The following is a 55,718-nucleotide window of genomic DNA, read 5'->3' as shown; positions in this document are numbered from 1 at the left end:
TGGAAATCCGGGTGATGGATGATCTGGTTGACCTGGGCGGTGAGCTTGGCGTCGATGGCGGCGATGATCGATTCAATCGACTTGATCGCGTCATTGGACACCAGGTCCGTCTGTGCCAAAGCCTGTTCGGCCAGGGTGCGCACGGCGGTTTCCACGGCTTCGCGGGCACGCTCGGTCTTGGGTTTGAATTCTTGCAGCAGCAGGTTGGCGAACTCGCTGGCTTCTTCGGTGGCACCCAGGATCTGGGAGCCTTCGCGGGCGGTGTTGTCGGTCATGATTACTGGTCCCCTGCAGGCTTAGGCGCGCTGGCAAGTGCCTGAAGCAATGCCGGGTCCTTGATCGCCTTCATGATGATTTCTTCAGCGCCAGTCTTGCCGTCCATATAGGTCAGCAGGTTGGCCAGCTGGGTGCGGGCTTCGAGCAGTTGCTTGAGCGAATCGACCTTGCGAGCCACGGCGGCCGGGCTGAAGTCGTCCATGCTTTCGAACGTGATATCCAGGCTCAGGTTGCCTTCGCCGGTCAGCTCGTTCGGTACGTGGAACGCTACGCGTGGCTGCATGGCCTTGAGGCGCGAGTCGAAGTTGTCGACGTCCACTTCAAGGAACTTGCGGTCGGCCACGGGTGCGAGCGGTTCGGCAGGCTTGCCGGCGAGGTCGGCCATCACACCCATCACGAAGGGCAGCTGGACCTTTTTCTCGGCGCCGTAAAGCTCGACGTCGTACTCGATCTGCACTCGAGGCGCACGGTTGCGCGCGATGAATTTCTGAGAACTTTGCTTCGCCACGTTGCTGCTCCTGGTCGCTTGAGCGACGGTGTTGTTACTGCACAGCCGGGCGGCTTACTCGCCGTCCGGGCCGCGCAGGTTTTCAAATTGGGACATGCCGTCGGGGATCAGATTGCGCACGATGGCCGCGAAGTCGGCGTGCACCAGATTCTTCGCCCGGTTCAACAGCACCGGCAGCGGGCTCGACGGCTCGTGACGGGTGTAGTACGCAAGGATCTTGTCGAGGCTGCGCAGCACGTCATCGCGGCTGGCGATGTCGCCAGTGGGGCGCGGTGCGGCGGCGGCAGCGGCGAAATCGACCGAGGGGGCATTGTCGTCACTGACGGCCTCGGGTTCGCTGCTGGTATCGCTGTTCGGTACGAATTGGTTGAGGACTTGCAGCGCCTGCTTGAGCGGTTGCTTCAACAGGCTGAGGTCCACGCCCTGGGCCGAACCGACCTGGTCGCTGACCTGTTGTTCGATGGCTTCGCAGGCGGCGCGCGCGGCGCTCAAGGCATCGCGCGTGGCTTGCAATTGTTCGGGATCGCTGTCCAGAAATGCGGCGTTGAGTTGCTGGGCACCGAGCTGTTCGTCGGGGAAACTCATCAAGCCGCTGGCGTTCAGCGCAGCACGCAGGCTCACCGGCCCGAACGTGCGCGAGCGCGTGAGGATGCTTTCGCGCAGCAGACGAATGGTCGCGTCGCTGGTCAGGCCAGATAAGGCATTGATGCGTACGGTGGGGTCATTATCGTCGTCGGCATCCAGGCGCGGGTGCAGGTCGGCCCAGTACTCGCGCAGCAGCGCGTTGATCAGCGTGAGGACTTCGGCCAGCCCGGCCACACCCTGAAGGGCGAGGGAGCTTTGCAACAGAAAGTGAGTGATGCGCAGGTCTTTGCTGCGCTGCAACAAGTCGAGGCTTTGCTGCTGGATGCTGCGCCATTGCGGTGGCTCAGCGGGCAGGATAGCGTCGCCCATGCTGCGCTCGGGTTGGCCCTTGGCGTCACGCTCCAGTTGGAGAAATTGCGCGTCATATTCCATGTCTTCGCCACAGGGCGAAGTCGCGGAAACGGCGGCGAGCAGCAACGGCACATCCACTTGATTCGATCTCCCTATCAGCCCGTTAGATGCCGGGCAATGCATGCATTAGTTGCGCGATGAACTTTGCATGTTTTCTTGGTCATATAGCCAGAGTGCCACTACCGTGCCATCACTGATGTTCAAGAAGTTGTGCATTTTTGGTGTAGTAGTTACGCCTTGTCAAGGTAAGCTATTCGCCCTCTGTGACAGATGTGCGGTGCTTAACACCCTGCGCGACTGGCGGGTCGAACGGCGCACCAGGACAGGATTTTTGTCATAGAAGCCAGTTAAGATCACCGATCATGCTGGTAAAAGCCTATTTTTACGGTCGTTAACGCGACTGGCGGTATCTCTCGGGAAGCCTGGTTCCTTCAGGTAGACCCTTGGATAGACCGCGCGCGATGTATCAGCAAGGAGGCAAGATGTCGCTGTGCTTGACTATCACTAGTTATCACAAGATCACCCCTGGGCAATGCCCTGAAAAGTCCATGAATCAGGGCGTGATGGCTATTGGCCGCAGTTCTGATAATGACTGGGTATTGCCAGATCCAGAGCGCCTTGTCTCCTCGCAACACTGCGTTATTCAATACAAAGATGGCCGTTACTATTTAACCGATAACAGCACCAACGGCGTTGAATTGGTTAACGCCGGTATTCGTATGCGCCGAGGGAACAGCGAACCGTTGCAAGACGGTGAATTGATCCGCATCGGCGACTACGAAATTCAGGCGCGTATCGACTTCAACGTGCAAGCCATCGATAGCCAGCCGTTTGCCGGCGATTCGCCGAACAGCTTCGAGGCGTTGATGGGCGCGGTGGTGAACGCGCCCGCGCCGACGCCGGTGATCGCGCCGCAGTTTCATGGTGCCTCGTCGATGGACACGCTACCGGACCTGTTCGATTTCCTCACCCCGACCGCCGTACCACCACCGACCGTGGCGGACCATGTGCCGTCCGAGCAACACGACTTTCGCCCGCCGACCCCCGTTGCCATGCCAGTGGTGGAGAAGCCGGCGCCGTCAGCCTCGGTGATTCCCGAAGACTGGGACGTGTTTGGCGACACACCCGCGCCCGTGGCCAGTAGCCCGACGCCCGTTGCACCGCCTCCCGTGCCGCCGGTCATCCAGTCGCCTCCCGCGCCGCCAGTCATGCAGTCGCCGCCCGTGGTCGAGCCCGTGCTCCCCGCGGCTGACAGCCAACAGCCCGACCTTTTGCAAGCCTTCCTGCGCGGCGCCGGCCTCGACCAGTTGCGCCTGGACAAGGCCGATGCCTGCGCGCAGATGGAGAGCATCGGCCGCAGCTACCGGTTGATGGTCGAAGGTCTGATCGACGTATTGCGCGCCCGCGCCAGCCTCAAGGGCGAGTTCCGCATGCAGCAGACGATGATCCGGCCCGCCGAAAACAATCCGTTGAAGTTTGCGCCCAATGCCGATGAAGCCTTACTGCTGCTGCTGCGTCATGGAAACCAAGCGTTTATGGCGCCGGACATCGCCGTGCGCGACAGTTTCGACGACCTGCGCGCCCATCAACTGGCGGTAATGGCCGGTGTAGAAGCGGCCATCAAGCACTTGCTCGCGCGCTTTGAGCCGGCGCAACTGGAAGAGCGCATGGGCAAGCCCGGCGGGCTGTCGAGCATTTTCAACGGCTCGCGCCAGGCCCAGTACTGGCGGCAGTTCACCGAGCTTTACAGCAATATCTCGCGCGAAGCCCAGGAAGATTTCCAGGACCTGTTCGGTCGCGAATTCAGCCGAGCCTACGAAGAACACAGCGCACGACAGCGTCGCTAAACCGCAACGCAGTAATGGATAAAACGGATAGCTAAGTACGTCATTGAGGACGCAGGATGATTCCCAGGTTTTTACTCGCAGTCGCCACGGCGCTGCTGCTGACGGCGTGTGCCAAGGATGCCGCCAAGCCCGAGGCGGCCACTGAAGCCGAAGCGGACACCGCCGCCATCGAACTGCATTTTCACGCCATTGCCGGGCTCAACCCCGGCGCCAACGGCCAAGCCGCTCCGGTTCGCGTACGCATCTTCGAACTGAAAAACGCCGCCACCTTCAGCCGCTCCGATTACTTCGCGCTGGCTGATCGCGCGCAATCCACGCTCGGCCTCGATCTGCTGGACCAGGACGAAGTGATGGTGCAACCCGGCCAGCAACTGAGTATCCAGCGCAACCTCGACCCGTCCACGCGCCAGATCGGCCTGCTGGTGGGCTATCGCGAGTTGGACCGCGCGCAGTGGCGCACGGTGCTCACCGTCCCGGCACGCCAATACACCGAATACCAGATCAGCCTCGATGTGCGCGCCGTACGCGCCGACGTCGCGGTTCCCCCATCCAGCCCTGCCCAATAAGAAGCAAACGGAGCTCCCATGTCCTGGAACAATCGCGTGGTCTGGTCGGAAGGCATGTTCATCGGAACGCAGCACTTCCAGCAGCATGACCGTTACCTGGAAAACCTGATTGACGCCCGCAGCCGCCCGTTGTCCGCCGGTGCCTGGGGGTTTTCCGAATTGCTCATCGACCAGGGCCTGCTGGCCCAGGGCAAGCTGGCGATTGTGTCGGCCCGTGGCCTGTTGCCGGATGGCACGCCGTTCAATATTCCCCAGGATGACCTGGCGCCGAGCCCGCTGAATATCGACGACAACCTGCGCGATAGCCTGGTGTACCTGGCCCTGCCGCTCAAGCGTGCTGGCGCGCGTGACACCGTCGATGACGGCGAAGACCTCGGCGCCGCGCGTTACGTGAGCCAGGTGCGTGAAGTGCGTGATGATAACGCCCCGTTCGAAAACCGCGCGCCCGTGGCCGTGGGCTCGCGTGCGTTGCGCCTGCTGACTGCGCAGGATGGCATCAGCGACTACGCCGCCATCGGCCTGGTGCGCATCAAGGAAAAACGCGCCGACCGCGCGCTGGTGCTGGATGACACCTACATCCCGCCGGTACTGGACGTGGCCGCCAGCAAACCGCTGACGGCGTTTCGCAGCGAATTGCTGGGCCTGCTGCACCAGCGCGGCGAAGCCCTGGCCGGCCGCGTGGTCGCCTCGGGCGCCGGTGGCGCCTCGGAGATTGCCGACTTCATGCTGCTGCAACTGGTCAACCGCGCGCAGCCGCTGCTCCAGCATTTCAGCCAGTTGAGCCCGCTGCACCCGGAGCGTTTTTTCAGTGAACTGGTGAGCCTGGCCGGCGAGTTTTCCACCTTTTCGACGTCAGGCCGTCGCCCCCAGGAATACCCGCAATACCAGCACGATGACCTGTCGCTGAGCTTCACCCCGGTGATGGCAGCGTTGCGTGAGGCGCTGTCGATGCTGATCGACAGCAAAGCCACACCGATCCCGATTGTGGAAAAAGCCTACGGCATTCACGTGGCCATGCTCGCCGACAAAACCCTGCTCGACAGCGCCAGTTTCATCCTGGTGGTGCGCGCCGATGTGCCCGGCGAAACCCTGCGCGCGCGTTTCGGCCAGCAGAGCAAAGTCGGCTCGGTGGAGCACATCCGCGACATGGTCAACCTGCAACTGCCGGGCATCGGCCTGCTGCCGCTGCCGGTGGCGCCACGCCAGATTCCGTACCACGCAGGCAGCACCTATTACGAGCTGGACCGCGGCAGCGAGCACTGGCAGCAACTGAATAACTCCGGCGGCTTTGCCTTCCACATCGCCGGGCAATTCCCGGGTTTGAACCTGGCCTTCTGGGCGATCCGAGGATAATCCGCGATGCATCCCAATGATGATGACCGCACCCAGTTCATGCCGCGCCCGGGTGGCCGTGCGCCGGAACCTGCGCGTGCAGAGCCGGCGCCGCTGTCGGTGCCGGCCGCGCCGATCCTGACCGGCAAAAGCCAGGGCCTCAACCCGCTGGAAAGCGCCGCCGGCCCGCTGTTGGCGCTGTTGACGCGCCTGCGCAACACCATCGCGCACCCGGCACCGGCCAGCCTGCGTGCGCAGTTGCTGGGTTACCTGCGCCAGTTCGAAGAGCGCGCCGAAGCCGCTGGCGTGGCGCGCAATGAAGTGCTGCTGGCGCGTTACGCGCTGTGCACCGCACTCGATGAAGCGGTGCTCAGTACGCCGTGGGGCAGCACCAGCGACTGGGGCAAGCAGAGCCTGCTGATCACGGTGCACAACGAAGCCTGGGGCGGTGAAAAAGTCTTCCAGTTGCTCGACCACTGCCTGCAAAGCCCGCGCGAGCGCCTGTACCTGCTGGAGCTGTTGTACCTGTGCATGTGCCTGGGTTTCGAGGGCCGTTACCGCGTGATGAACGACGGTCGCAGCCAGCTTGAAGCCTTGCGTGAACGCACCGCCGCCGCCATTCGCAGTGCGCGTGGCGAGCACGAGCGCGAGCTGTCGCCGCACTGGCGCGGCGTGACCGTGGCGCGTGATCGCCTGGCGCAATTCATGCCGCCGTGGATCGCCGTGGCCATCGGCCTGGCGCTGCTGCTGGCCTTGCTGTTCGGCTTGCGCATGAAACTGGCGTCGGATGCCGAGCCGGTGTTCAAGAACATTCATGCCCTGGGCGAGATCCCGGTGCAGGCCATCGACCGTCCGGTGGCGCAGCCCAAAGTCATCGAGCGGCCGCGCTTGGCCGGTTTCCTGGTGGAAGACATCAAGGCGGGCCGCGTGGCGGTGGAAGACAAGGTCGACCGCTCCGTGGTGACGATTCGCGGCGATGAGCTGTTCGCCTCGGCCAGCTCCAGCATCGTCGATGACTATCAGCCGCTGATGCTGCGTATCGCCGACGCCATCCGCAAGGTCAAGGGCCAGGTGCGCGTCACCGGGCACAGCGATAACCGCCCGATTGCCACGCTGCGCTTCCCGTCCAACTGGGCGCTGTCCGAAGCCCGCGCCAAGTCGGTGCTGGAGATCCTGGCCGCCAAGACCGGCCAGGCAGACCGCTTCAGCGCCGAAGGCAGAAGTGACACCGAGCCTGTGGCCACCAACGCCACTGCAGAAGGCCGTGCCCGCAATCGTCGGGTTGAAATCACCGTATTGGCGGAGGGCGTCGAGTGAAGGCGTTTTTCAGTTTCATGATTCGCTGGGTGATTCCCGTGCTGGGCCTGATTGCCCTGAGCCTGATCATCTGGTTTGTGGGGCCGCTGCTCGATGTGCTGGTGCCAGAAGGGCGGCGCTGGGCGCTGATCATTCTGGTGTTTGCGGTGTGGATCGCGTATCGCGTGTTCCGCATTATCCAGGCCCGCCGCCAGGCCGCCGAAGTGATGCGCAGCCTGGCCGCGGAAACCCCGGTCGACCCCAACAGTGTCGCCACCGCCGAAGAACTCAGCACCCTGCGCCAGCGCATGGACGAGGCCCTGGCGCTGCTGAAAAAGGCCAAGCTCGGTGGCGATGAACGCCGCAACCTTTACGAGCTGCCGTGGTACGTGATCATCGGCCCGCCGGGGTCGGGCAAGACCACCGCGCTGGTCAATTCCGGCCTGCATTTCCCACTGGCTGCGCAATTGGGCGCGGGTGCGGTGCGGGGCGTCGGTGGCACGCGCAACTGCGATTGGTGGTTTACCGACCAAGCCGTTTTGCTCGACACCGCGGGCCGCTACACCACCCAGGACAGCAACTCGACGGTGGATAAGGCGGCGTGGCTGGGCTTTCTCGACCTGCTGAAAAAGCAGCGCTCGCGCCGCCCGATTGATGGCGCGTTTATCGCCATCAGCCTCTCGGATCTGCTGCTTGGCACGGACGCCGAACGGGCTGCCCATGCGGCGGCGATTCGCCTGCGTATTCAGGAGCTGTACACCCAGTTGGGCGTGCGTTTCCCGATTTACCTGATGCTGACCAAGCTCGACCTGGTGCCGGGCTTCATGGAGTTCTTCGACAACCTGAGCAAGGAAGAGCGCGCCCAGGTGTGGGGCATGACCTTTGCGCTCGATGACGGCAAGCACAGCGACAGCCCGTTGGCAACGCTGCAAAGCGAGTTCGCCGGCCTTGAGCAGCGCCTCAACGAACGGTTGGTGGAGCGCCTGCAACAGGAGCGCGACCCGGCGCGGCGCGATCTGATCTACGGCTTCCCGCAGCAGTTCGGTGCCTTGAAAGATTGCCTGCAAAGCTTCCTCGAAGGCGTGTTCAAACCCAATGCCTTTGAAGAGCGCGTGCTGCTGCGCGGCGTGTACTTCACCAGCGGCACCCAGGAAGGCAGCCCGATTGATCGCCTGATCGGCGCCATGGCCCAAAGCATGAACCTGGACCGCCAGCACCTGGCGCGCCAGAGCGGCACCGGGCGCAGCTACTTCATCGAAAAACTCTTCACCGCCGTGGCCTTCGCCGAGCGCGGGCTGGTGGGTGTGAACCCGAAGGTCGAGCGTCGACGCAAGTGGATCGCACGCGGCGTGCTGGCAGCCACCGTCGCCTTGGTGGTGGTGGTCAGTGGTTTGTGGTGGGTGAGTTATCGCGCCAACCAGGCGTATATCGCCCAGGTGGATCAGAAGGTCGCGCCGTTGGGCCAGGCTGTACAGAACCTCAGCCCGGCGCAGCGCGAAGTGCTCGCCGTACTGCCGTTGCTCAATGCGGTGAAGGGCCTCGCGGGTGATTCGCCAAGCTGGTCCGAAGGGTTGGGCCTGTACCAGGGCGACATGCTCGAAGCCGAATCTGCCAGCGTCTACCGCAAGCTGTTGATCGCCGTGTTTGCGCCTCGCCTGGTGACGCGCATCGAAGAACAGCTGCACGGTGGCGGCAATTCCGATTTCCTGTACGAAGGCCTCAAGGCCTACCTGATGCTCGCCGATGCCGAGCATTACGACCCGGACTTCATCAAGGCCTGGATCGCTCTCGATTGGGACCGCAACCTGCCGCGCGACCTGCCGGCCGATCAGCGTCAGGCGCTGACCGAGCACTTGCAGGCGTTGTTCGAACGCCACCCGCCAAACGCGCGCCTGGACCCACGGCTGATTGACGACCTGCGGCGCCAACTGCAACAACTGCCGGTGGCCCAGCGCGTCTATGACCGGGTCAAGCGCCAGAAGCTGCCCGACGGCATCCCGGACTTTCGCATCAACGAAGCCGCAGGCCGCGATGCTGCGCTGGTGTTCAGCCGCAAAAGCGGCAAGCCGCTGGGTGAGCCGCTGAGTGGGTTCTTCACCGCCAAAGGGTATCGCCAGGCGTTCTTGCTAAGCAGCCTGAACCAGACCGGCACCCTCGCCGAAGAGCAATGGGTGCTGGGCCGTGAACAGGCCGACCAGCAGAACGTGGTCAGCCTCGCTGCCGACGTGCGCCGCTTGTACTTCCAGGACTACCAGCGCCAATGGGACGCCTTGCTCGCCGACATCGACTTCGTGCCGATCACCAGCGTGGCCCAGGCGGCCGATGTACTGCGGGTGATTTCCGGCCCGACCTCGCCGCTGAAAAAACTGCTGGTGGCCGTGTCCAAGGAAACCGACCTGCAAGCCGAAGAGCGCCAATTGGCCGCCAAAGGCGTGCCGGTGGAAGGCGGCGTCGACAAGCTCAAGGAGCGCCTCGGCAGCCTGCTCGGCCAGGAACAACCGACCGCCAACGCGCCGCAAACGGCAGACGATCCGGTGACCGCGCACTTTGCCGAGCTCAACAGCATCGTCAGCAAGAATGAAGGCGAACCCGCCGCCATCGACGGCCTATTGGCAGACATGAACGCGCTGTACGTGCAGGTCAGTGCCATGGTCGGCGCCAGTGGCGACGCCTTGCTTGGCGAGGCCAAGAACCAGGCGGCGGCTGCGGCCACGCGGGTCAGCCTGAATGCCGAACGCCAGCCGCCGCTGGTACAGGGCATGGTCAAGTCGGTGGTCAACTCCACCACCAACAGCATGATGGGCGGCGTGCGTAACCAACTGAACGCGGCGTGGGTCAGTGAAGTGGTCAACGTGTACCGCCAGTCGCTGGCCGGGCGTTATCCGATGTCGCCGGGCAGCGCCCGCGACGCCACGCTGGATGACTTCGGCCAGTTCTTCGGCGTGGGCGGGGTGATGGACAACTATTTCCGCAAGTACCTGCAGCCTTACGTGGACACCTCCGCGCAGACCTGGCGCTGGCAGCCGGGCGCCGCGCAAAAGCTCGGGATTGCGCCAGGCGTATTGCAGACGTTCCAGCGTGCGGCGGCGATTCGTGATGCGTTTTTCCGCGCCGGTGGTACGCAGCCCATTGTGCGTTTCGAACTCAAACCGGTGTCGATGGACCCGACCATCACCCAGTTCCTGCTTGATCTGGATGGCCAGCAATTGAGCTACGACCACGGCCCAAGCCGCCCGGTCGCCATGCAATGGCCGAACCCCGGCAGCATCGGCGTGGTGCGTATTTCGATCATGCCGCCGTCGGCCAGCGGTCGTTCGGGCGTGACCCTGGACGGTCCGTGGGCCTGGTTCCGCTTGCTGGAACAGTCGGACCTCACCGCCGGCAACTCGCCGGACCGTTTCAACCTGCGCCTGCGGGTGGACGGGGCGAGCATCGCCTACGAGCTGCGCGCCAACAGCGCCTTCAACCCGTTCAAGAGCCGCGTACTCAGTGGCTTCAGTCTGCCGGAGCGGTTATGACGACGCTGGGCTTCTATGGCAAGTTGGCCAGCCGCGGTGACTTTGTCAGCCGCGCCTTGCCCCAGAGTTTTATCGGCCCCTGGGACAGCTGGCTGGCGGCAGGTCTGCTGGCCAGCCAGAACAGCCTGGGCGGCGACTGGCTCAATGTGTACCTGGTCAGCCCGTTGTGGCGCTTTGTGCTGGCGCCGGGTGTGTGCGGGCCGGACGCGGCGGCAGGTGTGGTTATGCCGAGCATTGACCGGGTCGGCCGGTATTTTCCGTTGGCGGTGGTGGCGTTGCTCGATTACGACACCAACCCCGCATCCCTGGTGGGCGGGCCGGACACCTGGTTTGAGCAGGCCGAAGAGCTGCTGCTCGGCACACTGGATGCCGGCGCGACCTTTGAAGGCTTCAACGATGGCATCGACAAACTCGGCATCCCGGCCAGTGAGCAACGCGCGGTGGACAGCCGCTTTGCCGGGCTGCAACGCGTTGCCGCCACCGTGCCCCACAGCCGCATGACCGCGCTCGCCGAACAGGCCTGCGAGGGCGCGAGCCTGTGGTGGGGGCGGGGTTCGCAGGTGATTTCCCCAGGTTTATTGCGGTGTCAGGGTTTGCCTGCCGCCGGCGATTTTGCGCAGTTTTTGCTCGGACAAGAAGGTGTGGTGTAGATGGGGGCGACGTTCAAATCCGCGAGCAAAAGCCATGTGGGCATGGTCCGCCAGGTCAATGAAGACGCCTGCCTGGACCTGCCGGAAAACCGTCTGTGGGTGGTGGCCGACGGCATGGGCGGGCACGCGGCGGGCGACTACGTCAGCAGCCTGATCGTCGACAGCCTGCGTGCTGTGCCGGTGGGGCGTTCCCTCGACGAATATTCGGCGGCCCTGCGCAATGACCTGATCCGCATCAACGCAACCGTGCGCGAAGAAACCGCCAACCGTGGCGTGACCATGATGGGCAGCACCGTGGTAGTCCTGGCCGCACGCGGCTTGCGCGGCGTGTGTTTGTGGGCCGGCGACAGCCGCCTGTACCGCCTGCGCGACGGCGTGTTGGAAGGCATTTCCCGCGACCACAGCTACGTGCAGGACCTGCAAGACAGCGGCTTGCTCAGCGAAGCCGATGCCCGTGTGCACCCTCGCGCCAATATCGTCACCCGCGCGATTGGCGTGGAGGCGCAGTTGGAGGTGGCGGTGGTCGACCTGCTGATTGCGCCCGGTGACAGCTACCTGCTGTGCAGCGACGGCCTGAACAAGACCGTCGAGGATCATGAAATCCGCGAAGTGCTGGGCCATGACGCGCCGGATGAAATCGTGCGCAGCCTGGTGCACCTGGGCCTCAACCGGGGCGCGCCGGACAACATCACCGCCATTGTCGTGAAGGTTTCGCCATGAACATCGTGATTCCGGGTTATGACATCGAAGGCGAGATCGGCGAAGGCGCCATGGCCAGCGTGTACCTGGCGACCCAGCGTTCGCTGGAGCGCAAGGTGGCGTTGAAAGTGATGGCGGCGGCGCTGGCGGCGGACCCAAGTTTTTGCGAGCGTTTCCTGCGCGAGGGCAAGACCCTGGCGCGCCTTTCGCACCCGCACACGGTGACCATCCATGACATCGGCAACGTCGGTGAGCTGTATTACATGGCCATGGAATACCTGCCCAACGGCACGCTCAAAGAGCGCATTGCCGCCGGCCTGACACCGGAGCAGGGCGTGACGTTGATCCGCCAGATCGCCTCGGCGCTGGGCTATGCGCATGCCCAGGGCCTGGTGCACCGTGACGTCAAGCCGGCGAACATTCTGTTCCGCGCTGACGGCACGGCCGTGCTGTCGGACTTCGGCATCGCCAAGTCTCTGGATGACCGTACCCAGTTCACTCAAGCCGGGTTTGCCGTGGGCACGCCGAGCTACATGAGCCCGGAGCAGGCGCGGGGCCAGGAGATTGATGGCCGCGCTGACCTCTACGCACTCGGCGTGGTGCTCTATGAAATCCTCGTCGGCGAGTTGCCTTACAGCGGCACCGATGCACTGTCCACGGCGCTGGCGCACCTGACCGAACCGCTGCCGGAATTGCCGGTGCACCACGGCCGTTATCAGGAGGTGTTGCGCAAGCTGTTGGCCAAGGACCCGGCGGAGCGTTTCCCGGACGCGGCGGCGTTGCTGCGCGCGCTGGACCAACTGCCGGCCGACTCGCCGGAAGCCACGCTGGTGCGGCCGTTGCCGATTCCGCTGAGCTTCGACCTGGCGGGGATGACGCCGGTGTCTATCGACATTCCAACCGACAAACCCCAGCCGCAGCCGGTGCGCCAACCGGTGGTGACACCGACCCAGCACAGCAACGTGTCCGAGCAGCGCCGTGGGCCGGTGCTGGCCTTGGCTGCAGTCGCAGTAGCTGTCGCGCTTGCCATCGGTGGCGCGAGCTACTGGTGGTTGAGCCGCGGCGATACGCCAGCGGCGCCGCCCGCTGCGGTGGTGCCGAAAACGCCCGCGCCCCCTGAAGTAAAAACGGCTGTGGCCGATGCGGACGGCGGCCAGCGCCCCTTGCTGATGGCGGGCAAGAAGACCCTGTTCCAGCGGGTGCTGAGCAAGCCGGGCGCCAAGCTGTCCCACGATGCCGGTGGTGCTTCCAACGAGGGGCTGCCGGCGTTTTCCGTGCTCTACGTTTACCAGCGCAAAGACGTCGATGGCAGCCCGTGGCTGCGTGTCGGCGCTGCCACCGATGGGCGCAGCGACGGCTGGTTGCCGGCTGCACAGGTCAGCGACTGGAAGCAAAGCCTGGTGCTCAAATTCACCGAGCGCTCGGGCCGGGCGCCGGTGATGTTCCTGCGCCAATCCAGCGAAGTGGAAAAACTGCTGGCCGACCCTGCGGCCGCCAAAGGCGTTCTGGTCAAGGCGCAGAAGAACAGCGAAGACAATCAGCAGGTGTTGGCGCTGGAGCCGACGGCCAGCGCGGTGCCGCAGGACCAGTTCTACCTGCTGCCGATTTTCGACTCCAAAGAGAGCTTCGACGAAAACGGCCAGCCGGTGCAGTTGCTCAATGTGGCCTCTATCGACCCCGGCAGCAGCGCGGCTGCCAAGCCGGCCGCCCGAGCGATCGACACCCACGCCGACGCCTTTCGTACCGCCGTGGTGCTGGTGGTGGACACCACAGTGTCGATGCAGCCTTACATCGACCAAGTCCGCGACGTGGTGCACGAGCTGCAAACCCGTATCGCCGAGCGCGGTGAGCTGGACAGCGTCAGCTTCGGGCTGGTGGGTTTTCGCAACAGCATCAAGAAAACCCCAGGGCTTGAGTACGTCGCCAAGACGCTGATCAGCCTCGATCAGGGCCGCGACCCGCAGCGCTTTCTCGACATGGCGCGGCAGGTCAAAGCCTCCACCGTGTCCAGCCACTCGTTCAACGAAGACGCGTTTGCCGGGGTGATGCAGGCCGTGGATGGCATGGATTGGTCCGGCTACGGTGGGCGCATCATCCTGCTGGTCACCGACGCTGGCGCACTGCGCAAGAACGACCCGTTTGCCGCCACCCAGATGAACGAAGCCGAGGTGCGCCAGGCCGCGCTGGGCAAGCAGATCAAGATCTACGCCCTGCACCTGCGCACCGACGCCGGCAAGAAAACCCATGCCGGTGCCGAAACCCAGTACCGCGTGCTCACCGCCGACGCCAACCCGCAGATCGGCGACCTCTACACGCCGGTGCCGGGTGGTGATGTGCGCAAGCTGGGTGAGCGTGTCGATGAGATCGGCAGCGTGTTCGCCAACCTCGTGCACCAGGTGCGCAGCAACACGCCGCAGCCGGTGCCGCTGCTGAGTGCCGCGCCGACCTTGGCCGACAAGTCCGCGGCCGTCGGCTACGCCATGCACATGGATTTCCTCGGCCGCAAAACCGCCAGCCAGGCGCCGCAACTGGTCAGCGCCTGGACCGCCGACCGCGACCTGACCAACCCGGCGCTGCCGGCGTTCCAGGTGTGCGTGATGCTGACCAAATTGCAGCTCAACGACCTGCAGCAGTCGCTGAAACTGATCGTCGATGCGGCGCGCAAGACCCAGACCTCGCCCAAGGATTTCTTCCAGGAAATCGCCAGTGCCTCGGCCTACATGAGCCGCGACCCACAGGCGCTGCGCAAGGGCGGCAACCTGGCCGACGGCGGTATCCTCGGCGAATACCTGGAAGGCCTGCCGTACCGCAGCAAGTCGCTGAACATGACCCAGGATTTGTGGTTGTCGTTGAGCGTGGCCGAGCAGGAAGACTTTATCGACGAGCTGGATTCGAAAATCCGCCTCTACGAAACCTTTCACAATGACGTGGCCAACTGGGTCCGTTTCGGCGATGCCGAGCCGGGCGATGCGTTGTACCGCGTGCCCTTGTCGACGCTGCCGTGATGCTGAACCTGAGCGCAGTGCACAAAAGCCGCGGCGTTGGCAGCCAGCGCTACAGCCTGGTGATTCCGGCGCTGGCGCTGCGCGCGGGTGAGCAGTTGGCAATTGTCGGGCCGAGCGGCTGTGGCAAAAGCACCTTGCTCGACGTGCTGGCGCTGGTGTTGGCGCCGGATCAGGTTGGCCGGTTTGAATTTGATCAGGTCGATGTCGGCGCTCTGTGGCGCGCCGATCAGCAGTCGACGTTGGCCGCGCTGCGCAGCACGCACTTGGGCTATGTGCTGCAAACCGGTGGCCTGCTGGGTTTTCTCGATGTGCGCAGCAATATCGCCTTGTCCCGGCAACTGCTGGGGCTCAAGGACGACGGCAGCATCACGCGTTTGGCCGAGCAGTTGGAGATCAGCGATCAGTTGGGCAAGAAACCGGCTGCACTGTCGGTGGGCCAACGCCAACGCGTGAGCTGCGCCCGTGCACTGGCCCACGCGCCGCAACTGGTGCTGGCGGATGAGCCGACGGCGTCGCTTGACCCGCTGAACGCCGAACGCGTGATGCAGGCGCTGCTGGCCCAGGCCCGCGAACATCGCGCGGCCTGCGTGATCGCCACCCATGACGAGCCGCTGGCCCGCGCCAGTGGTTTGCAGGTGCGGCGCATCAGTTGCCGCCGTGACACCGACGGCGGCGTCACGGCCACCCTCGGGGAGGTGTGCTGATGCGCATCGGTCTGGTGGCGTCCCTGGCCTGGCAGGATTACCGCAACGACGCCTGGCTGTCGGCCTGTTCGGTGTTGGCATTGGTGGCCGTGATCGCGCCGTTGCTGGTGTTATTCGGCCTGAAATTTGGACTGGTTAGCAGTTTGACCGAACGCCTGGAGACCGACCCCGCAACCCGTGAAATTATTCCGTTGGGCGGCGGTCGATTCAACGCAGCGTTTATCGAGCAACTTGCCCAGCGTCGCGATGTGGCCTTCGCCGTGCCGCGTACCCGCCAGATTGCGGCGACCGCTCAGGTGGGCACGCTGACCCTGGAAATGCTGCCGACTGCAGCGGGTGATCCGCTGCTCGTGGGGTTGCCGATGCCTCGGGGCCTGGACCAGATCGTGCTGAGCCACACCGCTGCAGAAAAACTCGCGGCGCGGCCTGGCGATTGGCTGGAGACCAGCTTTGCGCGGCAAGTGGCAGGGCGCGTCGAAGCCCAGCGCACGCGGTTGCAGGTGATGGCGGTGCTGCCGCTGGAAGCGTTTGCGCGGGACGGTTTGTTTGCCGATTTGCGCCTGCTGGAAGCGGCGGAAGATTACCGCGACGGCCGCGCGGTGCCGGCGTTGAGTTGGGACGGTGACGCGGTCGGCGTGACTGAACAGCGGGTTTATCCGGCGTTTCGTCTGTATGCCCGCAACCTCGCCGATGTGGAGCGGTTGCGCGTGTTTTTCGCCGGGCAGAACCTGTTGGTGTCGACCCAGGCGAACGCCATTGCCCAGGTGCAGTCGTTGAGCCGCAACCTGTCGATCGTGTTCTGGATCATCGCCGGGTTGGCCTTGGCGGGCGCATTTGCGGCGATCTTCGCCGGCGTGTTGGCCGCCGTGGCGCGCAAGCGTCGGGAATTGTCGGTGTTGCGCTTGCTGGGGTTTTCCACTGCCGGGCTATTGCTGTTTGTGGTGGTGCAGGCACTGTACAGCGCAGGGTTTGCCGCCGTGCTCAGTGCCGGGTTGTATGGCCTGGCCGAGGCGGGTTTGAATAAATTATTCGTGCAGGTGCCGGGCGAATACGCCTGTCACCTGTTGGCGCCTCATTACGCCCTGGCCCTGGCTGCAGTCCTCGGCGTCAGCGCCGTGGCGGCGGGTTGTTGCGGTTGGCGAGTGGCGCGTATCCAGGCTTCTGAAGGAATCAGAGATGTATAAGTTACTGGGCGCCGCGATGGCGCTGAGCTTGGCTTCAATGGCGTGGGCGGATGAGGCGAGTGACAAACTCGACAACCCCAAACCGTTACCCGATGACGTGAGCCTGCCGCTGCCGTGCGAAGGCAACATGGTGTTCCGCTACGCCTATGTGCTGGCCCAGGGCACCCTGGATGACCGCGAGATCAGCCTCGGTTACCCCTTTGCCGAGGGTGAGGCGGGTTATCAGCAGTCGTTTATCTCCGGCTACCGGCGCGACTTTATCAACGGCCAGTTCACGCTCAAGGATTTGCCCAAGGACTGGAACGCAGTCATTGCGCCCTTGATGCCGAAGACCGACGCCAAAACTCCGCTCAAGCCGATGCTGTACTTCATCGGCAAGTACGAAGTCACCGCGCGCCAGTATGCCCAAGTGATGTCCCAGGCACAGTCGCTGGCCAGTGGCGAGCCGGCGCCAGCGTGCGATGCGCCGACCGGCATGGCTGCACGCTTGCCCAAGGTGAAACTCTCGCGCTTTGAAGCCGAGCGCTTCTCGGCGGTATACAGCGCCTGGTTGATGAAATACCACCGCGACTTGCTGCCGGTCAGTGGTCGTGGGTCTTCGGCCGAAGACGGTGGCCTCGGTTTTGTGCGCTTGCCCACCGAAGTGGAATGGGAATTCGCCGCGCGTGGTGGCCAGGCGGTGAGCCGTCAGGACCTCGAAGGGCGGCTGTTTCCGCGCCGTGTCGAAGGCAGCGAAAGCGACGGGCCGCTGGGTGATTACGCGGTGTTCAATCAAGTCGCCGGTGGTACCGGCCAGGCGGCACGCCTGATGCCCATCGGCACCAAATTGCCCAACCCGATCGGCATGTTCGATGTGATCGGCAATGCGGCGGAAATGGTCCAGGAATCGTTTCAACTGGTGCACGCCGGGCGCCGCCAGGGCACCTACGGCGGCTTTGTGGTCAAGGGCGGCAACTACCTGGAAGGCGAGGGCACGCTGTTCACTGGCATGCGCCGCGAATACCCGCTGTTTGCCGCCGACGGCACCGAGCAGAGCAACGAGACCACCGGTTTTCGCGTGGCGATTGGGGCGTTGTCTGCGCCGCGTTCGCGCTACAAGGAGCTGTTCGCGCAGTGGCAGAAAGAAGGCCGCCTGGCCTCGCTGACCGACGCCATCGACGACGCCCAGGACCCGACCAAGCGCCTGGACAGCATCATCGCCGCCAGCGTCGATCCCAAGCTGCAAGCCGAACTGGGCCTGGTCAACGAAGAACTCAAGCGCAACGTCTCGCTGATCGCCCAGCAACGCGAAGAGGCGGCGGGCAACCTGATTCAATCGGCCGCGCTGGTGGCCGAGACCATCAGCAACTACAACATCCGCCTGATGAACTTGCAGAAGAGCCGCCAACAGGCTCTGGACAACAAGGACGCGGCCAGCGCGCAGCTGTTTGCCACGGCCATCGACAATGGCCGCAGCGCGCTCGACGGCGCGTTGGCGATCTACATCGACAACCTGGCCACCGGCACGCGCTACACCGACGCGGTGATCCAGGCGCAGTTTCAACGAATCAAGGAAGAGTTGGATCGCAAGCCAGTGCTCGGCAAGAGCCTGGTGACGCGCGCGACACTGTTCGTTCGCCATGTCGGCAACTACCGCAAACAACAGCGGGCCGACCCGGCAACGATTTTGAAGGAATTGCTCGCAGCGAGCGGTCAGCGGTCTTGATCGCTGGTTGTATGGCGAGCTTGGAAGGGACTCAGGCGGCGGTGGGCCGTGCTGGGCAAGTCAAACTTAACAGAGAACACACCTATGCTTTTTTCCCGTAAGGCGGTTTCCAAGCGTCACTTGCTGCTGATCGCGGCTGGTTTCAGCACCGTGTTGACTGGCTGCGCCACGTCGCCGGCGTCCAAGGTCGCGTCGAGCACCAAGGTCGAGTACTACCCGAACTGCTACGAGCCAGTGCAGCACCTGCGCGCGACCGACTCGGACATGACCAAGTCGGTTGTTACCGGTGCGGCCATCGGCGCTGCCGGCGGTGCTCTGCTGGGCGCGCTGACCGGCGACTCCGACAAGCGCGGCCGTAACGCTGCCATCGGTGCCGCGGGCGGCGCCCTGGCGGGTGGCGCGGCGGGTTACTACACCGAGCGTCAGAAGCAGATCAGCGATGACAACCAGCGCATTGCGTCCTACGCGGCAGACGTCAACAAAAGCGCCTCGGACATCGACCGCAGCACCGCATACGCCAAGGCGTCCCAGCAGTGCTACCAGAGCGCATTCACCAAGCTGGTGGCTGATCGTAAAGCCAAGACCGTCAACGACACCGAAGGCCGCAAGCGCCTGGCGGAAATCGTTTCCGGCCTCAAGGAGTCCAATGACCTGATCGTCGCGGTCAACGGCAAAGCCAGCGAAGACCTGAACAACTACACCCAGGCGTACGAGCAAGACCTGCAACAAGTGGGTGTGCAGCGTGCCGACGTAGTGACCGTGGCCACCGCTGATACCACGCCGGTGGTGACGCCGGCCAAAGGCAAAAAAGCCGTCAAGCCGGCGAAAAAGGCAGCGCTGCCGACCGTGCCGAAAGAAGCGGTCGCCACCGAAAAAACCATCCAGACCGCGCAGACCAAGCAAGCTGAAAGCAAGCAGGTCGCCAGCGCCGGTAAAGCGCAGATCGAAGGCACTTGCCGCGATCCAAACCTGGCCGACTGGGCGCCGGTGCCTTGCCCTAACGTTTAAGTAACATGTTGCTATAAGCGTTAAACGCCAGCCGATCTCCCGCTAAAGCGCGAGATCGGTGGCGTTCCTCCAACAAATCGTTACACTGCTTCGGCCACTTAATAATGATACCGAGGCCGTGTGCATGAAATTTCGTCTTCTGCTGTGGGTGCTTGGCCTGATGATGGGCAAAGCCAGCCGCACCAATCCTGCTTTCCAGCAACAGCTGGGTGACAAAGACCTGGCGTTCCAGTTGCAGACCCTCGACGGCAAAGTTGCCCGTCACTTCATCGTCAAAGACCAGCGCATCACCAGCCGCTCAGGGGTTCACCCGCAGCCTGCGTTTGCTATCGCCTTCAAAGATGCCGCCTACGGCTTCGCCACGATGCAGGCGAAGAACAAGCAACTGGCGTTCATGACGGGGATTCAGGACAAGTCGATCCAGATCAAGGGCAACCCGGCGCTGGTGATCTGGTTCCAGGGGCTGACCAAGTATTTGAAGCCGAAGAAAAAGAAGTAAGTCTTTCAGTTCGACCGAGTTGAGTTCATCGCCGGCAAGCCAGCTCCCACCTATGACTGCATTCCAAAGGTGGAACTCGGTCGAATGTGGGAGCTGGCTTGCCGGCGATAGCGGTTTTTCAGTCGAAGCAGTTAACCCTGGCTGAACTGCGATGCCAGCTCACGCAACAGCACCTCGGCATCCAGTACTTTGCCGACCACTTCCTCGGCCTTGTCACGGCTCAAGCCCAAACGCTCAAGCAGTGCATCCGGAATCGCCTCATCCGGCCCGGAGCCAATGCCACGGCTGCGCAACAAGCGCACCGCCAGGCACACCAGGTTCGGGTATTCGGCATATTGCCCGTCGTAGGTCGGGTCGTGCTGGAAGCGCAGGGCGGTGGACAGTTCGTCCGGCATGTCCCAATAGCGCATCAGCCAGGCACCGATCTGCTCGCGGCTGATGCCCAGCAAGTGTTGCTCGACATAGCTGTGGCACAGGTGCGGGTTGACCTCCAGGTGACGGCAGATCAGCGAGAAGTGCGGCGGAAACACGTGGGCCAGCAGCAGATAACCGAAGTTATGCAGCAGGCCAGCCAGGTAGGTCAGGCCGGCTTCCGGGCGCTGGGCGCGTGGCATGGCACGGGTCAGGCCTTCGATCACGGCGGCGGTGTAGATCGACTGGTGCCAGTACGGCGTGGACTGATGCGGGTGGTCTTTGGGCAGGCTCAAGGTTTTACCCAGGGCCAGGCCCAATGCCAGGTTGATCACCAGATCAAAGCCCAGCACGCGCACGATGGCGTCTTCAACTGAACGAATTTTGCCTGGCGAGGCGTAGTACGGCGACGCGGCCCAGCTCACCACTTGGGCGGCCAGGGCCGGGTCGGTTTCCACTACGCCAGTGATGTCATCGATGGTGGCGTTGGGGTCGACGCGCAGCTTGATGATCTTCTGCGCGGTATCGGCCAGCGGTGGAATCTCGATGGTCGCTTCCAGGCGTTGCTGGATGCGGCGGGCGGTGAACGCCTGCATCGCTTGGGTGATTTCCTCGCGGTCATCATTGGGGCGGTCGAGGTTCGGGCGAATGTTGCTCAACGGCTCGCCGAACTGCCCGGCGCTGGCTTTGGTGAGCATAGTCTTGAAGTCGCTGCTGGCGATTTCCAGCAACAGCCCGGCTTCGCCCGAATGCACCAGCAGGCTCGGCTCGCTCAGCAGGCTGCCTTCGTACAGGCAGGGCGAACTGGTCAGGGCCGGCAGGCCTGGCAGCAGGCTCAACTCATGCTTGGCCAACATGCGCTCGATGCGATCCGGCGACACCGCGGTAAGGCGGCGGCCGGTGAGTTCGGCGAGTCGGTTGAGGTCGAGCAACTGGCTCTGCGGGAACAGCACCATGAGGGCGCCAACGGCATCTTCCAGCAAGACCGCCTGGACCTTTTGCGCGGGATTCAGGCCAGCCTGTTCGGCGACTTCCGTATAAGGAATGGCGAGCTTTGCGAGCAGAGCCCGAATGACCGGCGGGGCGGTCAGTGGGGCTGTGGCGAGGGCTACTTCTGACATGGCCTGATCCAATTTCTTACAGTCACCGAAGTATAACCAGCTTGATACAACTGTTGGTTGGATAAGTGAGTCAGGCGTCACACTTGGCCGTATTGCTGCCCATGCCGTAGCCAGCGATCGAGCAACGGGCTGACGTGATCCGGCCAGCGTTCGAGCAGCGCTTGCGCCGCATCACGCACGGCGGGTAGCAGGTCAGCGTCGCGCATCAGGTCGGCGACCTTGAATTGCAGCAGGCCGGTCTGGCGGGTGCCGAGCATTTCACCGGGGCCGCGCAGCTCGAGGTCTTTTTCGGCGATGACAAAGCCGTCGTTGGTTTCGCGCATGATGCCCAGGCGCTGACGACCGATCTGTGACAACGGTGGATGGTAGAGCAGCACGCAATGGCTGGCAGCGCTGCCCCGGCCGACGCGGCCGCGTAATTGGTGCAATTGGGCCAGGCCCAGGCGCTCGGGGTTTTCGATGATCATCAAGCTGGCATTGGGCACGTCCACACCCACTTCGATCACCGTGGTGGCCACCAGCAATTGCAGGTTGCCCGCTTTGAATTCGGCCATCACCGCAGCTTTTTCCGCAGGCTTCATGCGGCCGTGGATCAGCCCGACCTTGAGTTCGCCCAGGGCACTGGTGAGGTCTTCATAGGTGGTTTCGGCGGCCTGGCACGTCAGCTCCTCGGACTCTTCGATCAGCGTGCACACCCAGTACGCCTGACGGCCTTCGGCGCAGGCACCGCGCACGCGCTCGATCACTTCCACGCGGCGGGTGTCGGTGACCAGCACGGTATTGACCGGGGTACGGCCGGGCGGCAGTTCGTCGAGGATCGAGGTGTCGAGGTCGGCGTAGGCGCTCATGGCCAGGGTGCGTGGGATCGGTGTTGCGGTCATGATCAACTGGTGCGGACTCATGCGCCCGCCCACGCCTTTTTGGCGCAGGGCCAGGCGCTGCTGCACGCCGAAGCGGTGCTGTTCGTCGATGATCACCAGCGCAAGGTTTTTGAACTTCACTTCGTCCTGGAACAGCGCATGGGTACCCACCACCATCGGTGCGCCATTGGCGATCTGTTCCAGCGCGGCCGCGCGCACCTTGCCCTTGAGTTTGCCGGCCAGCCACGCCACTTCCAGGCCCAGCGGCTCGAGCCAGCGCTTGAAGGTGATGAAGTGCTGTTCGGCGAGAATCTCGGTGGGCGCCATCAGCGCCACTTGGTAACCGGCTTCCAGTGCCTGCAAGGCGGCGAGGGCGGCGACCACGGTTTTGCCAGCGCCCACGTCACCCTGGATCAAGCGCAGCATCGGTTCTTTCTGACTGAGGTCGTAGGCGATTTCATTGCCAACCCGTTGCTGGGCCCCGGTGGGCGCGAAGCCTAGGTTCGCCAGGTATTGCGCAGGCAGGCGCGTGGCCTTGGGCATCGCTGGCGCGCGCAGGGAGCGCATGCTTTCGCGCAGGCGCTGCTGGGACAGCTGGTGAGTCAGCAGCTCTTCAAAGGCCAGGCGATGTTGCGCCCAGTGATGACCCAGGGCCAGCTCGTCGACATCGGCATCGGCGGGCGGGTGGTGCAGGTAGCGGATGGCATCGTCCAGCGGCGCCAGTTGGTAATCGCGGGCCAGTTCCACCGGCAGCCAGTCAGGCAGGCTTTTGGGGCCGAGCATGGTCAGGGTCTGCATGCACAGTTGGCGCAGGCGTTGTTGGGTCAGGCCTTCGGTCAGCGGGTAGATCGGCGTGAGGGTGGTATCCACCGGCGGCGGTTCGTCGCCGGTAATGGCGCGGTATTCGGGGTGGTAAATTTCCAGGCCCGACGCGCCAGGCCGTGCCTCGCCGTAGCAACGCACGCGGGTGCCGCGCTTGAGGCCTTCCTTCTGGGCGTTGCTGAAATGGTAGAAGCGCAGGCTGAGGCCACCGGTGCCGTCCTGCAGGCGTACGACCAGACTGCGGCGCTTGCCCATCACCACATCCGCGCCACTGACGGTGCCTTCGACCACCGCGTCCTGCCCTGGGCGCAAATGGCCGATGGGCACGACGCGCGTGCGGTCCTGATAGCGCAGGGGCAAGTGGAACAGCACGTCCTGGAGGTTCTCCAGGCCGACCTTGGCCAACTTCTCGGCCATGGCTTCACCGACACCCTTGAGTGCGGTGACCGACACGTGCGACAGCTCAGTCATACCCTTGCTTAGCTCGCAGCAGGCGGCTTGGCCACCGAGCACAAACGGATCGAGTCGGCGAGGATCTCAATGGCTTTCGGGCGTGGGAAGCTGGCGCGCCAGGCGATCGCCACGGTCCGGAATGGCACCGGCGGCGTGAGTGGGCGCACTTCGATCACGCCGGGGGCGTAGTGATGACTGTCCACTGCCGACAGCGGCAAGATCGAAATACCCAGGCCGGATGCGACCATATGGCGGATGGTTTCCAGCGAGCTGGATTCCACCGTGGTGTGCTTGGCGCCGTCGTTGCCCTTGGTCAGGGTCGGGCAGGCTTCGAGTACCTGGTCGCGGAAGCAGTGGCCTTCGCCGAGCAGCAACAGGCTCTTGTCGTTGAGCAGGCCGGCGTCGATGGTGTCTTTTTGCGTCCACGGGTGGGAGGCCGGCATCAACACGTAGAACGGCTCGTCGTAGAGCGGCAAGGTCAACACGTCCGCTTCGTTGAACGGCAGGGCGATGATGATCGCGTCCAGCTCGCCGTTGCGCAGTTTGTCGCGCAGCACGTGGGTAAAGTTTTCTTCGATATACAGCGGCATCTGCGGCGCGACGCGGTGCAGTTGCGGAATCAAATGCGGGAACAGGTACGGGCCAACGGTGTAGATGGCGCCGACTTTCAGCGGCGCAGTCAGCTGGTTCTTGCCGGCTTGGGCCAGCTCGCGAATGCTTTGGGCTTGTTCCAGCACCTTTTGGGCCTGGGCGACAATGCCTTCGCCCACTGGCGTGAGGCGTACGGCGCTCTTGCTGCGCTCGAAAATCAGCACACCGAGTTCGTCTTCAAGCTTTTTCACACCCACCGACAGCGTCGGCTGGCTGACATGGCAACGCTCGGCCGCGTGGCCGAAGTGCTGCTCTTGGGCGAGGGTCACGATGTAGCGTAATTCTGTAAGAGTCATAGCGGGCGTCCATGAGGTTGCGAGCCAAGCATACCGGCTGCAATCGATAGACGCACGTTATCAGAACTTTGCTGGGGATTGAGCGGGGAGTGGCTCGGATTTAACTGAAAAATGGATTTTTAGCGGCAACAAACAAAATGTGGGAGCGCACTGGCTCGCGAATGCGCGGTGTCAGTGACGAATGTATCGACTGACACTGCGCTTTCGCGAGCAAGCCCGCTCCCACGTGGGCCCGCTTCGCAATCCTTAGCGGCGACGCTTCTCGATGTTGTAAACAAACGGCGCGACGATCTCGACGCTGCCGCCTTTCAACATGTCGGCCGGTGGCTTGGGCAATGGCTGGGCACGACGAATCATGTCCAGGGTCGCGCGGTCCAGGTCGGCGTTGCCGGAGCGGCCCACCAACTCGTAGGACAGCACATTGCCTTCGGCATCGACCACGAAGCGCAGGCGGTTAAGCCCTTCCTTGCCACGCTGTTGAGCGCCTGGCGGGTATTTCTTGTACTTCTGCAAGTGCGCCAGCAGGGTGCCTTCCCAGGACGCTTTTGCTGCTACCTGGGCTGGCGACGGGCCGGGCACGGGTTGAGCGGATTTTTCAGCCGGCGCATTGGTCGGTGGGGTTTCGCTCGGCGGCTCTTCGGAAGGCTTCTCCTTGGGCGGCTCGGGCTTTTTCTCCACAGGCTTGGGCGGCTGGGGTTTGGGCTTGGGCTTGACCGGCTTGGGCACCTGGATCGTTGGCTTGGGCGCCTCGGCCAGTTTCGGCAAAGGCAGCTCTTCCACTGGAGCCGGCGGCTGTGGCGGCGTGACCACCTTTGGCGGCGCGGGAGGCGGTGGTGCCGGCATCGGCGCCAGGTCGATGACCATGGCCGCCGGTGGCAGCGTCACCGGATGCGGCGCGGACCATTGAAGCGCGATGATGATCGCGACGGCATGCACGCCCAGCACGACGGCGAGGCTGGTGCCATAACGCGTCAGTTTGTGGCGCGTCGTGATCATTTCTTGGCTGCCGTCTCAAGTCCGACCAGGCCTACCTTGAGGTAGCCGGCTGCCCGCAGGGCATCCATCACGCTCATCAGGTCGCCGTAGTCCACGCCCTTGTCGGCCTGGAAGAAGATCGTCGTGTCTTTCTTGCCTTGGGTCTTGGCGTCGAGCACCGGGCCCAGGGTTTCAGCTTTGACTTCTTCTTCGCCCAGGAACAGGCGTTGGTCCGCCTTGACGCTGAGGAAGATCGGCTTCTCCGGGCGCGGCGCAGGCTTGGCGCTGGAGGCCGGCAGATCGACCTTGATGTCCACGGTGGCCAACGGTGCCGCCACCATGAAGATGATCAGCAGCACCAGCATCACGTCAATAAACGGCGTGACGTTGATTTCGTGGTTCTCGACGAGTTCATCGTCGCCTTGATTCAAATGCAGGCCCATGGCCGATTACCCCACTTTCACCATGTGCGGTTGCGAGCTGCGCTCGGTAGGGGCGTGATCGAGGTCGCGGCTGACCAGCAGCAGGACTTCTGCCGACGCGTCCGATACCTGAGCCTTGTAGCCGGCAATCGAACGGGCGAAGACGTTGTAGATCACCACCGCAGGAATTGCGGCAACCAGGCCCAATGCGGTTGCCAGCAGGGCTTCGGCGATGCCTGGGGCAACGACGGCGAGGTTGGTGGTCTGGGTTTTGGCGATGCCGATGAAGCTGTTCATGATGCCCCACACGGTACCGAACAGACCGACGAACGGTGCGGTGGAACCGATAGTGGCGAGCACGCCGGTGCCGCTGCTCATGTTACGACCGCAGGCCGCCACCAGGCGCTCGAGGCGGAAGCTGACGCGTTCCTTGATGCCTTCTTTTTCGCGGGTGTTGACCGACAGGCGCATTTCTTCCAGCGCGTCGTGGACCAGCAGGTTGGCCAGGGTGCCCTTCTTGGTAGCGGTGTCGCTGGCTTCCTTGAGGGTGGTGGCTTTTTTCAGGTGGACGATTTCAGTGCGCAGACGACGCTTGGCGCCCAGCAGCTCGAAGCCCTTGGCGATCCAGATGGTCCAGGTAATGATCGAGGCGATGGCCAGGCCGATCATGACGGCTTTTACCACCACGTCAGCGTTCTGGTACATGCCCCACGGGGACAGGTCATGGGCCATGCCCAGGCTGTTGTCTTCTTCCAGTACAACACCGGAGTCGTCGGCAGGCGCAGGCGCAGGGGCTGCGGCCTGGGCCGGGTCGGTGGCCACAGGTGCTGCGGCAGGGGCTGGCGGCGTAGCTGCATTCTGCTGGGCCGCGGCCGGGGTGGCTGGGGCGGTCGCGTCAGCGAATGCGGCGGTCGGTGCCAGCAGAACGCTGAACAGCAGCGCAGCAATCGCACGCCAGGCGCGAGATGGGCTGAGAGGCTTGGTTGGCGAAGCGGGGTTTGTATTACGTGTCATGCTGGCCGGACCTGAGAGAAAAAAATGAGTGATCGTCCTGCCAGACCCTGGTGGGTCGAGGACAAATGGGCGGTTATTATTGCAAGTAATTCTTGTTAACAAAAGTAATACAGTTACTTAATTTGTCCTTTTGCTGGCCGCTGGTCATCTTCGGCGGCTAATCTGCGCCTTTAATAATGGAGTTTTGTGATGTCTGCGCCTTCTGTTGTGATTGCCGGTTGCGGCGATGTGGGTAGTCGGCTGGCTAGCCAATTGCTGGCCTCGGAATGGGAGGTTCATGGCCTGCGACGTGATATTTCACGCCTTCCAGAGGGTGTCATCGGCATCGCCGGTGACCTGTTCAAAAAGGATTGCCCTGACACTTGGCCAATCGGCGCAGTGGATTACCTGGTGTATTGCGCCGCTGCCACCGACCACGATGAGGCCGGCTATCGTGCGGCGTACGTGCAAGGGTTGCAGCATGTGTTGGAGTGGCTGAACGACTACGGCCAGGAGCCCAAGCATTTGCTGTTTGTGTCGAGCAGCAGTGTGTACGGCCAGCAGAAGGGTGAGTGGGTCGACGAAACGTCCGACACTCAAGCGAAGGGGTATTCCGGCCAAGTCATGCTGGAAGCTGAGCAAGTGGCGCTCAATAGCGGCATTCCGGCGAGCATTGTGCGGTTGACCGGTATCTATGGGCCCGGCCGTGAATGGCTGCTGACCCAAGTGCGCCAAGGCTATCGCGTGGCAGTTGATCCCCCTTTATATGGCAACCGGATTCACGCGGATGACGCTGCCGGATTGCTGGCCTTCCTGCTGCGGCATGTGGAGCAGGGCGGTTCGCTGGATAGCATTTACATCGGCGTTGACGATGCGCCCGCGCCCTTGGCAGAAGTGGTGGGTTGGTTGCGCGACTACATGGGCGTGACCGAATGGGCTGACGACGCCAGTGTGCGCCGCGCCGGCAGCAAGCGATGCAGCAATGCCCGAGCCAAGGCGTTGGGTTGGGTGCCGACCTACCCGACTTATCGCGAAGGGTATGCGGCGATCCTTGAAGGTAAGTGCTAGATGTGAAAAAGGAGCCGTGAGGCTCCTTTTTTGTTACTGCTTTTCCAGCAGCCATTGGCGTGGCCCTGGGCTGAGCTGGGGGATTTCGTCTGGCTGGGAAAGGTTGATCGCCTGCAGAATTTCCAACTGTTTGCCGTAGCGCACGAAAATCCAGTCGTCGCCGACAGCGCCTTTGCCCAGATAGATGACGTCATTGCCGGCACCTTGAGTGGCGCAATCGCCTCCCAGGCACAGTTCGTAGCGGTCATTATTGCCCAGGCCGGACACGCCGCCGTCGGCGCTGAACCTCACAAGGTTGCCTGTGCCGTGGCCTTCAATAATTTTCCACTGACCGCCCATGTAAGCTGAGTTCAGGGCTTGCCTGAACGTGGTGCCCCACTTGGCACCTGCGGCAGCGGGTTGGGTGGGGCGGCTAAACGTTTGGCCTGCGTGAATCTTGCTGGTCTGTTGGACCAGTTGCTTGCCGTTCAATTGCAATTCGTCGCTGCCATGGCCGTTGTAATCCACCGACCAAATGCCAGGCGCCTTCGGCAGCAGCTGGCCTTCACCCACCTCGAACGCAGTGCTCAATTGCGCTTTGCCGGTACGGGTGTCGATGTTCCATTCCAGGTTCATGCCGTTGGCGTCCAGGGCTTTAAGCAGCGGCCGCCCCTGGGCGGCGGTATCGATGGCGGCCTGGTTGATCCATAGCCCGCTGATGTCCGCGGTTTGCTGCTGTATCTGCGTGCAGCCGCCCAGCAGGATCAGGCTGATGAGGAGTAGCGTGTGCATGGAGTGGCCCGTCTGCTGGTGAAAAAACCATGGCGCAGACTAAAGAAAAAGGAGCCGGTGGGCTCCTTTGTTCTGTATCACTGTTTTTCCAACAGCCACTGCCGTGGTCCCGGCGTAAACGAAGGCACTTCATCCGCCTGCGCAGTGTTCACGGCCTGGAAGATTTCCAGCTGCTTGCCCTTGCGCGCGAAGATCCACGGGTTGCCCTGGCCGTTGAGTTGCAGCCAGATGCTGTCGTAGCCGCCGCTCATTGAAGCGCAGTCACCCGCCAGGCACAGCGAGTACCGATCGACACCGGGCAAACCGGCGACTTTGCCGTCAGCCTGGAACTGCACCGTGGCGCCGTCGCCGTTCCCGTCGGTGATCTTCCAGTCGCCACCCATATAGGCGGCATACAGGGCGCGCTCGAAGTTGGCGCCCAGTGGCGCGCCTTCGGGGGCTGGGTCATTGGCACGGGCGAACAGCTGCTCAGGCTCATTGTCGTTGGCCACTTGCAGCAGTTGTTTGCCTTTGCGCTTGAGTTCGGTGGCGGAGCTGCCGTAGAAATCGACGCTCCAGGCGCCGGGTTTTTCACCGAGCAGCTTGCCTTCGGCGACTTCAAAACCGTTGTAGTAACGCGCCTGCGAAGCCTTGGTGTTGACCTCCCATTCGAGGTTCGGACCATAGGTTTGCAGTGCTTCACGCAAAGGGCCGCCCTTGGCTGCCGCGTTGATGGCGGCCTGGTTGATCCAGGTGCCGCTCACATCCAGATCGGCGGGGTTGCTGGCGCAGCCGCCGAGCAACAAGGCGAGCAACGAAGAGGCTACAAGCGCTTTGCGCATCACGAAATCCTTCTGAAACGAAGTCGGCGCAGCCTGTGGAGGCTGCGCCGGGTGTTTTACTCGATGACCAGAATCGCGTCCATCTCAACCTGTGCGCCCTTTGGCAGGGCGGCAACGCCGATAGCGGCGCGGGCTGGGTACGGCTGTTCGAAGTACTTGCCCATGATCTCGTTGACCTTGGCGAAGTGGCTCAGGTCAGTGAGGAAGATGTTCAGCTTGACGATGTCTTTGAACGAACCACCAGCGGCTTCAGCCACCGACTTGAGGTTTTCGAAGACCTGGACGGTTTGTGCTTCAAAGCCTTCAACCAGCTCCATGGTCTTTGGGTCCAGTGGAATCTGGCCGGACATGTAGACAGTGTTGCCCGCCTTGATCGCCTGGGAGTAAGTGCCAATGGCAGCAGGGGCTTTGTCGCTGGTGATAACAGTCTTGGTCATGAGTGACTCCTTGTAAGAGATCGGCTATGCGCGCATGCGGGTGATACGAATCACCCCGGTCAGGGCGCGCAGTTTCTTGATCACGCGGGCCAGATGCACGCGGTCGTGCACGCTGACCACCAGCTGGACCACGCTGATGCGGCCATCGCGCTCATCCATGCTGATTTTCTCGATATTGCCGTCGGCCGCATTGACGCTGCTGGCCAGCAGGGCGATCAGGCCGCGCTGATGCTCCAGTTCAACGCGCAGCTCGACGTTGAATTCGCCGGTGACGTCCTTGGCCCACGAGAGCTGAATGCATTTCTCGGGGTTGTGGCGGATTTCAGTGATATTGCGGCAGTTGTCCAGGTGCACGACCATGCCTTTACCAGCCGACAAGTGGCCGACAATCGGGTCGCCCGGGATCGGCGTGCAGCACTTGGCGTAGCTGAGCACCAGGCCTTCCGTGCCGCGAATCGCCAGCGGGCCTTCGGGGCTTGGCAACTGTTCGCCTTCGCCGAGCAGGCGCCGGGCGACCACATACGCCATGCGGTTGCCCAGGCCGATGTCTTCCAGCAGGTCTTCGATGGTTTCCTGGCGATACTCGTGGAGCATCGCTTGCACGCGCTCGGCCGGGATCTTCTCCAGGGCGCTGTCGAAACCATTGAGCACCTTGTTCAGCAGGCGTTCGCCGAGGCTGATGGACTCGGAGCGGCGTTGCAATTTGAGCGCGTGGCGAATGTGTGTGCGCGCTTTGCCAGTGACCACGAAGTTGAGCCAGGCCGGGTTCGGGCGCGCGCCGGGTGCGCTGACGATCTCGACCGTGGAGCCGCTTTGCAGCGGCTCGGACAGCGGCGCGAGACGACGGTTGATCCGGCAGGCAATGCAGCTGTTGCCCACGTCGGTGTGTACCGCGTAGGCAAAGTCGACCGCCGTGGAGCCTTTGGGCAGCTCCATGATCCGGCCTTTGGGCGTGAACACGTAGACCTCGTCCGGGAACAGGTCGATCTTCACGCTTTCGATAAATTCCAGGGAGTTGCCGGCACGTTGCTGCATTTCCAGCACGCCTTTGACCCACTGGCGGGCGCGGGCATGCGTGCCTTTTGGCTGTTCGTCGCCGCTGGACTTGTACAGCCAATGCGCGGCGATGCCGTTGTTGGCCATCTCTTCCATTTCCCGCGTACGGATCTGGATCTCGATCGGCACCCCGTGCATACCGAACAGCGTGGTATGCAGCGACTGATAGCCGTTGGCCTTGGGAATGGCGATGTAATCCTTGAAGCGGCCTGGCAGGGGTTTGTACAAATTATGTACAGCGCCCAGCACGCGGTAGCAGGTATCGACCTTGTCGACGATGATCCGGAACGCGTACACGTCCATGATCTCGTTGAAGGCCCGACGCTTGCCGCGCATTTTTTTGTAGATGCCGTAGATGTGTTTCTGTCGGCCGCTGACTTCGCCTTCAATCTCGTCGATCGCCAGGCAATGGCTCAGCGACTCTTCGATCTTGTTGACGATTTCCTTGCGGTTGCCCCGGGCGCGCTTGACCGCCTGATAGATGCGCGCAGAGCGCATCGGGTGCATGGCCTTGAAGCCGAGGTCTTCGAATTCGATGCGGATGGCATGCATGCCCAGCCGGTTGGCGATGGGCGCATAGATTTCCAGGGTTTCCTTGGCGATGCGCCGGCGCTTTTCGCCGGACAGCACTTCCAGCGTGCGCATGTTGTGCAGCCGGTCGGCCAGCTTCACCAGGATGACCCGAATGTCTCGGGCCATGGCCATGGCCATCTTCTGGAAGTTTTCCGCCTGGGCTTCGGCCTTGGTTTCGAAGTTCATCTGGGTCAGTTTGCTGACCCCATCGACCAGTTCGGCCACGGTTTCGCCAAATTGCGCACTGAGCGCTTCCTTGGCGATGCCGGTGTCTTCGATCACGTCATGCAGCATCGCAGCCATCAAGCTCTGATGGTCCATGTGCATGTCGGCAAGAATATTGGCCACGGCAAGAGGATGCGTGACATACGCCTCACCACTGCGGCGGCGTTGGCCGTCGTGGGCTTGTTCGGCGTAGAAATACGCTCGGCGGACCAGGTTGACCTGGTCTGGGCCGAGGTAGGTCGATAAGCGATCGGCGAGGGCGTCTATGCTCGGCAAAGTGTTAACTCCTGCCGTTGGCTGTGACCCCGCGCCGTGCTACGTCGACCAGGCATAGGCTTAGACGGCCTCGTTGGACTCGTCCTCGAACGCTGCAAACAGCGGTTCGTCTTCAACGATTTCAGCGTTGGCGATGAACTCATAGCTCATCAGGCCTTCAGCGATTTCACGCAGGGCTACAACGGTAGGCTTGTCGTTTTCCCACTGGACCAGGGGCTCTTTGCCGCCAGTGGCCAGTTGACGGGCACGCTTGGTAGAGAGCATGACCAGCTCAAAGCGGTTATCCACGTGTTCTAGGCAGTCTTCAACGGTTACGCGGGCCATGGTATTCCTCGGAGCGAATGCAAGATGCGCGCTGCCCGGTTGGGCGAGCGGACTGAACAGTTTAAAAAATCACCAGCGTTTAGGGAAGCGCTGATTTTCCCGCGGCCTCGCAAAACGGCTACAAGTGCCAATGTAAAGCCCTTGCAGCGGTTTTGGGAAGGGCCAATCAGCCAAGCAGTTCGGCGAGTAATTTGCCGAAACGCTGCTGTTGGCGTTTTTGCTGGAGCTGATTGGCGCGGAAAATCGCCTTCAAATCGTCCAGGGCGCTGGCGAAATCGTCATTGATGATCAGGTAGTCGTAGTCGACGTAGTGGCTCATTTCGCTGACGGCTTCACGCATGCGGCCTTCGATGATCTCGTCACTGTCCTGGCCACGGTTGGTCAGGCGCTGGTGCAAGGCTTCCAGCGACGGCGGCAGGATAAAGATCGAACGCGCCTTCGGCATCAGTTGGCGCACTTGCTCGGCACCCTGCCAGTCGATTTCCAGGATCAGGTCGTGGCCTTCGTCCAGAGTCTGCTGCAGGTGGCTTTGCGAGGTGCCGTAGAGGTTGCCGAACACTTCGGCACGCTCCAGGAAGTCGCCGTGCTCGATCATCTTGACGAACTCGGTGCGCTCGACGAAGTGGTAGTGCACGCCGTTCACTTCGCCCGGGCGCATGGCGCGGGTGGTGTGCGAGACCGAGATGCGGATCTGCTCGTCAGCGTCGGTCAAAGCCTTGACCAGGCTGCTCTTGCCCGCGCCCGAAGGGGCGGAAATGATGTAAAGGGTGCCGGTGCTGTGGGTCATGGAAGTTGCCTTACTCAATATTCTGTACTTGTTCGCGCATCTGCTCGATCAACACTTTGAGGTTGACCGCAGCTTGTGTGCTGCGCGGATCAAACGCTTTGGAGCCCAGTGTATTGGCTTCGCGGTTGAGTTCCTGCATCAGGAAGTCCAGGCGCCGACCAGCGGCGCCGGCAGACTTGAGCACGCGGCGCACTTCGAGGATGTGGGTGCTCAGGCGGTCGAGCTCTTCGGCCACGTCACTTTTCTGCGCCAGCAGCACCATTTCCTGCTCCAGGCGCGTCGGGTCGAGGTCGGCCTTCATGTCAGTGAAACGGTCCAGAACCTTCTGGCGCTGGGTGGCGAGCATCTGTGGCACCAACTCGCGCAGGGTGACCACGTCTTCCTCGATCGCGCTCAGGCGCTCGCTGATCAGGCGCGCCAGTTCGGCGCCCTCACGCTCGCGGCCGGCCTTGAGCTCCTGCAAACCCTGGTTGAACAGGGCGAGGGCTTCGGCATTGAGGGCCTGCGGGTCGGTGGCGTCGGCCACCAGTACGCCGGGCCAGGCCAGCACTTCCAGCGGGTTCAGCGCGGCGGGTTGCTTGATCAGGCCGGCGATGGTTTCAGCCGCGGCGACCAGTTGCGCTGCGCGGTCGCGGTCGATCTGCAGCGGCTTGCCGGTGCTTTCTTCGGTAAAACGCAGGGTGCATTCCAGCTTGCCGCGGGAAATGCCCTGGCGCAGCGCTTCACGCACGGCGCCTTCGAGGTCGCGGAAGGATTCCGGCAGACGCAGGTGCGGCTCCAGGTAACGGCTGTTGACCGAGCGCAGTTCCCAGCTCAGGGTGCCTTGGACGCCGGCTTTTTCGACGCGGGCGAAGGCGGTCATGCTGTGCACCATGGAGGTACCTCGCGATGCAGTCCCGCAAATACGGGCTGATGGGTAAATTGAAGCCGACAGGCTGCGAAGGCGCAGGATTGTAGCGCAGTGAGGCGAACGCGCCCAAACAATGGGCGCCAGGCCCGCCATTCGTAACCGAATTTTTTAGAAGTGCCCCGAATCGGCTGGCGGCTCTATAATGCTCGGCAGTTTTTCGTCCTCCGTACAGGTATCCCCTATGAAACGTCCAAGTGGTCGCGCTGCCGATCAGCTCCGCTCGATCCGCATCACCCGCAACTACACCAAACACGCCGAGGGATCTGTACTGGTCGAGTTTGGCGATACCAAGGTGATCTGCACCGTCAGCGTCGAAAACGGCGTGCCGCGCTTCCTCAAGGGCCAGGGCCAGGGTTGGTTGACCGCCGAGTACGGCATGCTGCCGCGCGCCACCGGCGAGCGTAACCAGCGTGAAGCCAGCCGTGGCAAGCAAGGCGGCCGCACCCTGGAAATCCAGCGCCTGATCGGCCGTTCGCTGCGCGCAGCGCTGGACATGTCCAAGCTGGGCGACGTGACCCTGTACGTCGATTGCGACGTGATCCAGGCTGACGGCGGCACCCGCACTGCCTCCATCACCGGCGCCATGGTGGCCTTGGTTGATGCGCTGAAAGTGATCAAGAAGCGTGGCGGCCTGAAAGCCGGCGACCCGCTCAAGCAGATGATCGCTGCCGTGTCGGTGGGCATGTACCAGGGCGAGCCGGTCCTCGATCTGGACTACCTGGAAGACTCGGCTGCCGAGACTGACCTGAACGTGGTAATGACCAGCAGCGGTGGTTTCATCGAAGTGCAGGGCACCGCCGAAGGCGCGCCATTCCAGCCGGCCGACCTGAACGCCATGCTGGCCCTGGCCCAGAAAGGCATGACCGAAATCTTCGAACTGCAGAACGCCGCACTGGCTGACTGAAACGGCCGCAAGGAGCAACGCCATGAGTGACCACCAACTGCCTGTGCCCACGCCTCCTTACGAAGTGCGTCAGGGCGCGATGTTGTGTCACCTCGCGGCGTTCCTGGGATTTGTGTTTCCCTTCGGCAGTGTCGTCGGGCCGCTGATCCTGTGGCAGATGAAGAAGGAAGTGGACCCATTCATTGATGATCAGGGCAAGGAGGCCTTGAACTTCCAGATCACCGTGGCCATTGCCTGGCTGGTTTGCATCGTGCTGGCTTTTGCGGTGATTGGCTTTTTCCTGATGACTGCCCTGGCAATCGCCACGGTGGTGCTGACGATCATCGGCGCAATCAAAGCCAGCAAGGGGATTGCCTATCGCTATCCCTTTACCTGGCGATTGGTCAAATAGTGAGCGCCCACAAAAAAACCGACAGCAATGTCGGTTTTTTTGTGCCTGGAAAAAGACCTTAGATGGTCAATGTCCAGTCGTAGTCCACGATCAGCGGCGCGTGCTGCGAGAAGCGTGGCTGACGCGGCAGGCGTGCGCTGCGAACAAAGCGGCGAAGCCCCGGGGTCAGCAACTGATAGTCGAAACGCCAGCCCAGGTTAAGCATCTCGGCCTGTTCGTTATCCGGCCACCAGCTGTACTGGTCGCCTTCGCGGCTGACTTCGCGCAGGGCGTCAACATAGCCCATGTTGCCGACAATCTCGTCCATCCAGGCCCGTTCCGGCGCCAGGAAGCCCGGGGATTGCTGGCTGTCGCGCCAGTTCTTGATATCCAGCTTCTGTTGCGCCACGTACAGCGAGCCACAGTAAATGTACTCGCGACGTTTGCGTCGCTGTTTATCCAGATAACGGGCGAAGTCGTCCATTAGCTTGAACTTCTGGTTCAAGTCTTCATCGCCGTTCTGCCCCGAAGGGAGCAGCAAGGTCGCGATGCTGACCTTGTCGAAATCGGCTTGCAGGTAGCGCCCGTAGCGGTCGGCTGTCTCGAAGCCGAGGCCGCTGATGACCGCCTTGGGTTGCAACCGCGAGTACAAAGCCACGCCACCTTGGGTGGGCACTTCGGCATCGCAGGCATAAAGGAAGTAGCCATCCAGTTGGAAGGCTGGGTCGTCCAGTTCAAAGGCGGAGGCGCGGGTGTCCTGCAGGCAGATGACGTCGGCATTCTGTGCTTGCAGCCAACTGAGCAAACCACGCTCGACTGCAGCCTGAATACCATTGACGTTCACACTGATGATCCGCATAAATGGCCCCAAAAATCGCGTGCGTGTATGATACACGCCGTCTACCTAATTAGCTAAATCCGTGGTATCTGAGGCTTTTTTCATGCAGGCGTATCAACGCGATTTCATTCGTTTTGCCATCGATCGCGGCGTTTTGCGCTTCGGTGAGTTCACTTTGAAGTCCGGGCGCACCAGCCCGTACTTCTTCAATGCAGGCTTGTTCAACTCGGGTTCGGCCCTGGCTCAACTGGGTCGTTTCTACGCGGCAGCCATCGTTGAAAGCGGCATTTCCTTCGACGTTTTGTTTGGCCCAGCCTACAAGGGCATCCCGCTGGCGGCCGCGACTGCCGTGGCGTTGGCTGAGCATCACGGGCTGGATCTGCCGTGGTGCTTCAACCGCAAAGAGGCCAAGGCACATGGCGAAGGCGGTAGCCTGGTTGGGGCTCCGCTCAAGGGCGACGTGCTGATCATCGACGACGTGATCACCGCCGGTACCGCCATCCGTGAAGTGATGCAGATCATCGCGTCCCAAGATGGCGCCAAGGCCGCGGGCGTGCTGATCGCGCTGAACCGTCAGGAGCGCGGCAACGGTGAGTTGTCGGCCATTCAGGAAGTGGAACGTGATTTCGGCATTCCGGTGGTGAGCATTGTGTCGCTGAACCAGGTGTTGCAGTTCCTGGAAGACGATCCGCAGCTCAAGCAGCATTTGCCGGCCGTTAAGGCTTATCGCGAGCAATTTGGTGTCTGACACTGATTTCTCTGTGTGAGAGGGCTTGTGTGGGAGCGGGCTTGCTCGCGAAGGCGGTGTGTCATTTACTGAATATGTTTCTGACCCACCGCATTCGCGAGCAAGCCCGCTCCCACAGGGGATCTCCATTTGCAGCAGATTCCGTGGACACAAAAAAAGGCCCCGCTCAATTCGATTGAGCGGGGCCTTTTTGTTTCTAGTGCTTAAGGACGCTTGCGATTACTGATCAGCGTGCCCACACCGGTATCGGTGAAGATTTCCAGCAGGATTGCATTTGGCACGCGGCCATCCAGGATCAGCGAGCTGCCGACGCCGCCTTGCACGGCTTCCAGTGCGCAACGGATCTTCGGCAGCATGCCGCCGTAGATGGTGCCGTCGGCGATCAACTCGTCCACCTGCTGGGTGGTCAAGCCCGTCAGCACCTTGCCTTCCTTGTCCATCAGGCCGGCAATGTTGGTCAGCAGCATCAGCTTCTCAGCCTTCAGCGCTTCGGCCACTTTACCGGCTACCAGGTCGGCGTTGATGTTGTAGGACTCACCGTTGGCGCCCACGCCGATTGGCGCGATCACCGGGATGAAGTCGCCTTTGACCAGCAGGTTCAGCAGGTCGGTGTTGATGCCGATCACTTCACCTACCTGGCCGATGTCGATGATTTCCGGCTGGGTCATTTCCGGCGTCTGACGGGTAACGGTCAGTTTTCTCGCGCGGATCAGCTCCGCATCCTTGCCGGTCAGGCCGATGGCGCTGCCGCCATGACGGTTGATCAGGTTGACGATGTCTTTGTTGACCTGGCCACCGAGGACCATCTCCACCACGTCCATGGTCTGCGCGTCTGTAACGCGCATGCCATCAATGAAGTGACTCTCGATCGACAAGCGCTTGAGCAGGTCGCCGATTTGCGGGCCGCCACCGTGCACCACCACCGGGTTGATCCCGACAGCTTTCATCAGCACGATGTCGCGGGCAAAGCCGGTTTTCAGCTCTTCGCTTTCCATGGCATTGCCGCCGTACTTGATCACCAGCGTCTTGCCGACGTAGCGTCGAATGTAGGGCAACGCTTCGGACAGGACCTTGGCAGTATTGGCAGCGGCTTCGCGTTCGAGGGTCATTCAGGGCTCCGGTAAAAAATCAGAACGGTAATTGGAGATCAGGGGCAACACGTTTCAACTGGGCGTGGAACACGTCCTTGATGCGCTGCAACTCAGCCTCGGTATCCGCCTCGAAACGCAGGACCAGCACCGGTGTGGTGTTGGACGCGCGAACCAGGCCCCAGCCTTTGGCGTAATCGACTCGCACACCATCAATGGTGGTCAGGTTGGCGCCTTCACCCCATTGCGCATCGTGCAGTGCGTCAATGATGCTGAATTTGCTCTCCTCGGTCACATGGATATTGATCTCTGGCGTAGAAATATCATTCGGGAAGGTCTGAAACAGCTCCTGCGCCGTAGATTTTTCCTTGCTGAGGATCTCCAGCAGACGGGCGGCGCTATAAATGCCGTCGTCGAACCCGAACCAGCGCTCTTTGAAGAACACGTGGCCGCTCATTTCGCCGGCCAACAGCGCGCCGGTTTCCTTCATTTTCTTTTTGATCAACGAGTGGCCGGTCTTCCACATTAGTGGGCGACCGCCGTATTCCTTGATCAGTGGGGTGAGGCGGCGGGTGCACTTCACGTCGAAGATGATTTCGGCGTTGGGGTTACGGGCCACCACGTCGCGGGCAAACAGCATCAGCAGGCGGTCGGCGAACACGTTCTCGCCGGTGTTGGTCACCACGCCGACACGGTCGCCGTCACCGTCGAAGGCCAGGCCGACGTCGGCGCCGGTTTCCTTGACCTTGGCGATCAGGTCCACCAGGTTTTCAGGCTTGCCCGGGTCCGGGTGGTGGTTAGGGAAGTTGCCGTCAACGTCGCAGAACAACGGAATCACTTCGCAGTTCAGGGCTTCGAGCAGTTGCGGGGCAATCACGCCGGCCGCGCCGTTGCCGCAGTCCACCACCACTTTCAGGCGGCGGGCGAGTTTGACGTCGCCCGTGATCTGGTCAGAGTAGCGTTGAAGAATATCGACTTTGGTGATGCTGCCGGTGCCGGTGGTCAGATCGTTGGTCTTCAAGCGCTCGTGCAGCGCCTGAATCTGTTCGTTGGCGAGGGTGTCGCCGGCGATGACGATCTTGAAGCCGTTGTAGTCCGACGGATTATGGCTGCCGGTGAGCATAACGCCGGACTTGCCAGCCAGTACGTTGGCTGCGTAGTACAGCGCAGGGGTCGGCACCAGGCCCACATCGCTGACGTGGCAGCCGCTGTCGGCCAGGCCCTGGATCAGTTGCTCCACCAGCTCCGGGCCGGACAAGCGGCCATCGCGGCCTACCGATACATTGGGTTCGCCCTGGGCCAGGCTTTGGGAGCCGATGGCACGGCCGATCCAATAGGCGGTTTCGGCGGTCAGGGTCTTGGGCACGACGCCACGAATGTCGTAGGCGCGAAAGATGCTGTCGGGGAATGTCGGGGCTACTCGGGCTGCGGTACTCATCGCGGGGGGAAACTCCATCTGAAGGGGGCAAAGCTGGCCTTAAAGTGGCTGACCGGCAGGCTCAAACTGAAGGGTATGACGGCGTTTTCGGCAGAGAGTTCGTGGTGCAAAAGTGCCATCGGAGCTGGCACTCCGTGCTTATGGCTGCGTAATGTGTTGATTTCAATGATGAAATCTCGCTGATTAATTCCGCGCATTCTTCGTCCTGAAAAGCCTTGCGGTGGCATCGGGCCGGACAAAAGCGTCCGGCCTGATTCAGCTTAGTCAGTGGCTGCCGGAATGCCCAAAACCGCCTGCGCCGCGTTGAGTCTCATCGAACTCCTGAACCAGTTCGAAGTGCGCCTGCACCACCGGCACCAGCACCAGTTGCGCGATACGCTCGCCAACAGCAATGTTGAAGGCGGTCTGGCCGCGGTTCCAGCACGACACCATCAACTCGCCCTGGTAGTCGGAGTCGATCAGGCCGACCAGGTTGCCCAGCACGATGCCGTGTTTGTGGCCCAGGCCGGAGCGCGGCAGGATCAATGCCGCCAGGCCGGGGTCGCCAACGTAAATCGACAGGCCGGTAGGGATCAGGAGGGTCTGGCCGGGTTCAAGAACAGTGTCTTGCTTGAGCATGGCGCGCAGGTCCAACCCGGCGGAGCCTGGGGTGGCGTAGGCCGGCAGTGGGAATTCGTTGCCGATGCGTGGGTCGAGAATCTTGGCTTGCAAAGCGTGCATGTCAATTAAACCTGGTTCAGCCGTTGGGCGATAAATGAGATCAGTTGGCGGGCAATCTTGCCTTTGCTGGTCTGGGCGAAAACGGTGGCGTGCAACTCGCGGTCGATCACGCTGATGGCATTTTCCTCGCTGTTGAAGCCGATGCTCGGGTTGGCGACATCATTGGCAACGATCAGGTCGAGGTTTTTGTCTTTCAATTTGCGTGCCGCGTAGTCCAGCAGGTGCTCGGTTTCGGCGGCAAAGCCGACGCTGAAAGGGCGGTCCGCACGCGTGGCGATGGTTGCCAGAATGTCGGGGTTGCGCACCATTTGCAGGAGCAGGCCGTCGCCGCTTGTAGGGTCTTTCTTAAGCTTTTGCGGGGCTACGACTTCCGGGCGGTAGTCTGCAACCGCCGCCGAGGCGATAAACAGGTCGCAGGGAATGGCTGCCTCGCAGGCCGCCAGCATGTCCCGGGCGCTGACTACGTCGATTCGCGTGACCCGATCAGGCGTCGGCAAGTGCACCGGGCCGGTGATCAAGGTGACACGTGCGCCTGCCTCAACCGCCGCTTCGGCCAAGGCAAAGCCCATTTTTCCTGAGCTATGGTTGGTGATGTAGCGCACCGGGTCGATGTTTTCCTGAGTCGGGCCGGCGGTGATCAGCACGTGTTTGCCGGTGAGGGCCAGGTGCTGGAAACACTCGGCGGCGCACAGCGCCAGGTCGTTGGCTTCGAGCATGCGGCCCATGCCGACGTCGCCGCAGGCCTGGCTGCCGGACGCCGGGCCGAACACTTTGAGGCCTCGGCTTTGCAGGAGCTGGGTGTTGGCTTGGGTCGCCGGGTCGCGCCACATGGCCTGGTTCATGGCCGGGGCGATGGCGACGGTGGCGTCGGTGGCCAGCACCAGGGTGGTCAGCAGGTCATCGGCGATGCCTTGGGCCAGGCGGGCGATCAAGTCGGCGGTGGCCGGGGCGATCAGTACCAGATCGGCCCATTTGGCCAGCTCGATATGGCCCATCGCGGCTTCGGCCGCCGGGTCCAGCAGGTCCAGATGAACCGGGTGGCCGGACAGGGCTTGCATGGTCAGCGGGGTGATGAACTCGCTGCCGCCGCGGGTCATGACTACGCGCACTTCGGCGCCCTGGTCCAGAAGCCTGCGAACCAGCTCTGCGCTCTTGTAGGCGGCAATGCCGCCGCCGACGCCGAGAACGATGCGTTTCCGATACAGACGCTGCATTGGTTTGCCTTTCCAGTTCAGTGATGCCAGTTCAGTGACGCCTGCGATGCCCCCTCCCCAGGAGAAATCGCACGCAAAAAAGAGGGCTTAAGATAACACAGCGTCCGCCGGGCAACAGCGGCGCACATGCACACGGAGGTGGGATGAGTATTCGCGATTGGCCTGTGGCGGAACGTCCGCGGGAGAAGCTTTTGGAATGGGGCGCGGCAACGTTGTCGGACGCCGAACTGCTGGCGATCTTCCTGCGCACCGGGGTGTCGGGCAGAAGCGCGGTCGACCTGGCGCGCCATTTATTGGCGCAATTTGGTGGCCTTCGCCCGCTGTTGGAGGCCAACCAGACGCTGTTCAGCCAGCATTTGGGGTTAGGGCCGGCAAAGTTTGCCCAGTTGCAGGCCGTGCTGGAGATGTCCCGGCGGCACATGGCCGAACGCCTGCGCGCGGACTCGGTGCTGGAAAGCCCGCTGGCCGTGCGTGATTACCTCAAGGCGCTGCTGCGCCATGAACCCCACGAGATCTTCGGTTGCCTGTTTCTCGACTCGAAGCACCGCGTTCTGGGGTTTGAGGCGCTGTCCCAGGGCACCATCGACACTGCCATTGTTTACCCGCGGCAAGTGGTCAAGCGTGCGTTGGCGTATAACGCGGCAGCGCTGATTCTGTGTCACAACCATCCTTCGGGGAGTGTCGAGCCGAGTGCGGCTGATCGAAAATTGACCAAGTTGCTGCAAAAGGCGTTGGAGGTGGTGGATGTGCGGGTGCTGGATCACATCATCGTCGGCGATGGTGATCCGTTGTCGATGGCGGAATACGGGTGGATGTAGCCCCGCCCACAAGGGCGGGGCTGGTCATCAGGGCTTGACGCTGACTTTCGAGAAGTCCTGGCGCCCGAACGGGCTCACCTGATAGCCCTCGACATTCTTGCGTGTCAGGGCAAACGCGGTCGGATGCGCCAACGGCAGCCACAACGCCTGCTGCTGGATTTGCGCCTGGGCCTGTTGATACAGCTTGGTGCGCACGCCTTGCTCGCTGGTGGTCTTGCCGGCGCTGATCAGTTTGTCCAGCGCGGGGTCGCAGTAGCGGGCGAAGTTGGTGCCGGATTTCACCGCCGCGCAAGAGAACTGCGGGGTCAGGAAGTTATCCGGGTCGCCGTTATCGCCGGCCCAGCCCATGAACAGCAGGTCATGTTCACCGGCCTTGGCGCGGCGAATCAGTTCGCCCCATTCGATCACACGGATCTCTGCCTGGATGCCGATCTTGGCCAGGTCTGCCTGCAACAGTTGTGCGCCCAGGTTAGGGTTGGGGTTCAGCAAGCTGCCGGTTGGGCGTGTCCAAATGGTGGTCTTGAAACCGCCTTTGAGCCCCGCGCGGTCGAGCAGCGTCTTGGCCTTGGCAATGTCCTGTGGATAACCCGGCAGGTCTTTGGCATAGCTCCAGGTATTGGGTGGGTAAATACCATTGGCCGCCTCGGCGGTGCCTTCAAACACAGCCTTGAGGTAGCTGTTCTTGTCAAACGCCAGGTTGATTGCCTGGCGCACTTCCGGCTTGTCCAGCGGCGGATGCTGGCTGTTGATGGCCACGAATGCAGTCATGAAGGCGGCGGTTTTCTCCACCTTCAATGCCGGGTCTTTTTCGGCCTCGCCTACATCCAGCGGCTTGGGCGAAAGGGCGATCTGGCATTCGTCGCGATGCAATTTCTGCAGGCGCACGTTGGCGTCCGGGGTAATGGCGAACAGCAAGTTATCCACAGCCGGTTTACCGGCGAAATAGTCCGGGTTGGCTTTGTAGCGAACCACGGCATCTTTCTGGAACCGTACGAAAACAAACGGGCCGGTGCCGATCGGTTGGCTATTGAGCTTCTCCGGGGTGCCGGCCTTGAGCAGCTTGCCGGCATATTCGGCCGGGTAGATCGAGGCAAAGCCCATGCTCAGCGCGGCGAGGAAGGTCGAGTCGGCGTGATCGAGCGTGAAGCGCACGGTCAGCGGGTCGAGGGCGTCGATCTTCTTGACCAGCGTCGGCAACTGTAGCGACTGGGCATGCGGGAAACCGCTTTGGGCGATCTTGTGCCATGGGTTGGCCGGATCGAGCATGCGCTCGAAACTGAAGCGCACATCTTCGGCGGTGAGAGTGCGGCTCGGGGTGAAGTATTCGGTGCGGTGGAATTTCACATCCGGGTGCAGCTTGAAGGTGTACGTCAGGCCATCTGGCGAAACGTCCCAACTGTCCGCAAGGCTCGGCACCAGCTTGCCGCTGGCGGCGTCGTAGTCCACCAGGCGGTTCATCAGGACGTCGGCCGAGGCATTGGTAGTGCTCAGCGAGTTGTATTGCACCACATCAAACCCTTCAGGGCTGGCTTCGGTACACACGCTCAAACTGGTAGCAGCCAGGGCCGTCGGCGTAATAAATAGAGGGGCTAGCAATAGCGGTAGGGCAGCGAGGCGCATGTTCGGTTTCCTTTGCAGATCGAAGGCCCATCTGCGAGTGCAGTCTGGAAAAAGCCTACCGTAGTGGTCTGATTGATAAATGACCAGTCCATTTTTGCCTGTGCTTTTGGCGCAAATGCTGTTTTGATGGCGCCTCAGCGCGTTTCGCCGTGCACTTCATCGTGCGTGCGGGCGCTGTAAATCATTCTGTGCGACGAGCGGTCGGCTGTGACAGCGGCCACTCCTGGCAACGGTTCAGGCGTCTGTCGCCAAGATTTACGCCGGTAAAAACACACGGGCTGTTGTTGCACCTTGGTCTTTCTGGTATAAAGCAGCGCTCTTTTCTAGGGGCCCGGTTCCTTCACTGTAGGTGTAGCCGGTAAGACCCTTAAAGAAACGCGGCGCCTGGCGCCAAATGACTGAGAGATTAAGCGGCCAACCCATGCCGGGTTGGGCATGTGGTTTTAGAGGGCTGAGGCATGTCGAGAGTCTGTCAAGTTACCGGTAAGGGTCCGGTGACTGGGAATAACATTTCCCACGCAAATAACAAAACCCGTCGTCGTTTCCTGCCGAACCTGCAGCATCACCGCTTCTGGGTTGAAGAAGAGAAACGTTTTGTTCGCCTGCGTGTATCTGCCAAAGGCATGCGTATCATCGACAAGCGCGGCATCACTGTCGTGCTGGCCGAAATCCGCGCCGCTGGCAAGATCTAAGGAGCTTTATCATGCGTGAATTGATTCGAATGATCTCTAGCGCCGGTACTGGTCACTTCTACACTACCGACAAGAACAAGCGTACTACCCCGGACAAGCTCGAAAAGAAAATGTTCGACCCGCGCGTTCGCAAGCACGTGATCTACAAAGAAGGCAAAATCAAGTAATTGATTTTCTTCCTTGTGAAAAAAAGCCCGTCTCTCACGAGTCGGGCTTTTTTTTGCCTGTGATTTGCTGATCAGGCTTTCTGTTCAAACACCACGTAGATCTTGCGGCACGGTTCCAGCACTTCCCAGGTGCCGCTGAAACCCGCGGGGATCACGAAGCGGTCGCCAGCACGCAAGGTCTTGGCGTTACCATCGGCATCGCGCAGCACCGAAACGCCCTGCACGATCTCGCAGTACTCATGCTCGCTGTAGTTGACCTTCCATTGCCCGACTTCACCTTCCCAGACCCCGGCGCTCATCTGGCCGCACGGGCTGTTGTAGTGGTTGTAGAGGGTTTGCTCGGGATCGCCCTTGAGGACTTTTTCGGCAGCCGGCCGGTAGCGTTCGGGGGCGGTATTGGCTTGGCTGAAGTCGACGATGTCCTGGATGCTCATGTGCGTGTCCCGTCTGGCCTGCGGTTGGAGAGTCCAAAGTCTATGTTTATTAAAATGAACATCGCAAGGGCGTTTACCGGCGTTGTGTCAAATATATTGAAACACCCCCAGCCGCTGGTTTAGGGTGGCAGCTGCCTTGAGCCGAACAGCAGGCTGGCCGGGCAAGAATTCTTTGAGGCTGCCGGGGGACATCACCTGGCCCTTGTATTCAATAAGAGGAGGACACTCGCATGACCACCCTGACCCGTGCCGACTGGGAACAACGCGCCAAGGATCTGAAGATCGAAGGCCGCGCCTACATCAATGGCGAATACACCGCCGCTGTTTCCGGTGACACGTTCGAATGCATCAGCCCGGTCGATGGCCGCCTGCTGGCAACCGTCGCCAGCTGCGACGCCGCCGACGCCCAGCGCGCTGTAGAAAATGCCCGCGCCACCTTTAATTCCGGCGTCTGGTCACGTCTGGCACCGGCCAAGCGCAAGTCCGTCATGATCCGTTTCGCCGCGCTGCTCAAGGCCAATGCCGAAGAGCTGGCCCTGCTCGAAACCCTGGACATGGGCAAGCCGATCAGCGACTCCCTGGGCATTGACGTGCCTGGCGCAGCCAACGCGCTGAGCTGGAGCGGCGAGGCCATCGACAAGATCTACGACGAAGTCGCCGCCACTCCGCACGATCAATTGGGCCTGGTGACCCGCGAGCCGGTCGGCGTTGTCGGCGCGATCGTGCCGTGGAACTTCCCTCTGATGATGGCCTGCTGGAAACTCGGCCCGGCGTTGTCCACCGGTAACTCGGTGATCCTCAAGCCGTCCGAAAAATCCCCGCTGACCGCCATCCGTATCGCGGCCCTGGCCGTTGAGGCCGGTATTCCAAAAGGCGTGTTCAACGTGCTGCCGGGCTACGGCCACACGGTTGGCAACGCGCTGGCGCTGCACATGGACGTCGACACCCTGGTGTTCACCGGCTCCACCAAAATCGCCAAGCAGCTGTTGATTCGTTCCGGCGAGTCCAACATGAAGCGCGTGTGGCTGGAAGCGGGCGGCAAGAGCCCGAACATCGTGTTCGCCGATGCTCCGGACCTGCAAGCGGCGGCCGAATCCGCCGCTGGCGCCATCGCCTTCAACCAGGGCGAAGTCTGCACCGCCGGTTCGCGTCTGCTGGTGGAGCGCTCCATCAAGGATAAATTCCTGCCGCTGGTGATCGAGGCCCTCAAAGGCTGGAAGCCAGGCAACCCGCTGGACCCGGCAACCAACGTCGGTGCGCTGGTGGACACCCAGCAGATGAATACCGTGCTGTCGTACATCGAAGCTGGCCACGCCGACGGCGCCAAGCTGGTTGCGGGCGGCAAGCGCACCCTGGAAGAAACCGGTGGCACTTACGTTGAACCGACGATTTTCGACGGCGTGACCAACGCCATGAAGATTGCCCAGGAAGAAATCTTTGGCCCGGTTCTGTCGGTGATCACCTTCGACAGTGCCGAAGAAGCCATCGCCATCGCCAACGACACCCAGTACGGCCTGGCCGCAGCGGTGTGGACTGCGGATATCTCCAAGGCGCACCTGACGGCCAAGGCCTTGCGCGCCGGTAGCGTGTGGGTCAACCAGTACGATGGCGGTGACATGACCGCGCCGTTTGGTGGCTTCAAGCAGTCCGGTAACGGTCGCGACAAGTCGCTGCACGCGTTCGACAAGTACACCGAGCTGAAGGCGACCTGGATCAAGCTGTAACCCTGTAGGAAACACCGCAGGCCAAATGTGGGAGCTGGCTTTTGTGGGAGCTGGCTTGCCTGCGATAGCATCACCGAGGTGTGACTGACACACCAAGGTGCTTGCATCGCGGGCAAGCCCGGCTCCCACCTAGGCTCGCTCCTACAGTTCGTTTGAAATCCTGAAAATTATCCACAGGAGCGTGGACATGCGTTGGGCGACTTATTTCGCCGTCCTGGCCTCGGTACTGAGTGTCGGCCTGGCCCTGGGCGTCAGCATGCCGCTGGTGTCCCTGCGCCTTGAAGGCTGGGGCTACGGCAGTTTCGCCATTGGGGTGATGGCGGCCATGCCGGCCTTCGGCGTACTGCTGGGCGCAAAGGTCTCCAGCCGCATGGCCTCATGGCTGGGCACCGCCAACCTGATGCGCCTGTGTCTGTGGGCCGGTGCAGTGTCCATCGGCTTGCTGGCAATCCTGCCTAGCTATCCGGTCTGGCTGGTGTTGCGGCTGATGATCGGGGTGATCCTGACCATCGTATTTATCCTTGGCGAAAGCTGGATCAACCAGTTGGTAGTGGAGCAATGGCGTGGCCGCCTGGTGGCGCTGTATGGCTGCAGTTATGCCTTGAGCCAGCTGTCGGGGCCGCTGCTGCTGGGTCTGATCGGCACCGACCATGATTACGGCTTCTGGGTGGGCGTGGGCCTGCTGATGGTCGCGCCCCTGCTGTTGCTGGGGCGCTCCGGCGCGCCGACGGCTGAATCCTTCAGTGTCACCTTTGGCGACTTATGGCGTTTTTGCCTGAGCCTGCCGGCGATTGCCTGGGCGGTGGCTTTATTCGCGGCGTTCGAAGCGATGATTCTGACGCTGCTGCCGGTGTATTGCCTGCAACAGGGTTTCACGGCCGAGGTCGCCTTGGCCATGGTCAGCACGGTGGTGGTGGGCGATGCGCTGTTGCAATTGCCCATCGGCGCATTGGCTGACTACCTGCCGCGTCGCACGCTGTTCTTGAGCTGTGCGGTGCTGTTGCTGATCTCGAGCCTGGCGATTCCGCTGCTGATGCACACCCCGCTGATCTGGCCGGTGTGGGTGATCTTCGGCGCCAGTGCCGGTGGATTGTTCACCTTGTCGCTGATCCTGATCGGCGAGCGTTACCGCGACGATGCGCTGGTGCGCGCGAATGCTCACGTGGCGCAGTTGTGGGGCATCGGTTGCTTGATAGGGCCGTTGGTGGCCGGTGCGGGCAGCCAGTGGATCAGCGGGCACGCGTTGCCGTTGCTGATGGCGGCCGGCGCGTTGGGGCTGGTGGTGCTGCTGTTGCGCCAGGGGGCATTTGGCGTCGCACAGCCCGCCTGATTTGAAATGGGATCGAATGTGGGAGCGGGCTTGCTCGCGAATACGGTGTGTCAGTTAACGGCAATATTGACTGATCCACCGCATTCGCGAGCAAGCCCGCTCCCACACTGGATCTTCATTGTTCCTAAAGCATCCGCTCCAGACCGACTGAAGTGGCAAACCAGGCATTAAACCTGCGCCACCAATTGCCGGGTTCATCGGTCAGCGTGTGCAGTTGGCCGTTATCCTCAGTGACCCATACCACTTGGCCATCCTGCAATTTCGCCTGGTAGCTCAGCGCCGGCGCCATACCTTGCAGCGCCAGGTTGCGCACGTGTTCCGCCAGCTCGGGGCTGTCCACCAGCACGCCGACTTCGGTGTTCCACAGCACTGAGCGCGGGTCAAAATTGAACGAGCCGATAAACGACTTTTCCCGATCAAAGATCATCGCCTTGCTGTGCAGGCTGGAGTCCGAGCCGTGCAGCGAGCCCCGGCGAAACAGATGCGGGCCGCTGCCTGCACTGGGGTCGCCGGGTTGGCGGCGCAGCTCGTAGAGTTTTACGCCGTGCTCCAGCAGTGCCTTGCGGTACGGCGCATAGCCGCCATGTACCGCCGGTACATCGGTGGCTTCGAGCGAGTTGGTCAGCAAGCTCACAGACACTCCCGCGTCGGCTCGGCCGGTCAGGTACACCAGCCCAGGCTGGCCGGGGACGAAATACGCCGAAATCATGATCAGCTCATGGTTGACGCCTTCAAGCTCCGGCGCCAGTTGGGTGGTCAGCAGCAACTGCGGGTCCGGGTCGGCCTTGGCCAGCACCTTGCTCGGCGCGTCCCACAGCGCCTGGTTCCAGGCCCAGATCAACTCGCGGCGCCAGATGCCCATGCGTGGCTGGGTCTGGTAGGTGCGCAAGCGGTTGTACAGCGCATGGTTCTGCTGGCGGGACTCGGCGAGCGAATCTTGCAGGCGCACGCGGGCGGCGGCCAGGTCACGTTTGGAGGGGCTGTTGGAGACGAAGTCATCAATCGGCTTGCTCAGTGCGCTGTTCCAGTACTGATCGAAGCTGTGCCCGAGTTGCTCGGCCACCGGGCCCACGCTGAGCATGTCGATATCGGTGAAATTCAAGTTGGGCTCGGCGTCGAAATACTCGTCGCCCAGGTTGCGGCCGCCGACGATGGCGACGCTGTTGTCCGCCAGCCACAACTTGTTGTGCATGCGCCGATGTTGCAGCGACAGGTTGAACAGGCGCCCCATGGCCCGCGTGACGCCGGTGCTGCGGCCCAGGTGCAGCGGGTTGAACAGGCGAATTTCGATCTGCGGGTGGGCGGCGAGGGTGGCGATGACCTGGTCGAGACCGTCGCTGGTGGTGTCATCCAGCAGGATGCGCACGCGCACGCCGCGGTCGGCGGCCTTGAGCAGTTCGTCCACAAGCATGCGCGTGCTGATGCCGTCGTGGACGATGTAGTACTGCAGGTCGAGGCTGCTCTGGGCGTTGCGGATCAGTTCGGCGCGGGCCATGAAGGCTTCGCTGCTGTTGGGCAGCAAACGAAAACCTGAGCGGCCTTGATGCGGCGCCGCCTGCGCCTGGATCGACCGGCCGAATGAGGATTGCGCGGCGGGCAGGGCGTCGCTGGGGATGCGCGGCGTGTCGACTGTTGCGCAGCCGCCCAGCGCCAGAGCGCCCAGCAGGAAAAACGGTAAAAGCCGTTGGATCATCAAGGGCGCTGCTTCCAGGTCAGGGCGATTGTGGGCATATGACGGCTAATTCCGGCGAAAGGTCAGTCTGGCGTCTCGGCGAGCATCTTGATCGCGGCGGCGCCGACTTTGCGTACTGCTTCTTCAATTTGCGGCGTCGGCTTGGCAGCGTAGTTCATGCGCAGGCAGTTGCGGTATTTGCCGGAGGCGGAAAAGATACTGCCTACCGCCACCTGTACGCCTTGTTCGACCAACACGCGGTTGAGCTTGAGCGTGTCGAAGCCTTCCGGCAGTTCCACCCAGAGCATGAAGCTGCCTTGAGGCCGGCTGGCGCGCGTGCCGGCCGGGAAGTAGCGGCTGACCCAGTCGAGCATCAGGTCGCGATTGCGCTGGTATTGAGTGCGCATCCGCCGTAAATGCGGTTCGAAATGGCCGTTTTTCAAGAACTCGGCAATGGCGATTTGTGGTTGGGTCGCGGTGGAACCGGTGCTGATGTATTTCATGTGCAGCACCCGCTCCAGGTAGCGCCCGGGCGCTACCCAGCCAATGCGTAAACCGGGCGCCAGGGTTTTCGAGAACGAGCTGCACAGCAGCACGCGGCCGTCTTCATCGAAGGATTTGATTGTGCGCGGGCGAGGGTAGCTGTAGGCCAATTCGCCATACACATCGTCTTCAATGATCGCCACGTCAAAGCGCTGGGCCAGGGTCAGCAACGCACGTTTGCGTGCCTCCGGCATGATGTAGCCCAAGGGGTTGTTGCAGTTGGGCGTCAGCTGAATGACCTTGATCGGCCACTGTTCCAGCGCCAGTTCCAGCGCTTCAAGGCTGATGCCGGTGATCGGGTCCGTGGGGATTTCCAGGGCTTTCATGCCCAGGCCCTTAAGGGTCTGCATGGCACCGTGAAAGCTTGGCGAGTCCACCGCGACGATATCGCCCGGTTCACAGATCGCGTGAAGGCTGGCGGACAGCGCCTCATGGCAACCGGTGGTGATCACGATGTCTTCGGCTGTCAGCTGGCAACCGGAATCCAATGACAGGCGTGCAATTTGTTCGCGCAACTCCATACAGCCGAGGATGTTGTCGTAATACAGCCCCGGCAGATCCTGGCGGCGACTCACCCGTGCAAGGCTGCGCAGCAGGGGTTTCATGGTCGGTGACAATACATCCGGCATGCCACGGCCCATCTGTATGACGTCTTTGCGCGGCACCGCGCGAATCAGTTCCAGCACCTGGTCCCATTGCGAAATTTCCACCGGCCGCTGGGCCGGGCGGCCTACTTCGGGCAGCGCCGGCAGCTCGCGCCCAACCGGCACAAAGTAGCCGGATTTGGGCTTTGGCATCGCCAGGCCGTTGTCTTCCAGCAAGCGATAGGCCTGTTGCACGGTGCTCAGGCTAACCCCATGTTCAACGCTCAACGCGCGCACAGACGGCAAGCGATCGCCGGGGCGATAGAAGCCCTGTTCGATGCGCGTGCCGAGCAATTCGGCGAGGTTGACGTAAAGGGTCATGGCGGTCGCTCCCGAGGACCAGTACAGATAGGCGGAAAATACAGGATTCAGGCGATCATGGGCAGTATCTGTATGGATTTAATAAAGATGCGTTGAATCTGTCATGGTTTTGCCGTTGCGCTCACGCTAGTCACTCATGGCAACAAGCAAATGAGGGGCAGCAAAATGAGCGGCATAAGCGATGTGCGTCTGATGTTACACAGTCAGGAATTGCAGGCAGGGCAGGAGCGGGCGACGGCGCCGCGGGATATCAGCCGCTGGCGTTTGTTCTGGCATCGCTGCCACACGCGCAAGGCTTTGCTGCATTTGACCCGCGAACAACTGCGCGACGTCGGGCTGAGCGTCGAGCAAGCGCGCGAGGAGGGCCTGAAACCGTTCTGGCGCGATTGATCAGATCAGCTCTTTGAACCGGTGCCAGAGCATTCCCAATGCCAGCAGCGGCGAACGCAAATGTTTACCGCCGGGGAAGGTGATGTGCGGCACTTGGGCGAACAAATCGAAACGACCCTGCTGCTGGCCGCTGATGGCTTCGGCCAGCAGCTTGCCGGCCAGGTGCGTGGCATTGAGGCCGTGGCCGGCGTAGGCCTGGGCGTAATACACATTGGGTTGATCGGCCAGCCGGCCAATCTGTGGCAAGCGGTTGGCGCCGATGCCGATCATGCCGCCCCATTGGTAGTCGATCTTCACGTCGGCCAGTTGTGGGAACACCTTGAGCATTTTTGGGCGCATGTAGGCACCGATGTCCTGTGGATCACGCCCGGAATAATGGCAGGCACCGCCGAACAACAGGCGGCGGTCGGCGGACAGCCGGAAGTAATCCACCGTTACCCGTTGATCACACACGGCCATGTTCTGCGGCAGCAGGTGGGCGGCCTGGGCTTCGCTCAATGGTTCGGTGGCGATGATGTAGCTGCCGGCGGGCAGCACTTTGCCGCTCAGGTGTGGGTTGAGGCCATTGAGGTAGGCGTTGCACGCCAGCACCAGGGTCTTGGCGCGCACATTGCCAAGGGCGGTGTGCACGTTGACTTCAGGGCCATAGTCGATGCGTGTTACTTCGGACTGCTCGAACAGCTTCACGCCCAGCTTCTGCGCGGCGGCGGCTTCGCCGAGGGCCAGATTCAGCGGGTGCAAATGGCCGGAGCCCATGTCGATCATGCCGCCCACGTAGCGGTCGGAACCGATCACGCTGCTCATCTGGTTGGCTTGCAGCAGGCGCACTTCATGGCGATAGCCGAGGCTGCGCAGTTCTTCGGCATCTTCGGCCAGGTCGTGCAGGTGCTGAGGTTTGTTCGCCAGGTCGCAGTAACCCCAGGTCAGGTCGCAGGGGATTTGATAGCGCTCGACGCGCTCGCGCACGATCTCCACGGCTTCCAGGCCCATCAACTTCATCTGGCGCACGCCGTCGGTGCCGATCACGTTGGCAAACTGGTCCAGGCCATGGCCGACGCCGCGAATCAGCTGGCCGCCGTTACGACCACTGGCGCCCCAGCCTATCTTGCGCGCCTCCAGCAGCACCACGCTGTAACCGCGCTCGGCCAGTTCCAGGGCGGTGTTGAGCCCAGAGTAACCGCCGCCAATCACGCACACATCGGCGCTGACCTCGCCCGTCAACGCCGGGTAATCGGGTTGTGGGACGCTGCTGGCGGCGTAGTAGGAAGCGGTGTGCCGGGCGCTGGCGGTCATGGGGAGCATCCCTGTTTGGAAAATTTGACGCAGGATACAGCGGTCGGACGAAGCTGTCTGCGCAGGGCGTTTTGCGTCAGAATCCACGCCTATTCGCCGTCCGGTATGTGTTCCGATGAGTTGCAACAGTCAGAAAATCAGCGCGCTGCGTAGGCAGATTCCTTCGTTCGAGTGTGTTCCGGGTTGCCACGATTGCTGTGGGCCGGTGACCACCTCGCCCGAGGAAATGTCGCGCCTGCCACGCAAGACCGCAGCCGAGCAGGACGCCGCCATGGACGAGCTGAACTGCGTGCACCTTGGGCCCAACGGCTGCACGGTATATGACGAGCGGCCGCTGATTTGCCGGTTGTTCGGCACCACCAAGACCTTGCCGTGCCCCAACGGGCGGCGGCCGGTGGAGCTGATTCATCCGCGGGTTGAGAAGCAGATCCACGAATACATGGCCAGCACCCGGCAGGTGCTGGTCTAGCGACTATACGCGGTCAAAATGTGGGAGCGGGCTTGCTCGCGAAGGCGGTGAATCAGTCGATGAGTCTGGTGACTGACACTCCGCTTTCGCGAGCAAGCCCGCTCCCACATTGACCGTATTGTGTCGGTCAGTCCGGAATTGGCAGGTTCAGGCTTTCCTTCACCTCTTCCATCACGATATAGCTCTTTGATTCGCGCACATGGGGCAACTTGAGCAAGATATCGCCGAGCAATTTGCGGTACGAGGCCATCTCGGAAATGCGCGCTTTCACCAGGTAGTCGAAATCCCCCGACACCAAATGGCACTCCAGCACATGGGGCAGTTTGAGCACGGCGCGGCGGAATTCTTCAAAGGTGTCGCCGGACTTGTAATCGAGGCTGATCTCGACAAATACCAGCAAACTGCCCTTCAAATGCTGCGGATTGAGCCGCGCGTTGTAGCCCATGATGATCCCTTCGCGTTCCAGGCGGCGCACGCGCTCGGTGCACGGCGTGGTCGACAGCCCGACTTTTTCCCCCAGCTCCGTGAATGAAATGCGCCCGTCGGTTTGCAGGATGCGCAGGATATTGCGGTCGATCTTATCCAGCTCCCGCTTGGTCTGGGTGTTGGTACGCATAGGGGATACGCCTCTGTGAAAAGGGTTTTTGCCGAGAATTGTCGCCAAATATAGGCATTTATATAGTGAAATGCACTGGCAGTTGCTTTTTATACTGCGCTCATCATTGCTCCAATAACACACGTCAGCGGCCAAGCCCGCGATGAGGATATAAAAATGCGCGTTCTGGTCTTGGGTAGCGGCGTCATTGGTGTGACCAGTGCGTACTATTTGGCGCGGGCCGGCTTTGAAGTCGTCGTGGTCGACCGTCAGCCAGCCGCTGCCATGGAAACCAGTTTCGCCAACGCCGGCCAGGTGTCGCCTGGTTACGCCTCGCCCTGGGCTGCCCCGGGCGTGCCGCTCAAGGCGATCAAGTGGCTGCTGCAGCGCCACGCGCCGCTGGCGATCAAGGCCACCGCCGATATCGATCAATACCTGTGGATGGCGCAGATGCTGCGCAACTGCACCCAAAGTCGCTACGCAGTGAACAAGGAGCGCATGGTCCGCCTGTCCGAGTACAGCCGCGACTGCCTCGACGAACTGCGTGCCGAAACCGGCATTGCCTACGAGGGCCGCAGCCTCGGCACAACGCAATTGTTCCGCACCCAGGCGCAACTGGACGGAGCGGCCAAAGACATCGCCGTGCTCAAAGAATCTGGCGTACCGTTCGAGCTGCTCGACCGCGCCGGTATCGCCCGCGTTGAGCCGGCCCTGGCCAGCGTCACGGATATTCTTGCTGGCGCGCTGCGCCTGCCGAACGACCAGACGGGCGACTGCCAGATGTTCACCACGCGCCTGGTCGACATGTGCAAGCAGTTGGGCGTTGAGTTCCGCTTCGAGCAGGACATCCAGCGCCTCGACTGCGCAGGCGACCGCATCAATGGCGTGTGGATCGACGGCAAGCTGGAAACCGCAGACCGTTATGTACTGGCCCTCGGCAGCTACTCGCCGAAACTGCTCAAGCCGCTGGGGATCAAGGCGCCAGTGTACCCGCTCAAGGGTTACTCGCTGACCGTGCCGATCACCAACCCGGCGATGGCACCGACCTCGACCATTCTGGACGAGACCTACAAGGTCGCGATCACCCGTTTCGACAACCGCATCCGCGTTGGCGGCATGGCTGAAATCGCCGGTTTTGACCTGTCGCTGAACCCGCGCCGGCGTGAAACCCTGGAGATGATCGTCAACGACCTTTATCCTCAGGGCGGCGATTTGACCGAAGCCACGTTCTGGACCGGCCTGCGCCCGACCACACCCGACGGCACGCCGATTGTCGGTGCCACGCCCTTCAAGAATCTGTTCCTCAATACCGGGCACGGCACACTTGGCTGGACCATGGCCTGTGGCTCTGGTCGTTTGCTGGCCGACCTGATGGCGAAGAAAACCCCGCAGATCAGCGCCGAAGGCCTCGATATTTCCCGTTACGGCAACCACCAGGAGTCCGCAAAACATGTCAATCCAGCGCCAGCTCACCAATGAGCGCATGAGCCAGATCGTTGTTCACAGCGGTACCGTGTATCTGGCAGGGCAAGTCGGCGACGACATGAGTGCCGGGATTGAACAGCAGACCCGTGAAACCCTGGCCAACATCGAGCGTTTACTGGACTTGGCCGGCACCGACAAATCCAAACTGCTGTCGGT

At 62.0% G+C, this 55,718-nt stretch carries 52 protein-coding genes and 1 pseudogene (2 of these 53 cut by a window edge); 26 read left to right on the top strand and 27 right to left on the bottom strand.

Annotated features, from left to right (window positions below; all coding sequences use genetic code 11):
• The 3 genes in view from tssC to tssA are tightly spaced (at most 54 nt apart) and all read right to left on the bottom strand, a layout consistent with a single transcriptional unit that may run on beyond the window.
• Nucleotides 1-275, bottom strand: the 5' portion of a protein-coding gene (gene tssC, locus FPT15_RS02430; RefSeq protein WP_119737190.1) for a type VI secretion system contractile sheath large subunit. The gene continues 1,222 nt to the left of window position 1, outside the view; only the first 275 of its 1,497 coding nucleotides appear in the window; its start codon is at nt 273-275; its stop codon lies off the left edge, out of view.
• Nucleotides 276-277: 2 nt separating this feature from the next.
• Entirely contained in the window at nt 278-784 is a 507-nt protein-coding gene (gene tssB, locus FPT15_RS02425; RefSeq protein WP_017135823.1) for a type VI secretion system contractile sheath small subunit, read from the bottom strand.
• Between the two features lie 54 nt (nt 785-838).
• Entirely contained in the window at nt 839-1,858 is a 1,020-nt protein-coding gene (tssA, locus tag FPT15_RS02420; protein WP_145158197.1) for a type VI secretion system protein TssA, read from the bottom strand.
• 404 nt (nt 1,859-2,262) lie between these two features.
• Here tssA and tagH point away from each other — a divergent pair, with 404 nt between their 5' ends.
• From tagH to FPT15_RS02355, 13 genes are all read left to right on the top strand, one after another.
• The gene (gene tagH / locus FPT15_RS02415; protein WP_145158194.1) at nt 2,263-3,627 is read left to right on the top strand and encodes a type VI secretion system-associated FHA domain protein TagH; all 1,365 of its coding nucleotides are present in this window, start codon (nt 2,263-2,265) and stop codon (nt 3,625-3,627) included.
• A 56-nt stretch (nt 3,628-3,683) separates the two neighbouring features.
• Entirely contained in the window at nt 3,684-4,193 is a 510-nt protein-coding gene (tssJ, locus tag FPT15_RS02410; RefSeq protein WP_145158191.1) for a type VI secretion system lipoprotein TssJ, read from the top strand.
• An 18-nt stretch (nt 4,194-4,211) separates the two neighbouring features.
• Nucleotides 4,212-5,546, top strand: coding sequence for a type VI secretion system baseplate subunit TssK (tssK, locus tag FPT15_RS02405; RefSeq protein WP_145158188.1), 1,335 nt, complete (start codon nt 4,212-4,214; stop codon nt 5,544-5,546).
• Between the two features lie 6 nt (nt 5,547-5,552).
• Nucleotides 5,553-6,842, top strand: coding sequence for a DotU family type VI secretion system protein (locus tag FPT15_RS02400; protein WP_145158185.1), 1,290 nt, complete (start codon nt 5,553-5,555; stop codon nt 6,840-6,842).
• Nucleotides 6,839-10,339: a type VI secretion system membrane subunit TssM gene (tssM, locus tag FPT15_RS02395; RefSeq protein ID WP_145158181.1), complete on the top strand. Its 3,501-nt coding sequence runs from the start codon at nt 6,839-6,841 to the stop codon at nt 10,337-10,339. Before FPT15_RS02400 ends, tssM begins: the two co-directional genes overlap by 4 nt.
• Nucleotides 10,336-10,989 carry a type VI secretion system-associated protein TagF gene (tagF, locus tag FPT15_RS02390; protein ID WP_145158178.1) on the top strand — a complete coding sequence of 218 codons (654 nt, stop codon included), beginning with the start codon at nt 10,336-10,338 and terminating at the stop codon, nt 10,987-10,989. The genes tssM and tagF overlap by 4 nt, the downstream gene beginning before the upstream one ends.
• Nucleotides 10,990-11,709, top strand: coding sequence for a PP2C family serine/threonine-protein phosphatase (locus FPT15_RS02385; protein ID WP_106575876.1), 720 nt, complete (start codon nt 10,990-10,992; stop codon nt 11,707-11,709). It abuts the gene before it with no gap.
• Nucleotides 11,706-14,693, top strand: a complete 2,988-nt coding sequence (locus FPT15_RS02380) for a serine/threonine-protein kinase (RefSeq protein ID WP_145158175.1) — start codon at nt 11,706-11,708, stop codon at nt 14,691-14,693. Before FPT15_RS02385 ends, FPT15_RS02380 begins: the two co-directional genes overlap by 4 nt.
• Nucleotides 14,693-15,397 (top strand): ABC transporter ATP-binding protein, encoded by a 705-nt coding sequence (locus tag FPT15_RS02375; RefSeq protein WP_145158172.1) that lies wholly within the window; start codon nt 14,693-14,695, stop codon nt 15,395-15,397. The genes FPT15_RS02380 and FPT15_RS02375 overlap by 1 nt, the downstream gene beginning before the upstream one ends.
• Nucleotides 15,397-16,581, top strand: coding sequence for an FtsX-like permease family protein (locus FPT15_RS02370; RefSeq protein ID WP_145158169.1), 1,185 nt, complete (start codon nt 15,397-15,399; stop codon nt 16,579-16,581). The genes FPT15_RS02375 and FPT15_RS02370 overlap by 1 nt, the downstream gene beginning before the upstream one ends.
• A complete protein-coding gene (locus FPT15_RS02365; RefSeq protein ID WP_145158166.1) occupies nt 16,574-18,286 on the top strand; it encodes an SUMF1/EgtB/PvdO family nonheme iron enzyme in 1,713 nt (570 codons plus the stop codon). The genes FPT15_RS02370 and FPT15_RS02365 overlap by 8 nt, the downstream gene beginning before the upstream one ends.
• 84 nt (nt 18,287-18,370) lie before the next feature.
• Entirely contained in the window at nt 18,371-19,294 is a 924-nt protein-coding gene (gene tagQ / locus FPT15_RS02360; RefSeq protein ID WP_106575871.1) for a type VI secretion system-associated lipoprotein TagQ, read from the top strand.
• Between the two features lie 124 nt (nt 19,295-19,418).
• Nucleotides 19,419-19,793 (top strand): helicase, encoded by a 375-nt coding sequence (locus FPT15_RS02355; RefSeq protein ID WP_106575870.1) that lies wholly within the window; start codon nt 19,419-19,421, stop codon nt 19,791-19,793.
• A 131-nt stretch (nt 19,794-19,924) separates the two neighbouring features.
• Here the strand turns inward: FPT15_RS02355 and FPT15_RS02350 are convergent, their stop codons facing one another.
• The 6 genes from FPT15_RS02350 to exbB form a co-directional block, all read right to left on the bottom strand.
• The gene (locus FPT15_RS02350) at nt 19,925-21,325 is read right to left on the bottom strand and encodes an aminoacyl-tRNA deacylase and HDOD domain-containing protein (RefSeq protein ID WP_119737208.1); all 1,401 of its coding nucleotides are present in this window, start codon (nt 21,323-21,325) and stop codon (nt 19,925-19,927) included.
• 77 nt (nt 21,326-21,402) lie between these two features.
• Nucleotides 21,403-23,478 carry an ATP-dependent DNA helicase RecG gene (gene recG / locus FPT15_RS02345; RefSeq protein WP_119737210.1) on the bottom strand — a complete coding sequence of 692 codons (2,076 nt, stop codon included), beginning with the start codon at nt 23,476-23,478 and terminating at the stop codon, nt 21,403-21,405.
• Between the two features lie 8 nt (nt 23,479-23,486).
• Nucleotides 23,487-24,407: a hydrogen peroxide-inducible genes activator gene (locus tag FPT15_RS02340; protein ID WP_015886540.1), complete on the bottom strand. Its 921-nt coding sequence runs from the start codon at nt 24,405-24,407 to the stop codon at nt 23,487-23,489.
• Between the two features lie 246 nt (nt 24,408-24,653).
• The gene (locus FPT15_RS02335; protein ID WP_106575867.1) at nt 24,654-25,403 is read right to left on the bottom strand and encodes an energy transducer TonB; all 750 of its coding nucleotides are present in this window, start codon (nt 25,401-25,403) and stop codon (nt 24,654-24,656) included.
• A complete protein-coding gene (exbD, locus tag FPT15_RS02330) occupies nt 25,400-25,825 on the bottom strand; it encodes a TonB system transport protein ExbD (RefSeq protein ID WP_003195519.1) in 426 nt (141 codons plus the stop codon). The genes FPT15_RS02335 and exbD overlap by 4 nt, the downstream gene beginning before the upstream one ends.
• Before the next feature lie 6 nt (nt 25,826-25,831).
• Nucleotides 25,832-26,818, bottom strand: a complete 987-nt coding sequence (exbB, locus tag FPT15_RS02325; RefSeq protein WP_145158163.1) for a tonB-system energizer ExbB — start codon at nt 26,816-26,818, stop codon at nt 25,832-25,834.
• A 189-nt stretch (nt 26,819-27,007) separates the two neighbouring features.
• Here exbB and FPT15_RS02320 point away from each other — a divergent pair, with 189 nt between their 5' ends.
• Nucleotides 27,008-27,865: an SDR family oxidoreductase gene (locus FPT15_RS02320; protein ID WP_145158160.1), complete on the top strand. Its 858-nt coding sequence runs from the start codon at nt 27,008-27,010 to the stop codon at nt 27,863-27,865.
• Nucleotides 27,866-27,898: 33 nt separating this feature from the next.
• On the opposite strand, the gene FPT15_RS02315 is transcribed toward FPT15_RS02320, so the two are convergent.
• From FPT15_RS02315 to FPT15_RS02285, 7 genes are all read right to left on the bottom strand, one after another.
• On the bottom strand, nt 27,899-28,636 hold the full coding sequence (locus FPT15_RS02315; RefSeq protein ID WP_145158157.1) for a hypothetical protein: 738 nt from the start codon (nt 28,634-28,636) through the stop codon (nt 27,899-27,901).
• Between the two features lie 77 nt (nt 28,637-28,713).
• Nucleotides 28,714-29,457, bottom strand: a complete 744-nt coding sequence (locus FPT15_RS02310; protein ID WP_145158154.1) for a hypothetical protein — start codon at nt 29,455-29,457, stop codon at nt 28,714-28,716.
• A gap of 56 nt (nt 29,458-29,513) precedes the next feature.
• Nucleotides 29,514-29,894, bottom strand: a complete 381-nt coding sequence (locus FPT15_RS02305; RefSeq protein WP_003176922.1) for a RidA family protein — start codon at nt 29,892-29,894, stop codon at nt 29,514-29,516.
• A 24-nt stretch (nt 29,895-29,918) separates the two neighbouring features.
• Nucleotides 29,919-32,024: a bifunctional GTP diphosphokinase/guanosine-3',5'-bis pyrophosphate 3'-pyrophosphohydrolase gene (gene spoT, locus FPT15_RS02300; RefSeq protein ID WP_083356111.1), complete on the bottom strand. Its 2,106-nt coding sequence runs from the start codon at nt 32,022-32,024 to the stop codon at nt 29,919-29,921.
• Nucleotides 32,025-32,084: 60 nt separating this feature from the next.
• A complete protein-coding gene (gene rpoZ, locus FPT15_RS02295; RefSeq protein WP_003176920.1) occupies nt 32,085-32,348 on the bottom strand; it encodes a DNA-directed RNA polymerase subunit omega in 264 nt (87 codons plus the stop codon).
• A 166-nt stretch (nt 32,349-32,514) separates the two neighbouring features.
• Nucleotides 32,515-33,135: a guanylate kinase gene (gene gmk / locus FPT15_RS02290; RefSeq protein WP_106575862.1), complete on the bottom strand. Its 621-nt coding sequence runs from the start codon at nt 33,133-33,135 to the stop codon at nt 32,515-32,517.
• A gap of 10 nt (nt 33,136-33,145) precedes the next feature.
• A complete protein-coding gene (locus FPT15_RS02285; RefSeq protein ID WP_145158152.1) occupies nt 33,146-34,009 on the bottom strand; it encodes a YicC/YloC family endoribonuclease in 864 nt (287 codons plus the stop codon).
• A 217-nt stretch (nt 34,010-34,226) separates the two neighbouring features.
• Between FPT15_RS02285 and rph the strand changes: the two genes are divergently transcribed.
• Together rph and FPT15_RS02275 are read left to right on the top strand one after the other, a co-directional pair.
• The gene (gene rph / locus FPT15_RS02280; protein ID WP_106575860.1) at nt 34,227-34,949 is read left to right on the top strand and encodes a ribonuclease PH; all 723 of its coding nucleotides are present in this window, start codon (nt 34,227-34,229) and stop codon (nt 34,947-34,949) included.
• A 22-nt stretch (nt 34,950-34,971) separates the two neighbouring features.
• Nucleotides 34,972-35,340 carry a DUF4870 domain-containing protein gene (locus tag FPT15_RS02275; RefSeq protein ID WP_145158149.1) on the top strand — a complete coding sequence of 123 codons (369 nt, stop codon included), beginning with the start codon at nt 34,972-34,974 and terminating at the stop codon, nt 35,338-35,340.
• A gap of 58 nt (nt 35,341-35,398) precedes the next feature.
• Here FPT15_RS02275 and FPT15_RS02270 read toward each other — a convergent pair whose 3' ends face one another.
• Complete coding sequence (locus tag FPT15_RS02270) at nt 35,399-36,178, bottom strand: exodeoxyribonuclease III (protein ID WP_003195493.1); 780 nt, start codon at nt 36,176-36,178, stop codon at nt 35,399-35,401.
• Nucleotides 36,179-36,260: 82 nt separating this feature from the next.
• Between FPT15_RS02270 and pyrE the strand changes: the two genes are divergently transcribed.
• Entirely contained in the window at nt 36,261-36,905 is a 645-nt protein-coding gene (gene pyrE / locus FPT15_RS02265) for an orotate phosphoribosyltransferase (RefSeq protein ID WP_063033848.1), read from the top strand.
• A gap of 203 nt (nt 36,906-37,108) precedes the next feature.
• Here pyrE and argB read toward each other — a convergent pair whose 3' ends face one another.
• From argB to coaBC, 4 genes and pseudogenes are all read right to left on the bottom strand, one after another.
• A complete protein-coding gene (argB, locus tag FPT15_RS02260; RefSeq protein ID WP_145158147.1) occupies nt 37,109-38,014 on the bottom strand; it encodes an acetylglutamate kinase in 906 nt (301 codons plus the stop codon).
• A gap of 19 nt (nt 38,015-38,033) precedes the next feature.
• Nucleotides 38,034-39,455: pseudogene (locus FPT15_RS02255) on the bottom strand (phosphomannomutase/phosphoglucomutase); the annotation flags it as partial.
• A gap of 240 nt (nt 39,456-39,695) precedes the next feature.
• Nucleotides 39,696-40,151, bottom strand: a complete 456-nt coding sequence (dut, locus tag FPT15_RS02245; RefSeq protein WP_106575855.1) for a dUTP diphosphatase — start codon at nt 40,149-40,151, stop codon at nt 39,696-39,698.
• A gap of 5 nt (nt 40,152-40,156) precedes the next feature.
• Complete coding sequence (gene coaBC, locus FPT15_RS02240) at nt 40,157-41,365, bottom strand: bifunctional phosphopantothenoylcysteine decarboxylase/phosphopantothenate--cysteine ligase CoaBC (RefSeq protein ID WP_145158141.1); 1,209 nt, start codon at nt 41,363-41,365, stop codon at nt 40,157-40,159.
• A gap of 143 nt (nt 41,366-41,508) precedes the next feature.
• Between coaBC and radC the strand changes: the two genes are divergently transcribed.
• Nucleotides 41,509-42,183 (top strand): DNA repair protein RadC, encoded by a 675-nt coding sequence (gene radC, locus FPT15_RS02235; RefSeq protein WP_119737230.1) that lies wholly within the window; start codon nt 41,509-41,511, stop codon nt 42,181-42,183.
• A 27-nt stretch (nt 42,184-42,210) separates the two neighbouring features.
• Here radC and FPT15_RS02230 read toward each other — a convergent pair whose 3' ends face one another.
• A complete protein-coding gene (locus tag FPT15_RS02230) occupies nt 42,211-43,803 on the bottom strand; it encodes an ABC transporter substrate-binding protein (RefSeq protein ID WP_145158138.1) in 1,593 nt (530 codons plus the stop codon).
• Between the two features lie 458 nt (nt 43,804-44,261).
• Between FPT15_RS02230 and rpmB the strand changes: the two genes are divergently transcribed.
• Both rpmB and rpmG read left to right on the top strand, forming a co-directional pair.
• A complete protein-coding gene (gene rpmB / locus FPT15_RS02225; protein ID WP_003176907.1) occupies nt 44,262-44,495 on the top strand; it encodes a 50S ribosomal protein L28 in 234 nt (77 codons plus the stop codon).
• Between the two features lie 11 nt (nt 44,496-44,506).
• Nucleotides 44,507-44,662, top strand: a complete 156-nt coding sequence (rpmG, locus tag FPT15_RS02220) for a 50S ribosomal protein L33 (RefSeq protein WP_003176906.1) — start codon at nt 44,507-44,509, stop codon at nt 44,660-44,662.
• 71 nt (nt 44,663-44,733) lie between these two features.
• Here rpmG and FPT15_RS02215 read toward each other — a convergent pair whose 3' ends face one another.
• Nucleotides 44,734-45,096, bottom strand: coding sequence for a cupin domain-containing protein (locus FPT15_RS02215; RefSeq protein ID WP_145158135.1), 363 nt, complete (start codon nt 45,094-45,096; stop codon nt 44,734-44,736).
• A gap of 230 nt (nt 45,097-45,326) precedes the next feature.
• Here FPT15_RS02215 and FPT15_RS02210 point away from each other — a divergent pair, with 230 nt between their 5' ends.
• Both FPT15_RS02210 and FPT15_RS02205 read left to right on the top strand, forming a co-directional pair.
• On the top strand, nt 45,327-46,820 hold the full coding sequence (locus tag FPT15_RS02210; RefSeq protein WP_145158132.1) for an aldehyde dehydrogenase: 1,494 nt from the start codon (nt 45,327-45,329) through the stop codon (nt 46,818-46,820).
• A gap of 187 nt (nt 46,821-47,007) precedes the next feature.
• Nucleotides 47,008-48,150 carry an MFS transporter gene (locus tag FPT15_RS02205; RefSeq protein WP_145158129.1) on the top strand — a complete coding sequence of 381 codons (1,143 nt, stop codon included), beginning with the start codon at nt 47,008-47,010 and terminating at the stop codon, nt 48,148-48,150.
• 124 nt (nt 48,151-48,274) lie between these two features.
• Here the strand turns inward: FPT15_RS02205 and FPT15_RS02195 are convergent, their stop codons facing one another.
• A complete protein-coding gene (locus FPT15_RS02195) occupies nt 48,275-49,843 on the bottom strand; it encodes a phospholipase D family protein (protein ID WP_145158126.1) in 1,569 nt (522 codons plus the stop codon).
• Nucleotides 49,844-49,905: 62 nt separating this feature from the next.
• A complete protein-coding gene (locus tag FPT15_RS02190; protein ID WP_145158123.1) occupies nt 49,906-51,330 on the bottom strand; it encodes a PLP-dependent aminotransferase family protein in 1,425 nt (474 codons plus the stop codon).
• Between the two features lie 165 nt (nt 51,331-51,495).
• Here FPT15_RS02190 and FPT15_RS02185 point away from each other — a divergent pair, with 165 nt between their 5' ends.
• Nucleotides 51,496-51,720: a DUF1127 domain-containing protein gene (locus FPT15_RS02185; protein ID WP_145158120.1), complete on the top strand. Its 225-nt coding sequence runs from the start codon at nt 51,496-51,498 to the stop codon at nt 51,718-51,720.
• On the opposite strand, the gene FPT15_RS02180 is transcribed toward FPT15_RS02185, so the two are convergent.
• On the bottom strand, nt 51,721-53,013 hold the full coding sequence (locus FPT15_RS02180) for an FAD-binding oxidoreductase (RefSeq protein WP_145158117.1): 1,293 nt from the start codon (nt 53,011-53,013) through the stop codon (nt 51,721-51,723).
• Between the two features lie 115 nt (nt 53,014-53,128).
• Here FPT15_RS02180 and FPT15_RS02175 point away from each other — a divergent pair, with 115 nt between their 5' ends.
• Nucleotides 53,129-53,482 (top strand): YkgJ family cysteine cluster protein, encoded by a 354-nt coding sequence (locus tag FPT15_RS02175; protein WP_016975913.1) that lies wholly within the window; start codon nt 53,129-53,131, stop codon nt 53,480-53,482.
• Nucleotides 53,483-53,609: 127 nt separating this feature from the next.
• Here the strand turns inward: FPT15_RS02175 and FPT15_RS02170 are convergent, their stop codons facing one another.
• The gene (locus FPT15_RS02170) at nt 53,610-54,098 is read right to left on the bottom strand and encodes an Lrp/AsnC ligand binding domain-containing protein (protein ID WP_003176896.1); all 489 of its coding nucleotides are present in this window, start codon (nt 54,096-54,098) and stop codon (nt 53,610-53,612) included.
• A gap of 156 nt (nt 54,099-54,254) precedes the next feature.
• Between FPT15_RS02170 and dadA the strand changes: the two genes are divergently transcribed.
• Together dadA and FPT15_RS02160 are read left to right on the top strand one after the other, a co-directional pair.
• On the top strand, nt 54,255-55,556 hold the full coding sequence (dadA, locus tag FPT15_RS02165; RefSeq protein WP_145158114.1) for a D-amino acid dehydrogenase: 1,302 nt from the start codon (nt 54,255-54,257) through the stop codon (nt 55,554-55,556).
• Nucleotides 55,528-55,718, top strand: partial view of a RidA family protein gene (locus FPT15_RS02160; RefSeq protein ID WP_145158111.1) — the 5' portion only. 163 nt of this gene lie beyond the right edge of the window; 191 of the gene's 354 nt are visible here — the first part of the coding sequence; it begins with the start codon at nt 55,528-55,530; its stop codon lies beyond the right edge, outside the window. The genes dadA and FPT15_RS02160 overlap by 29 nt, the downstream gene beginning before the upstream one ends.

Origin of the sequence: Pseudomonas sp. RGB (genome assembly GCF_007713445.1) — a bacterium.
Classification (GTDB): domain Bacteria; phylum Pseudomonadota; class Gammaproteobacteria; order Pseudomonadales; family Pseudomonadaceae; genus Aquipseudomonas.
This window is presented reverse-complemented; position numbering and strand designations above follow the sequence as displayed.

What these genes read in the sequence shown, in the direction of transcription:
- tagH (WP_145158194.1), top strand. Translation starts at nt 2,263, where the DNA reads ATGTCGCTGTGCTTGACTATCACTAGTTATCACAAGATCACCCCTGGG.
- tssJ (WP_145158191.1), top strand. Translation starts at nt 3,684, where the DNA reads ATGATTCCCAGGTTTTTACTCGCAGTCGCCACGGCGCTGCTGCTGACG.
- tssK (WP_145158188.1), top strand. Translation starts at nt 4,212, where the DNA reads ATGTCCTGGAACAATCGCGTGGTCTGGTCGGAAGGCATGTTCATCGGA.
- FPT15_RS02400 (WP_145158185.1), top strand. Translation starts at nt 5,553, where the DNA reads ATGCATCCCAATGATGATGACCGCACCCAGTTCATGCCGCGCCCGGGT.
- tagF (WP_145158178.1), top strand. Translation starts at nt 10,336, where the DNA reads ATGACGACGCTGGGCTTCTATGGCAAGTTGGCCAGCCGCGGTGACTTT.
- FPT15_RS02385 (WP_106575876.1), top strand. Translation starts at nt 10,990, where the DNA reads ATGGGGGCGACGTTCAAATCCGCGAGCAAAAGCCATGTGGGCATGGTC.
- FPT15_RS02380 (WP_145158175.1), top strand. Translation starts at nt 11,706, where the DNA reads ATGAACATCGTGATTCCGGGTTATGACATCGAAGGCGAGATCGGCGAA.
- FPT15_RS02375 (WP_145158172.1), top strand. Translation starts at nt 14,693, where the DNA reads ATGCTGAACCTGAGCGCAGTGCACAAAAGCCGCGGCGTTGGCAGCCAG.
- FPT15_RS02370 (WP_145158169.1), top strand. Translation starts at nt 15,397, where the DNA reads ATGCGCATCGGTCTGGTGGCGTCCCTGGCCTGGCAGGATTACCGCAAC.
- FPT15_RS02365 (WP_145158166.1), top strand. Translation starts at nt 16,574, where the DNA reads ATGTATAAGTTACTGGGCGCCGCGATGGCGCTGAGCTTGGCTTCAATG.
- tagQ (WP_106575871.1), top strand. Translation starts at nt 18,371, where the DNA reads ATGCTTTTTTCCCGTAAGGCGGTTTCCAAGCGTCACTTGCTGCTGATC.
- FPT15_RS02355 (WP_106575870.1), top strand. Translation starts at nt 19,419, where the DNA reads ATGAAATTTCGTCTTCTGCTGTGGGTGCTTGGCCTGATGATGGGCAAA.
- FPT15_RS02350 (WP_119737208.1), bottom strand. Translation starts at nt 21,325, where the DNA reads ATGTCAGAAGTAGCCCTCGCCACAGCCCCACTGACCGCCCCGCCGGTC.
- recG (WP_119737210.1), bottom strand. Translation starts at nt 23,478, where the DNA reads ATGACTGAGCTGTCGCACGTGTCGGTCACCGCACTCAAGGGTGTCGGT.
- FPT15_RS02340 (WP_015886540.1), bottom strand. Translation starts at nt 24,407, where the DNA reads ATGACTCTTACAGAATTACGCTACATCGTGACCCTCGCCCAAGAGCAG.
- FPT15_RS02335 (WP_106575867.1), bottom strand. Translation starts at nt 25,403, where the DNA reads ATGATCACGACGCGCCACAAACTGACGCGTTATGGCACCAGCCTCGCC.
- exbD (WP_003195519.1), bottom strand. Translation starts at nt 25,825, where the DNA reads ATGGGCCTGCATTTGAATCAAGGCGACGATGAACTCGTCGAGAACCAC.
- exbB (WP_145158163.1), bottom strand. Translation starts at nt 26,818, where the DNA reads ATGACACGTAATACAAACCCCGCTTCGCCAACCAAGCCTCTCAGCCCA.
- FPT15_RS02320 (WP_145158160.1), top strand. Translation starts at nt 27,008, where the DNA reads ATGTCTGCGCCTTCTGTTGTGATTGCCGGTTGCGGCGATGTGGGTAGT.
- FPT15_RS02315 (WP_145158157.1), bottom strand. Translation starts at nt 28,636, where the DNA reads ATGCACACGCTACTCCTCATCAGCCTGATCCTGCTGGGCGGCTGCACG.
- FPT15_RS02310 (WP_145158154.1), bottom strand. Translation starts at nt 29,457, where the DNA reads ATGCGCAAAGCGCTTGTAGCCTCTTCGTTGCTCGCCTTGTTGCTCGGC.
- FPT15_RS02305 (WP_003176922.1), bottom strand. Translation starts at nt 29,894, where the DNA reads ATGACCAAGACTGTTATCACCAGCGACAAAGCCCCTGCTGCCATTGGC.
- rpoZ (WP_003176920.1), bottom strand. Translation starts at nt 32,348, where the DNA reads ATGGCCCGCGTAACCGTTGAAGACTGCCTAGAACACGTGGATAACCGC.
- gmk (WP_106575862.1), bottom strand. Translation starts at nt 33,135, where the DNA reads ATGACCCACAGCACCGGCACCCTTTACATCATTTCCGCCCCTTCGGGC.
- FPT15_RS02285 (WP_145158152.1), bottom strand. Translation starts at nt 34,009, where the DNA reads ATGGTGCACAGCATGACCGCCTTCGCCCGCGTCGAAAAAGCCGGCGTC.
- rph (WP_106575860.1), top strand. Translation starts at nt 34,227, where the DNA reads ATGAAACGTCCAAGTGGTCGCGCTGCCGATCAGCTCCGCTCGATCCGC.
- FPT15_RS02275 (WP_145158149.1), top strand. Translation starts at nt 34,972, where the DNA reads ATGAGTGACCACCAACTGCCTGTGCCCACGCCTCCTTACGAAGTGCGT.
- FPT15_RS02270 (WP_003195493.1), bottom strand. Translation starts at nt 36,178, where the DNA reads ATGCGGATCATCAGTGTGAACGTCAATGGTATTCAGGCTGCAGTCGAG.
- pyrE (WP_063033848.1), top strand. Translation starts at nt 36,261, where the DNA reads ATGCAGGCGTATCAACGCGATTTCATTCGTTTTGCCATCGATCGCGGC.
- argB (WP_145158147.1), bottom strand. Translation starts at nt 38,014, where the DNA reads ATGACCCTCGAACGCGAAGCCGCTGCCAATACTGCCAAGGTCCTGTCC.
- dut (WP_106575855.1), bottom strand. Translation starts at nt 40,151, where the DNA reads ATGCACGCTTTGCAAGCCAAGATTCTCGACCCACGCATCGGCAACGAA.
- coaBC (WP_145158141.1), bottom strand. Translation starts at nt 41,365, where the DNA reads ATGCAGCGTCTGTATCGGAAACGCATCGTTCTCGGCGTCGGCGGCGGC.
- radC (WP_119737230.1), top strand. Translation starts at nt 41,509, where the DNA reads ATGAGTATTCGCGATTGGCCTGTGGCGGAACGTCCGCGGGAGAAGCTT.
- FPT15_RS02230 (WP_145158138.1), bottom strand. Translation starts at nt 43,803, where the DNA reads ATGCGCCTCGCTGCCCTACCGCTATTGCTAGCCCCTCTATTTATTACG.
- rpmB (WP_003176907.1), top strand. Translation starts at nt 44,262, where the DNA reads ATGTCGAGAGTCTGTCAAGTTACCGGTAAGGGTCCGGTGACTGGGAAT.
- rpmG (WP_003176906.1), top strand. Translation starts at nt 44,507, where the DNA reads ATGCGTGAATTGATTCGAATGATCTCTAGCGCCGGTACTGGTCACTTC.
- FPT15_RS02215 (WP_145158135.1), bottom strand. Translation starts at nt 45,096, where the DNA reads ATGAGCATCCAGGACATCGTCGACTTCAGCCAAGCCAATACCGCCCCC.
- FPT15_RS02210 (WP_145158132.1), top strand. Translation starts at nt 45,327, where the DNA reads ATGACCACCCTGACCCGTGCCGACTGGGAACAACGCGCCAAGGATCTG.
- FPT15_RS02205 (WP_145158129.1), top strand. Translation starts at nt 47,008, where the DNA reads ATGCGTTGGGCGACTTATTTCGCCGTCCTGGCCTCGGTACTGAGTGTC.
- FPT15_RS02195 (WP_145158126.1), bottom strand. Translation starts at nt 49,843, where the DNA reads ATGATCCAACGGCTTTTACCGTTTTTCCTGCTGGGCGCTCTGGCGCTG.
- FPT15_RS02190 (WP_145158123.1), bottom strand. Translation starts at nt 51,330, where the DNA reads ATGACCCTTTACGTCAACCTCGCCGAATTGCTCGGCACGCGCATCGAA.
- FPT15_RS02185 (WP_145158120.1), top strand. Translation starts at nt 51,496, where the DNA reads ATGAGCGGCATAAGCGATGTGCGTCTGATGTTACACAGTCAGGAATTG.
- FPT15_RS02180 (WP_145158117.1), bottom strand. Translation starts at nt 53,013, where the DNA reads ATGACCGCCAGCGCCCGGCACACCGCTTCCTACTACGCCGCCAGCAGC.
- FPT15_RS02175 (WP_016975913.1), top strand. Translation starts at nt 53,129, where the DNA reads ATGAGTTGCAACAGTCAGAAAATCAGCGCGCTGCGTAGGCAGATTCCT.
- FPT15_RS02170 (WP_003176896.1), bottom strand. Translation starts at nt 54,098, where the DNA reads ATGCGTACCAACACCCAGACCAAGCGGGAGCTGGATAAGATCGACCGC.
- dadA (WP_145158114.1), top strand. Translation starts at nt 54,255, where the DNA reads ATGCGCGTTCTGGTCTTGGGTAGCGGCGTCATTGGTGTGACCAGTGCG.